Annotated in this window: 58 protein-coding genes and 1 tRNA gene (1 of these 59 running past the window's edge); 16 read left to right on the forward strand and 43 right to left on the reverse strand. The window is 67.2% G+C overall.

What is annotated here, in order from left to right; genetic code table 11:
- Positions 1–359: 359 nt before the first annotated feature.
- Positions 360–890: a cytochrome b gene (locus VK92_RS04110; RefSeq protein ID WP_174393047.1), complete on the reverse strand. Its 531-nt coding sequence runs from the start codon at positions 888–890 to the stop codon at positions 360–362.
- Complete coding sequence (locus VK92_RS04115; protein WP_048024044.1) at positions 890–1,984, reverse strand: catalase family peroxidase; 1,095 nt, start codon at positions 1,982–1,984, stop codon at positions 890–892. The genes VK92_RS04110 and VK92_RS04115 overlap by 1 nt, the downstream gene beginning before the upstream one ends.
- Positions 1,985–2,140: 156 nt before the next feature.
- Between VK92_RS04115 and VK92_RS04120 the strand changes: the two genes are divergently transcribed.
- Entirely contained in the window at positions 2,141–2,662 is a 522-nt protein-coding gene (locus VK92_RS04120) for a sigma-70 family RNA polymerase sigma factor (protein WP_034200555.1), read from the forward strand.
- On the forward strand, positions 2,659–3,417 hold the full coding sequence (locus tag VK92_RS04125; protein WP_048024041.1) for an anti-sigma factor family protein: 759 nt from the start codon (positions 2,659–2,661) through the stop codon (positions 3,415–3,417). Before VK92_RS04120 ends, VK92_RS04125 begins: the two co-directional genes overlap by 4 nt.
- A gap of 402 nt (positions 3,418–3,819) precedes the next feature.
- Here the strand turns inward: VK92_RS04125 and VK92_RS04130 are convergent, their stop codons facing one another.
- From VK92_RS04130 to VK92_RS04155, 7 genes are all read right to left on the reverse strand, one after another.
- Positions 3,820–4,230, reverse strand: a complete 411-nt coding sequence (locus VK92_RS04130; RefSeq protein WP_231600612.1) for a hypothetical protein — start codon at positions 4,228–4,230, stop codon at positions 3,820–3,822.
- Between the two features lie 751 nt (positions 4,231–4,981).
- Positions 4,982–5,299: a hypothetical protein gene (locus VK92_RS04135; protein ID WP_048024040.1), complete on the reverse strand. Its 318-nt coding sequence runs from the start codon at positions 5,297–5,299 to the stop codon at positions 4,982–4,984.
- A gap of 15 nt (positions 5,300–5,314) precedes the next feature.
- Entirely contained in the window at positions 5,315–6,232 is a 918-nt protein-coding gene (locus tag VK92_RS04140) for an Imm72 family immunity protein (RefSeq protein ID WP_048024064.1), read from the reverse strand.
- Between the two features lie 16 nt (positions 6,233–6,248).
- A complete protein-coding gene (locus tag VK92_RS04145; RefSeq protein WP_131723303.1) occupies positions 6,249–6,857 on the reverse strand; it encodes a hypothetical protein in 609 nt (202 codons plus the stop codon).
- 111 nt (positions 6,858–6,968) lie between these two features.
- Positions 6,969–7,184: a hypothetical protein gene (locus VK92_RS39425; protein WP_081076152.1), complete on the reverse strand. Its 216-nt coding sequence runs from the start codon at positions 7,182–7,184 to the stop codon at positions 6,969–6,971.
- Positions 7,181–7,492, reverse strand: coding sequence for an Imm53 family immunity protein (locus VK92_RS04150; RefSeq protein WP_048024036.1), 312 nt, complete (start codon positions 7,490–7,492; stop codon positions 7,181–7,183). Before VK92_RS04150 ends, VK92_RS39425 begins: the two co-directional genes overlap by 4 nt.
- A gap of 25 nt (positions 7,493–7,517) precedes the next feature.
- Positions 7,518–7,757 (reverse strand): hypothetical protein, encoded by a 240-nt coding sequence (locus VK92_RS04155; RefSeq protein ID WP_231616431.1) that lies wholly within the window; start codon positions 7,755–7,757, stop codon positions 7,518–7,520.
- 602 nt (positions 7,758–8,359) lie between these two features.
- Between VK92_RS04155 and VK92_RS04160 the strand changes: the two genes are divergently transcribed.
- Together VK92_RS04160 and VK92_RS04165 are read left to right on the forward strand one after the other, a co-directional pair.
- A tRNA-Val gene (locus VK92_RS04160) sits at positions 8,360–8,436 on the forward strand.
- Positions 8,437–8,757: 321 nt separating this feature from the next.
- Entirely contained in the window at positions 8,758–9,273 is a 516-nt protein-coding gene (locus VK92_RS04165) for a DUF2628 domain-containing protein (protein ID WP_048024032.1), read from the forward strand.
- A gap of 113 nt (positions 9,274–9,386) precedes the next feature.
- On the opposite strand, the gene VK92_RS04170 is transcribed toward VK92_RS04165, so the two are convergent.
- Entirely contained in the window at positions 9,387–10,268 is an 882-nt protein-coding gene (locus tag VK92_RS04170; protein ID WP_048024063.1) for a sigma-70 family RNA polymerase sigma factor, read from the reverse strand.
- Entirely contained in the window at positions 10,268–10,744 is a 477-nt protein-coding gene (locus VK92_RS04175; RefSeq protein ID WP_021162266.1) for a carboxymuconolactone decarboxylase family protein, read from the reverse strand. The genes VK92_RS04170 and VK92_RS04175 overlap by 1 nt, the downstream gene beginning before the upstream one ends.
- A 556-nt stretch (positions 10,745–11,300) precedes the next feature.
- On the opposite strand from VK92_RS04175, the gene egtB reads away from it, so the two are divergent.
- The 5 genes from egtB to VK92_RS04200 all read left to right on the forward strand — a co-directional run bounded on the left by egtB (position 11,301) and on the right by VK92_RS04200 (position 14,968).
- Positions 11,301–12,524: an ergothioneine biosynthesis protein EgtB gene (gene egtB, locus VK92_RS04180; RefSeq protein ID WP_048024026.1), complete on the forward strand. Its 1,224-nt coding sequence runs from the start codon at positions 11,301–11,303 to the stop codon at positions 12,522–12,524.
- Positions 12,508–13,521 carry an L-histidine N(alpha)-methyltransferase gene (gene egtD, locus VK92_RS04185; protein ID WP_048024024.1) on the forward strand — a complete coding sequence of 338 codons (1,014 nt, stop codon included), beginning with the start codon at positions 12,508–12,510 and terminating at the stop codon, positions 13,519–13,521. Before egtB ends, egtD begins: the two co-directional genes overlap by 17 nt.
- 287 nt (positions 13,522–13,808) lie before the next feature.
- Positions 13,809–14,114 carry a hypothetical protein gene (locus VK92_RS04190; RefSeq protein ID WP_048024018.1) on the forward strand — a complete coding sequence of 102 codons (306 nt, stop codon included), beginning with the start codon at positions 13,809–13,811 and terminating at the stop codon, positions 14,112–14,114.
- A 37-nt stretch (positions 14,115–14,151) separates the two neighbouring features.
- A complete protein-coding gene (locus VK92_RS04195; RefSeq protein ID WP_021162262.1) occupies positions 14,152–14,406 on the forward strand; it encodes a hypothetical protein in 255 nt (84 codons plus the stop codon).
- Between the two features lie 187 nt (positions 14,407–14,593).
- Positions 14,594–14,968 carry a hypothetical protein gene (locus VK92_RS04200; RefSeq protein ID WP_021162261.1) on the forward strand — a complete coding sequence of 125 codons (375 nt, stop codon included), beginning with the start codon at positions 14,594–14,596 and terminating at the stop codon, positions 14,966–14,968.
- Positions 14,969–15,222: 254 nt separating this feature from the next.
- On the opposite strand, the gene VK92_RS04205 is transcribed toward VK92_RS04200, so the two are convergent.
- From VK92_RS04205 to VK92_RS04285, 17 genes are all read right to left on the reverse strand, one after another.
- Complete coding sequence (locus tag VK92_RS04205; RefSeq protein ID WP_048024016.1) at positions 15,223–18,249, reverse strand: type III restriction-modification system endonuclease; 3,027 nt, start codon at positions 18,247–18,249, stop codon at positions 15,223–15,225.
- On the reverse strand, positions 18,249–20,267 hold the full coding sequence (locus tag VK92_RS04210) for a site-specific DNA-methyltransferase (RefSeq protein ID WP_048024014.1): 2,019 nt from the start codon (positions 20,265–20,267) through the stop codon (positions 18,249–18,251). Before VK92_RS04210 ends, VK92_RS04205 begins: the two co-directional genes overlap by 1 nt.
- A gap of 348 nt (positions 20,268–20,615) precedes the next feature.
- Positions 20,616–21,746, reverse strand: coding sequence for a porin (locus tag VK92_RS04215; protein ID WP_048024012.1), 1,131 nt, complete (start codon positions 21,744–21,746; stop codon positions 20,616–20,618).
- Between the two features lie 286 nt (positions 21,747–22,032).
- The gene (locus VK92_RS04220; RefSeq protein ID WP_047851516.1) at positions 22,033–22,710 is read right to left on the reverse strand and encodes a response regulator; all 678 of its coding nucleotides are present in this window, start codon (positions 22,708–22,710) and stop codon (positions 22,033–22,035) included.
- A 12-nt stretch (positions 22,711–22,722) separates the two neighbouring features.
- Complete coding sequence (locus VK92_RS04225) at positions 22,723–24,090, reverse strand: sensor histidine kinase (RefSeq protein ID WP_048024061.1); 1,368 nt, start codon at positions 24,088–24,090, stop codon at positions 22,723–22,725.
- Between the two features lie 88 nt (positions 24,091–24,178).
- On the reverse strand, positions 24,179–25,036 hold the full coding sequence (locus VK92_RS04230; RefSeq protein WP_122982930.1) for an ABC transporter permease: 858 nt from the start codon (positions 25,034–25,036) through the stop codon (positions 24,179–24,181).
- A gap of 29 nt (positions 25,037–25,065) precedes the next feature.
- Positions 25,066–25,863, reverse strand: coding sequence for an ABC transporter ATP-binding protein (locus VK92_RS04235; RefSeq protein WP_048024009.1), 798 nt, complete (start codon positions 25,861–25,863; stop codon positions 25,066–25,068).
- A gap of 114 nt (positions 25,864–25,977) precedes the next feature.
- Positions 25,978–26,982 (reverse strand): ABC transporter substrate-binding protein, encoded by a 1,005-nt coding sequence (locus VK92_RS04240; RefSeq protein WP_048024056.1) that lies wholly within the window; start codon positions 26,980–26,982, stop codon positions 25,978–25,980.
- 166 nt (positions 26,983–27,148) lie between these two features.
- Complete coding sequence (gene fliR / locus VK92_RS04245; RefSeq protein WP_048024008.1) at positions 27,149–27,931, reverse strand: flagellar biosynthetic protein FliR; 783 nt, start codon at positions 27,929–27,931, stop codon at positions 27,149–27,151.
- A 25-nt stretch (positions 27,932–27,956) separates the two neighbouring features.
- Positions 27,957–28,229, reverse strand: coding sequence for a flagellar biosynthesis protein FliQ (gene fliQ / locus VK92_RS04250; protein WP_021162238.1), 273 nt, complete (start codon positions 28,227–28,229; stop codon positions 27,957–27,959).
- 19 nt (positions 28,230–28,248) lie between these two features.
- Positions 28,249–29,010, reverse strand: a complete 762-nt coding sequence (fliP, locus tag VK92_RS04255; protein WP_027788754.1) for a flagellar type III secretion system pore protein FliP — start codon at positions 29,008–29,010, stop codon at positions 28,249–28,251.
- A 36-nt stretch (positions 29,011–29,046) separates the two neighbouring features.
- On the reverse strand, positions 29,047–29,619 hold the full coding sequence (gene fliO / locus VK92_RS04260) for a flagellar biosynthetic protein FliO (protein ID WP_048024007.1): 573 nt from the start codon (positions 29,617–29,619) through the stop codon (positions 29,047–29,049).
- A complete protein-coding gene (gene fliN / locus VK92_RS04265) occupies positions 29,616–30,107 on the reverse strand; it encodes a flagellar motor switch protein FliN (RefSeq protein ID WP_021162235.1) in 492 nt (163 codons plus the stop codon). The genes fliO and fliN overlap by 4 nt, the downstream gene beginning before the upstream one ends.
- Positions 30,100–31,098 (reverse strand): flagellar motor switch protein FliM, encoded by a 999-nt coding sequence (gene fliM, locus VK92_RS04270; protein ID WP_021162234.1) that lies wholly within the window; start codon positions 31,096–31,098, stop codon positions 30,100–30,102. Before fliM ends, fliN begins: the two co-directional genes overlap by 8 nt.
- 22 nt (positions 31,099–31,120) lie before the next feature.
- Positions 31,121–31,657 (reverse strand): flagellar basal body-associated protein FliL, encoded by a 537-nt coding sequence (gene fliL, locus VK92_RS04275; protein ID WP_048024006.1) that lies wholly within the window; start codon positions 31,655–31,657, stop codon positions 31,121–31,123.
- A 190-nt stretch (positions 31,658–31,847) separates the two neighbouring features.
- On the reverse strand, positions 31,848–32,570 hold the full coding sequence (locus tag VK92_RS04280; protein WP_048024005.1) for an LrgB family protein: 723 nt from the start codon (positions 32,568–32,570) through the stop codon (positions 31,848–31,850).
- 13 nt (positions 32,571–32,583) lie between these two features.
- The gene (locus tag VK92_RS04285; RefSeq protein ID WP_048024003.1) at positions 32,584–33,060 is read right to left on the reverse strand and encodes a CidA/LrgA family protein; all 477 of its coding nucleotides are present in this window, start codon (positions 33,058–33,060) and stop codon (positions 32,584–32,586) included.
- Between the two features lie 140 nt (positions 33,061–33,200).
- On the opposite strand from VK92_RS04285, the gene VK92_RS04290 reads away from it, so the two are divergent.
- On the forward strand, positions 33,201–34,127 hold the full coding sequence (locus tag VK92_RS04290; protein WP_021162230.1) for a LysR family transcriptional regulator: 927 nt from the start codon (positions 33,201–33,203) through the stop codon (positions 34,125–34,127).
- Between the two features lie 23 nt (positions 34,128–34,150).
- Here the strand turns inward: VK92_RS04290 and VK92_RS04295 are convergent, their stop codons facing one another.
- The 3 genes from VK92_RS04295 to VK92_RS04305 all read right to left on the reverse strand — a co-directional run bounded on the left by VK92_RS04295 (position 34,151) and on the right by VK92_RS04305 (position 36,797).
- Positions 34,151–34,537 (reverse strand): type II toxin-antitoxin system VapC family toxin, encoded by a 387-nt coding sequence (locus VK92_RS04295; RefSeq protein WP_048024001.1) that lies wholly within the window; start codon positions 34,535–34,537, stop codon positions 34,151–34,153.
- 27 nt (positions 34,538–34,564) lie between these two features.
- Positions 34,565–36,127, reverse strand: coding sequence for a DHA2 family efflux MFS transporter permease subunit (locus tag VK92_RS04300; RefSeq protein ID WP_048023999.1), 1,563 nt, complete (start codon positions 36,125–36,127; stop codon positions 34,565–34,567).
- 178 nt (positions 36,128–36,305) lie between these two features.
- The gene (locus VK92_RS04305) at positions 36,306–36,797 is read right to left on the reverse strand and encodes a MarR family winged helix-turn-helix transcriptional regulator (protein WP_027788745.1); all 492 of its coding nucleotides are present in this window, start codon (positions 36,795–36,797) and stop codon (positions 36,306–36,308) included.
- A 174-nt stretch (positions 36,798–36,971) separates the two neighbouring features.
- Between VK92_RS04305 and VK92_RS04310 the strand changes: the two genes are divergently transcribed.
- On the forward strand, positions 36,972–37,256 hold the full coding sequence (locus tag VK92_RS04310) for a hypothetical protein (protein ID WP_048023998.1): 285 nt from the start codon (positions 36,972–36,974) through the stop codon (positions 37,254–37,256).
- Between the two features lie 285 nt (positions 37,257–37,541).
- The gene (locus tag VK92_RS04315) at positions 37,542–39,113 is read left to right on the forward strand and encodes an efflux transporter outer membrane subunit (protein ID WP_048023997.1); all 1,572 of its coding nucleotides are present in this window, start codon (positions 37,542–37,544) and stop codon (positions 39,111–39,113) included.
- Between the two features lie 22 nt (positions 39,114–39,135).
- Here VK92_RS04315 and VK92_RS04320 read toward each other — a convergent pair whose 3' ends face one another.
- Genes VK92_RS04320 through gspG form a run of 8 tightly spaced genes read right to left on the reverse strand, consistent with a single transcriptional unit; the run spans position 39,136 to position 45,145 of the window.
- On the reverse strand, positions 39,136–39,924 hold the full coding sequence (locus VK92_RS04320; RefSeq protein WP_048023996.1) for a type II secretion system protein N: 789 nt from the start codon (positions 39,922–39,924) through the stop codon (positions 39,136–39,138).
- A 31-nt stretch (positions 39,925–39,955) separates the two neighbouring features.
- Positions 39,956–40,462, reverse strand: coding sequence for a type II secretion system protein GspM (gspM, locus tag VK92_RS04325; RefSeq protein ID WP_048024054.1), 507 nt, complete (start codon positions 40,460–40,462; stop codon positions 39,956–39,958).
- Positions 40,459–41,817 carry a type II secretion system protein GspL gene (gene gspL / locus VK92_RS04330; protein ID WP_048023995.1) on the reverse strand — a complete coding sequence of 453 codons (1,359 nt, stop codon included), beginning with the start codon at positions 41,815–41,817 and terminating at the stop codon, positions 40,459–40,461. The genes gspM and gspL overlap by 4 nt, the downstream gene beginning before the upstream one ends.
- A gap of 26 nt (positions 41,818–41,843) precedes the next feature.
- On the reverse strand, positions 41,844–42,977 hold the full coding sequence (gene gspK / locus VK92_RS04335; RefSeq protein WP_021160401.1) for a type II secretion system minor pseudopilin GspK: 1,134 nt from the start codon (positions 42,975–42,977) through the stop codon (positions 41,844–41,846).
- A 2-nt stretch (positions 42,978–42,979) separates the two neighbouring features.
- A complete protein-coding gene (locus tag VK92_RS04340; protein ID WP_082160862.1) occupies positions 42,980–43,669 on the reverse strand; it encodes a PulJ/GspJ family protein in 690 nt (229 codons plus the stop codon).
- Positions 43,647–44,081, reverse strand: a complete 435-nt coding sequence (gspI, locus tag VK92_RS04345; RefSeq protein WP_042975635.1) for a type II secretion system minor pseudopilin GspI — start codon at positions 44,079–44,081, stop codon at positions 43,647–43,649. Before gspI ends, VK92_RS04340 begins: the two co-directional genes overlap by 23 nt.
- Before the next feature lie 2 nt (positions 44,082–44,083).
- Positions 44,084–44,653: a GspH/FimT family pseudopilin gene (locus VK92_RS04350; RefSeq protein WP_021160404.1), complete on the reverse strand. Its 570-nt coding sequence runs from the start codon at positions 44,651–44,653 to the stop codon at positions 44,084–44,086.
- A gap of 39 nt (positions 44,654–44,692) precedes the next feature.
- The gene (gene gspG / locus VK92_RS04355; RefSeq protein ID WP_011350483.1) at positions 44,693–45,145 is read right to left on the reverse strand and encodes a type II secretion system major pseudopilin GspG; all 453 of its coding nucleotides are present in this window, start codon (positions 45,143–45,145) and stop codon (positions 44,693–44,695) included.
- Positions 45,146–45,320: 175 nt separating this feature from the next.
- On the opposite strand from gspG, the gene VK92_RS04360 reads away from it, so the two are divergent.
- Complete coding sequence (locus VK92_RS04360) at positions 45,321–45,731, forward strand: type II secretion system protein N (RefSeq protein ID WP_027788737.1); 411 nt, start codon at positions 45,321–45,323, stop codon at positions 45,729–45,731.
- 30 nt (positions 45,732–45,761) lie between these two features.
- On the opposite strand, the gene gspF is transcribed toward VK92_RS04360, so the two are convergent.
- The 3 genes from gspF to gspD are packed head-to-tail and all read right to left on the reverse strand — an operon-like array spanning position 45,762 to position 50,825.
- Positions 45,762–46,979 carry a type II secretion system inner membrane protein GspF gene (gspF, locus tag VK92_RS04365; RefSeq protein WP_021160406.1) on the reverse strand — a complete coding sequence of 406 codons (1,218 nt, stop codon included), beginning with the start codon at positions 46,977–46,979 and terminating at the stop codon, positions 45,762–45,764.
- Positions 46,980–46,983: 4 nt separating this feature from the next.
- Complete coding sequence (gene gspE / locus VK92_RS04370) at positions 46,984–48,483, reverse strand: type II secretion system ATPase GspE (RefSeq protein ID WP_021160407.1); 1,500 nt, start codon at positions 48,481–48,483, stop codon at positions 46,984–46,986.
- The gene (gene gspD / locus VK92_RS04375) at positions 48,480–50,825 is read right to left on the reverse strand and encodes a type II secretion system secretin GspD (protein WP_048023993.1); all 2,346 of its coding nucleotides are present in this window, start codon (positions 50,823–50,825) and stop codon (positions 48,480–48,482) included. The genes gspE and gspD overlap by 4 nt, the downstream gene beginning before the upstream one ends.
- 367 nt (positions 50,826–51,192) lie before the next feature.
- Here gspD and VK92_RS04380 point away from each other — a divergent pair, with 367 nt between their 5' ends.
- The gene (locus VK92_RS04380) at positions 51,193–51,642 is read left to right on the forward strand and encodes a lytic transglycosylase domain-containing protein (protein WP_021160409.1); all 450 of its coding nucleotides are present in this window, start codon (positions 51,193–51,195) and stop codon (positions 51,640–51,642) included.
- Between the two features lie 159 nt (positions 51,643–51,801).
- Positions 51,802–53,115 (forward strand): GTP-binding protein, encoded by a 1,314-nt coding sequence (locus tag VK92_RS04385; protein WP_048023992.1) that lies wholly within the window; start codon positions 51,802–51,804, stop codon positions 53,113–53,115.
- Positions 53,116–53,233: 118 nt separating this feature from the next.
- Here VK92_RS04385 and VK92_RS04390 read toward each other — a convergent pair whose 3' ends face one another.
- Positions 53,234–53,512: an HU family DNA-binding protein gene (locus VK92_RS04390; RefSeq protein WP_006401505.1), complete on the reverse strand. Its 279-nt coding sequence runs from the start codon at positions 53,510–53,512 to the stop codon at positions 53,234–53,236.
- Positions 53,513–53,900: 388 nt separating this feature from the next.
- Here VK92_RS04390 and mnmC point away from each other — a divergent pair, with 388 nt between their 5' ends.
- Positions 53,901–55,706 carry the 5' portion of a bifunctional tRNA (5-methylaminomethyl-2-thiouridine)(34)-methyltransferase MnmD/FAD-dependent 5-carboxymethylaminomethyl-2-thiouridine(34) oxidoreductase MnmC gene (gene mnmC, locus VK92_RS04395; RefSeq protein WP_048023991.1) on the forward strand. The gene runs 165 nt beyond the window's last position, so only the first 1,806 of its 1,971 coding nucleotides appear in the window; it begins with the start codon at positions 53,901–53,903; the stop codon falls past the right edge of the window.

The raw sequence follows: 55,706 nt of genomic DNA on the forward strand, positions 1-55,706 counted from the left end.
GCTGCGTTTTCAGCAGCAGAGAAGTGAGATTATTAACCGTTTTTTAAAACTCGTCAACAACTTTTTTAACTACTTCGTTGCGACGACTGCGGTTTAATTTCGTATGCACTGGAGTTGTTAAAACCAACTTCAACAGCACCGCTTCCCTTCTTCCTCCCGCGCTGCGTTTCCGTTAGCGCGAAAGAGGCGTGATTCTAAGCACCTGCCCCAATCTACGCAACCCCTTTCGTGAAATATTTTTGACATGCTATGCCGGGAGCAGCCGAACCTGCCCAGTGGTCATATATAAGCGGCACGGCAAGAGCTGCCCCGGTCGCCCGTATACAGCCCCGCCGCCGCGAACTCGACCTTCCCGTCGGTTACCGCCCGACCATCGCCCTCACCACGCCGTCCCGCCGGATCAGTCCGTGATACAGCGCCGCCGCAAAGTGCGCGAGGAACGTCAAGAAGAACAGATACGCCAGCACGCGATGCGCGACCCTCAGCCAGGCGAACGTCACCGGATCAGCCGACACCAGCGCCGGCAGCTGCACGCCGCCGCCCAACGTCACCGGATACCCGCCCGCCGACAGCATCGCCCACCCGATCAGCGGCATCGCGACCATCAGCGCATACAGCACGAGATGCGATCCGTGCGCGGCCGCCTTCTGCCACCACGGCAGATCCTCGGGTAACGCCGGCGGCTTTGACAACACCCGCACCACGATCCGCACGCACACCAGCACCAGCACGGCCACACCCAGCGGCTTGTGAATCGCCACCAGAACCTCGTGCCGCCCGGAAACGGACGCCACCATCCCCACCCCGATGAACAGCATCGCGATGATCATCGCGGCCATCACCCAGTGCAGCACCCTCGCGGGCAAACCAAACGTCGCAGAAGTCTTCATCACCGTCCCTCCGAACTCAACCTGGCCACACCCGCCACGCCGGCCTCTTCACTCGTCCTGCGCAGATACGAATCCGCATAGGCAGCCGAGCGCGCCGCCAGCAACGGATCCCCCGACACCTGAATCCCCTGCGGCAGCACCGTCGGGTCGTAATTCACATCCCGGCACGGCCCGCTGTCCTGCGCCTCCACGCGGTCGAGCACGAGCGTGCCCGCGTCGATCGTCGTGCGCTGCGCGGGCCAGACCTTCGTCGCGTCGTCCACCGGATCGCCGGGCTCCGCCAACGTGACCAGCAGCTTCCACTTCTGCGCACCCGCCGCGATGCGCTGCGTCACGTCCTGCTGCAACACGTTCGGGTCCGCCGCCGTCGCGACGTCGCCGGCGCCGGCCGTCTGCTCCGGCACGACGCGCCACCGCACCGCCTGGCGCTTGCCGGCCGCGTCGACGAAGTAGAACGCGTTCAATCCGTAATAACTTTCGGTGACGTAGCTCGCGCTCGGCTTCGCACCCTTCACCCATTGCAGGAACGCGCCCGCCTCCGGGTGCGCGCCGAAAAACGCCTTTACCTTCGCCGGGTCGGGCTTGCCCGTCTTCGGATCGGGCCGGGTCGCCATCAATTGCGCGTAGAACGCCTGCGGCGTCGCCACCGGAAACACGGGCATCGCGTTCATCCCGGTTCGCCATTGCTCGCCATCGGGCGCGGTGAGCTTCAGCGCGAGGCTGCGGATCGGCACGCTGCTGTCGGGCGCGTACGGGTTCCCGCCCGGCAACGCGAAGCGCCCGACCACCGGCGTGCGCACCGCCTTGAAGAACGGCGCGACCGAATACGCGCTCGCGGCGCCGTTGCCTTCGAAGTAACCGGTCACGCACACGCCCTTCGCGTGATTGCGCCGGAAGCCCGGGTGAATGCCGCCGCCGGCCGTCTGCAATGCGTCGACGATCCGGTGCGGGGTCAGACGCGCCGGCGCAAGCCAGCCGCCCGCGTAGCCGAACGCCACGGCCACGCCGGCCACCGCGCCGCCGATCGCGGCCCAGCGCCACCACCCGCGCCCAGGCTCGCGCTGCGGCGAAGAAGAGGAAGAAGATCGCTCCATGAATGTGCTCCCGACCATCAGGTCATTGTCGAACCCGCGTAGGACGCCACCCGCGCCGCTTTATTCCACGAAAATTTTTTTCCTATGCTGGTGGAATACGCGGCGCCCACCGGCGTCTTACGCGGCATCTCTACCCATTCGGCAACCGGCCCGGCCATGCCCTCCACCGCCCTCGACGACGACGCATTGCGCGAACTCATCCCCAGGTTGCGACGCTTCGCGCTCTGGCTCGCGCGTGACGTCCACGCGGCCGACGATCTCGTCCAGTCGACGCTCGAGCGCGCACTGTCGCGCTGGACGAGCCGCCGCGACGACGCGTCGCTGCGCAGCTGGCTCTTCACGATCCTGTACCGGCAGTTTCTCGACGGGAAACGCAGCGCGAAGCGCTACGCGTGGCTGCTCGGGCGCATCCGCGACGACGACGAAGCGCACTGGCCGTCCGCCGAACGCGAATTCGCGGCGCGCGCGACGCTCGAAGCGTTCGGCCGGCTTTCCGACGAGCAGCGCAGCCTGCTGCTGCTCGTCGCGGTCGAGGGCTTCACCTATCAGGAAGTCGCCGACCTGCTCGACGTGCCGATCGGCACCGTGATGTCGCGGCTCTCCCGCGCGCGCCAGGCGCTGCGCCAGCTCAGCGACGGCGAGCTTCCTGCTCCTTCTTTGCGATTGATGAAAAAATGAACACGCCTCCGAACGAACACGACCTCCAGGCCTACGTCGACGGCCAGCTCGACGACGATGCGCGCGCCGCGGTCGAGCGTTATCTCGCGCTGCATCCGGAGCGCGCGGAACAGGTGAAGCAATGGCAGCAGGATGCGCAGCGGTTGCGGGCCGCGCTGGAAAGCGTGCGGATGCCGGCGGATAACCTTGCGCTGGATCCTGCCGCCATTCGCGGCAGGCAGGCGGAGCGCTCGCGGATGCGGTTCGCGATCGCGGCTTCGTTCGTGTTCTGCGTCGGGCTGGGGACATTCGGCGGATGGCAGGCGCGTGGATGGAACGCGGCGCCGCCCATCGCACCGATGAGCGATGCAGTCGAGGCTTACCGGATGATGGTGGTCGATCAGACGGCGAAGGTGGATTACCGGCCGACAGGTGCGGGCGATTTGCAGGGGTGGCTCACCCGGCGAGTGGGGGCATCGGCAAGGCTGCCGGATCTGAGCGCGGCGGGGTTCAGGCCGGTCGGCGGACGGCTGTTCACGACCGACAGCGGAGCTACTGCTGCGATGGTGCTCTACGAGGACGAGGCCGGGCGGACGCTCAGCTTCTATCTCCGGCCGGCGGAATCGAAACATCGGCTGCTGCCGGCCGGGCAACGTGTGGATGGCGCGTTGCTCGCACGGTACGGGTCGGTGAACGGGCTCAACTATGCGGTGGTCGGGCCGGCCGGGAGTCTCGCGGAGAAAGCGGTCGCGCAGGCGCTCGATCAGCAGACTTGAAGTAGCAGGATGCGCGCCCGGTTGGCGGTTGAGGGTGCCGCCGCGCCTTTTGTGGCGCAGCCCAGCGGGCTTGAACGGGCGCACGCTCACCACTCGCTTGCACAGTGTTTCGACTGACTTTCCCTGGCTGTTATGCACATCGAAGCCGCTCCGGTGCTCTCACCTTTGGAATCACAGGGTTTCGAGTCGCTGCGGAACGGGATGTCCACATCGATCACGGGTAAGCGATCCGGCCTCCAAGGATGGCTACGATCCTGTCCGTCCAGGTAGAGTCGCCACCGAGACCTGGCTGCCGGCAAGCATCTTGTTCGCTCGACGCACGAACACCCAGTGCCAAACCCAGAGAAAAACTGCAACGCCACCGGCGATGGAGCCAAGGGTATCGGGTATCAACGAAACAACCTACGCAAGACACCACCCGATGCCACTGATCCGGCCGAACGAGCGCAGGCCCGACAGCGCCGGATTGATACGAGACTCCGCTTCCAGGGACTTCGCAACGTTGGAAATAATGAAGAAGTCCTCGATGAAGTTGTACGGCAAGAGGAACATGAGCCAGACGCTGTTGGGTTCGGCCGCACGCGATCCTTGGTTGACCGACTTCAGGGTAGTCCTCAGGTCGCTCGCGTACGCATAGACCAGAGCCAGGAAAATCGTGATGACGACGATGCCGCCGATTGTCCCAAGCCGGTCCATTTCGCCGAGAACGCCACCGCCTTCTGAAGGATGGACAAGGGGATAGGCGAGCCCAAAAGCAATGGGAATGCTCAGCATGGCTTTGAGAATGATCCGTGCAGTTGCAGTTGCGCTCATGTGTATCCGATGGATAGGTGCGTTGTCACCGGCAGCATAGCGAACGATCGTCCTCACCGTGCGACTTTGTCCTGGTATATGCCGCCTTCTCTCGCGACGCCAGTCGAGTCGGTGTCCGAACCGCACCGGGAATCGTGGAGGCCGGTCAGCTTGATCGTGGTGACGCTACATGCTGATATCGTTCGGTTCGCTCACCTTGGGGCTGCACAGCGTTTCGAGTTGCGTGGAAGCGTGATATCCACAACCCGGTAGTTGACGCAAACATCCTCACCAACTTCGCGTACCCTCACCCGCTGAATGCACAGGATTTCGAGTGTCCTGGCTGCTCGATATCCACACGGCACTCAGTCACGGCGGATCGCGCGAACATTCTCCCCATCACCTGCTCCATTCCGGAAAATCCCTGTCCAGCAAGGCATTCGCGCTGTTTCACATGGTCGAGTACATGGCGCTCACCTGTCCGAGGCACAGCGATTCGACTGGCTGGGCGTGCAGGTTGTCCACATGCGGCACGTCGGCAAGCGCACGAACGTGATGCACATTCCCCCGCGCTCGCATCGTGGAGCCGGCATTTCTGCGCTCAGTCGCGGGCTCACGTATCCGGATCGGCTCGTCACGGTCAGAATTCGTCGGGATCCGCCCCCCGCCTGCGATCCGAGCGCATGCTCACCTGTTGCTCGCACAGCGTTTCACGTCGTTTGCGCCGCAGTTACCCACATACGAAGGCTGGCCACCTTCACCGCCGCCCAGGTCACTTGGTCAGATAAACCTTGAGAATCTCGCCTGTTTCCGGGGAGATCACGTATTTCATCGACGTCCCGAGCGGGCTTGCATTGCCGAGCCCGCGCATGCCGGGAGGCATCTTCGCCAGAAACGTCACGCCGATGACGTGGTCGTCCGGTTTCGGATCCACCGTCGCGGCACTTTCGTCCGTGATGCAGATCTCGAAGTTGCGCAGATCCTGCCCGGTCTTCGCGAAGTCTTCATAGGCCGCCTTCAGGCCGAGCAGCATCGCGGTATTGAGCCGGACGGAACATCGATCGACCTCGCCGAAATTCAGCTTGCTCATGGCGTTCTCCGGATATCACGGGTTCGGGTTCGTCTGCGGCGCTTGCCGTGGCTCGAGGAAATACTGCGATTCGTCGGGAATGACGCCGTTCACGTAACGCCGGTCTTCCCACAGCAATCGCCAGCACGTCGGGATGAACGATCCCGGGAAATCGTCCGTGATGTTCGGCGCACGCGTGCCCCGAACGAAATAATTGAAGCAACCTCCATTACACAAGCCGGGCATGACGATCGGCACGAGGCCCGGCCGCCTCGACCACTTGACGACGACAGGCTCCCAGATGCCGTCGCAAGGCACTTTCCGGCCGGTCCAGATGATCGGGCCAACCGCTTCTGGAACCGCAGGCAGCTCCTCCGGAAACACCGGGTACGAAACCGTGTGGAAGTTGCGCTCATAGGCATTCGGGGACAACAGCTGTCTCGCCGAGCGCAGACGTGCGAGGTTGCCGAATCGATCGTCCGAATCGAACGGCGCAGACTCCATCTGGTATTCCGATGCGTGCAGCAGCCGGGCCAGCGCGTCGATCTTCGGCGGGTACGGGGCAACCTGCCCACCGCGATCCCAGTAATCGGGATTAGGGTAGAAATACGCGTCCAGAAGGTGGTATTGCCGGTACACGTGCTTGAACGGCCCACCGCTCCGCCAGCCAATCCGGTTCCCTCGGGCCAGCTCGGTCAGCCCTCGATCGTAAGCCGCGAGAATGTCGGCAATGATCGGAAAGTGGGTGCGCTGGATGGCCTCCGGATCACCATCGGGCCACGTGTTCACTGCATGCTCGTACGCGTTCGCGAAGCGCTCGAATGCCTCGCGCTTGCGCGTCCAGAGCGACAGGCTCGTCAGGCGTTGCAGCAGCCAGAAAATCTTGCGCCGGGTAGCGTCGTCCGTCATGTCGTCCTGCTCGATCGCAAACGGCGCCGGTTGCCTGCCCGTCATGCCCTCTCCTTTGCGTTCACGCCGGCGCAGCGTCATCGCCCAGGCCGCTGCGTTTCAACACCTCCCGCAGGCACACCGGACACACATACTCACCGGCGTCCCGCAGCCGCACGAACATGGCCGGATCGTCGATCCTGAACGTCGAATCGACGATGTTGATATCCGGCCCGAGCACCTTGCGCAAAAACGCTTCGTCGAACCAATACTTGGGCTCGTGCTTCACACGGGCATCGATCACCCGCACGACGTGACAATCACGGATCACATCGATCGTGAGAATCGCCGTTTCGATATCCGGCGACGACCGCGTCGGCCGGATCAGCCCGTGAAGTTCGCATCGCGCGAAACCGCTCGGCCACTTTGCATTCGCCGCGACGACGGACGTATCGAACGCCTGCTCTTTCGTCGTCGGTTGATGAGGCACCTCGCCCGAACGCACGAGCAGTTCGTCCAGACACGCCAGACAGACATACGCGCGCAAGCGCTCCAATGCCGCGATCTTCGGAAATGCCTTCACGTGCGCGACCCGATCGACGAAGATCGCATCGACCTCGTGCTCGTCGAGCTCGGCGCGCAACACCCACATCTCCCGGCTGTATCTCGGCCGGTCGAGCGAGACCTTCACGAGTTCACCGGGCATACACTGTGCGCGCAGCCTGATGCGTGCGTCCACACCCTTCGACGTTGTCGCCGTGGAAGCGCGTCCATGTCGATGGCAAACGATCGGTCCCATTACTCACTCCAGTTGCGAGCGCCGCTTGCGTCGCCCTGTTCTTTCTTCGGTTTCGTCGCGCCGTGGAAGACATCGAGCGATCGCGCATTCCCCGCGACCGGATTGCCGAGCCAAGCCCAACCGTGCCAGCCCATCGGCGACGGCGACCACCTCGGTCACGACAACCGCAACACGGCCGGCAATCTCCGTCACCAGCATTTCGTCGACAGGTGCCTTCATCGATCGCTTTGTCCTTCGTCGTTCGTCGCGCGCCAGTCAATCCACTCGACCGCGAGCAAGAGGAGCTCCGGCAAATTGCCCGGGCCGCCGTAGCCGGTGAATTCAGCGCTAGTCGCACGCACGGATATCCAGTCCGACTCGTTGCGCTCGATCGACAGATCGATCACCTTGCCAGACGTCGCGCCGTCGAGCTTCACCTTCCATCCCGGATTGTCCAGCGTGACGACCTCGATGCCGTGCGCGTGTTCCCAGACGCCATCGCAACGCGATTCGTACCAGCGCTGCAGCGCAGTCAAGGAATCGATCATGTGCCTGTGCCTCCCGTCATCCGGTTCACATCGTTGCGAGCCATCTGATGATGTCTTCGATGTCTTGGCGAGACAGCTTTCCGACGCGATCGACAAATACCCCGTAGCCGAGATCGAACTTCACGTTGAATCGCTCACCTTTGTAGCGGCAGCACAGGAAGTCGGCTTCCGGGATCGACACGCGTTGCTCGAACACGATGTCGCCCGGATGTTGCTGCATTCGATGCACGACTGTGTCGATATCGAGCGTGTCGAGCCTGGGCAACGAAGAATCGGTCATGTGTCGTGAGCCTGTTCAACGGGCCTTTGCATCCTGGATGCCGGCGATTCTACAGACATAAGGGTCCGCACATCACCCACGCGCTTCACAGCTTCCCGATTCGTTCTTCTGTTCGCCGCACGCAGTGCATATCCCGGGCGGATCACAGTCGACGGACTGTGCTTATCCAAAGGTGTTAACAGGGTTCGTATATATACGTAGTGATAGTTAACAAGCGCTGTGCCTCACAGTGGATAACCTCCGTAACGCACTGAATTTTCAGCACGAAGCGGGATGCATAACCATGGGTGTCGCACGTGAACAGCTCCGCGCAGCACAGAACAACTTTTCGCCGATTCACAGACTCGCCGACATATCCTCAATCGTTCCACTGTGAATCCAGAGGCTTGCCGGACGGTTATCCAGAGGGCAATGTGGATAACATCACCGCGCATCGACGCGTTTTGCTGTGATGCGAAGCAGTGAGGGCGACGTGCCCGGCATCGCCAGGCATCATCGATCGTTTGCCCCCGCACGCGCCGATTCAAAAAATTTTCACGAAAGGGCTTGTGCTCCTCAAAAACCCTCTCTATAATTCGCGGCTTCTTAGGCTCGTAGCTCAGTTGGTTAGAGCACCACCTTGACATGGTGGGGGTCGTTGGTTCGAATCCAATCGAGCCTACCAACGAACAAAATGAAGGGGTCCGGCAGCGCAAATTGCCTACAGGCAACGCGGCTCGCCAAATATACAAACGCCACGCGGCAACCTCGCGTGGCGTTTTTCTTTTTCCGGCCGAAACAACGCGAAACGACGCATGTCGCCCCGATGCGTCGCGCGATCCACGGCATCGCATCTCCACCGACATCCTGGCCCGTGACGCTGCGACCTGCGCTGCACGGCAGGTAGAATCGTGTGCGACCGAAGCGGCTGCGCCGTTCGACTTTCACCGCATCCGACCACGTCAAAACAACAACGCGCGACCCGCGCGACCGAGAGCACCCGACCATGTCCGACGTCACGACCGCCGCATCGTCCGCGAGCAACGACGAAATCGCCGCTTATGTCGGCAAGAAGGCTGCCTGGTTCGAGCGGAAATGGACGATCGCCGCGTCGCGCAAGAACCGGCAGTCGTGGAACTGGGCAGCCTGTTTCCTGGGCCCGGTCTGGATGGCGTATCGATGCATGTACTGGCAGGCGGCGGCCGTCCTTGGCGCGTCGCTCGCGATCACGCTGGTCGAGCTGCTGTTCTTTCCGACATACTTCGAATCGAGCACGCTCGACCCGGTCACGATCGGGATCGCGGTGTCGCTCGGCTGGTACGGGAACGGCCTCTACAAGGCGCACGTCGAGCGCCGGATCGACAAGCTGCGCCCGAACGCGACGTCGCGCGAATCGTTTCTCGCGTTGCTGGAAGCGCAGGGCGGCACGAACTGGCTCGCGGCGACAGGTTTCGCGATCGCGACGCCGTTGCTCGGCTTCCTGATGATCGTGATCCGCAACGTCGTGGTCGGCACGTATTGATTGCACGAGCACAAGCACGAACCGGCGGCCGGTAAAGCAGGGCGGCAGGACGGTGAACAGCGCGCATCGCGGCCGTGCCTGCGCACGGCACCCGATGCGCGACTCCGCCACCCTCAGTGCAGATGCTTCAACTTGTCAGGATTGCGCACGACATAGATCGCGACGATCTTGCCGTCCTCGATCTCGAGCGCCGTGGTCTGCAGCTCGCCATCGGATTCCAGCGTGACGAAACCCGGCAGCCCGTTGATGAACCCGGCACGCACGAGCTTCGATGCATGTGTCGCAAACAGCTCGGCCAGATACTCGTGCACCTTCATCACGCGTTCGAAGCCGAACACCGGCTTGCCCGCCGCCGAGCGCTTGCCGCCACCGTCCGAATGCAGGCTCACGTCCTCGGCGAGCATCGCGCCGAGCGTGCGCATGTCGCCGCTGCGTGACGCGGCAAAAAACGCTTCCGCCAATTCGATCCCGCGCTGTTTCTCGACATGAAAGCGCGGCCGCGCCTCGCGCACATGCGTACGCGCTCGCGCGGCGAGCTGCCGGCACGCGGCCGGGTCGCGCTGGATCGTCGCGGCCACTTCGTCGAACTCGAGGCCGAACACGTCGTGCAGCAGGAACGCCGCGCGTTCGAGCGGCGAGAGCCGTTCGAGCGCGAGCAGCAGCGGCAGCGTGACGTCTTCCTGTTCGTCTTCCTCGACGACCGGCTCGGGCAGCCACGGGCCGATATAGGTCTCGCGCTGGTGCCGCGCAGACTTCAGCTGGTCGAGGCACATGCGCATCACCATGCGGCGCAGGAACGCCTCGGGCACGCGCACCTCGGTACGGTCGACGTCCATCCAGCGGATGAACGCTTCCTGCACCATGTCCTCGGCATCCGCGACGGAGCCGAGCATCCGATACGCGACGCGGATCAGCGTGCGACGCAGCGGGTCGAAGCTCGCGGCCGCGTCGGCCCGTTCTTCGGCGCTGCCCCTGGCCGGGTCGAGGGTCGGCATCAGGCCACCATCTTCGCGGCGGCGGCCTTCGCGTCGGCCGGGTCGATCCACAGCCCGAAGCCGACGGCGAGCCGGTTCCAGCCGTTGATCACGTTGATCATCAGCGTGAGCTTCACCTGTTCCTCCTGGCTGAAGTGGTCGTTCAGCGCCGCGTAGGCTGCCTCGTGTGCGGCGTGGCCCTCCGACAGCCGCGTGAGCGCATCGGTCCAGCCGAGCGCCGCGCGTTCGCGGTCGGTGTAGCAGGGCGCTTCGCGCCACGCGGCAAGCAGATAGATGCGCTGCTCGGTCTCGCCTTGCTCGCGGGCCTCGGCCGTGTGCATGTTAATGCAGTTCGCGCACGCGTTGATCTGCGATGCGCGGATCTTGACGAGCTCGATCAGCGTCGGCTCGAGGCTCCCGGCAGCGGCGACCGATACGGTCATCCAGTTCTTCATCAGTGCGGGTGCGGCGGCAAACGGATTGAGTTTCGCAGTCATGGTCCTTCTCCTTTCGTGTGGGTTCCGGTGACATGACGAGCGAGCCCCCCGCGTGTGTGACATCGGCTAGAAATTTTTTTGAAGCGCGTTTGGCCGCGGACCCGGACGAAGGGCGGGGCGGTTCATCGCCGTGCCGGTCGCGGCGCACGCATACGTTCGTCAGACAAATCCGGGCATCCCGGGGCATGCACTCACGATCGCCGCGCGGATGTCATGGGGTGTCAGCAGCCCGCCTGCGCGGCCCAGCGCGTCGTGCACGGCGTTCACGCCCGAACCGGCAGGCCTGCCCGGCGTGTCACGCGTGCGACACGCGCGCAGCCGACACTTTCATTTCTCTTTCGTTCGCGTTTCACCGGCATCCCGATTCGCAGCATTCACATTTCTGGACCATACTGTTCTGCACGGGCAGATGAAGTGACGCCGCATTCGCGGCCCGGCGCGCGCCGGCTGCCCGTCGACGCAGCAGCAGGTCGCACGTCAGCCGCGCGCATCACGCGCAAGGCTTTCCCTTTTCCGGCAACGCAACGCAGCGAATCGCGACGTGGACGGTAAACCGATGAGCCTCCTTGCATCAAAGCTTCAGCGCCGTTACCAGGACGTGCGCACCCATAGCGTCGCGTTGACCGCGACGTTGTCCGCCGAAGACCAGGCCGTGCAGTCGATGCCCGACGCGAGTCCGACGAAATGGCATCTCGCGCATACGACCTGGTTCTTCGAAACCGTCGTGCTGATGCGCCGCGTGCCCGGCTACGCGCCGTTCGACGACGCATTCCAGTTCCTCTTCAATTCCTATTACGAAGCGCTCGGCCCGCGCCATCCGCGGCCGCAGCGCGGGCTGCTCACGCGCCCGTCGCTCGACGAGGTGCATGCGTACCGGCAATACGTCGACGACGCGATGCTGCGCGCGCTGGCCGGCGCCGATGCGGCGCTGCTCGACGCAATCGCGCCCGAGGTCGTGCTCGGTCTGCATCACGAGCAGCAGCACCAGGAATTGATCGTGACCGACATGCTGCACGCGTTCTCGTGCAACCCGCTGAAGCCGGCGTTCCGGCCGCGCAACGGGATGGACGGCGGTGCGATGGCCGCGGGCGATGCGGGCGCGCTGCACTGGCTTCACCAGCCGGGCGGGCTCGTCGAGATCGGCCACGACGGCGATGCGTTCTCGTTCGACAACGAACGGCCGCGCCACACGGCACTCGTGCGGCCGTACGAGATCGCGAACCGTCTCGTGACGAATGCGGAATATGCGGCGTTCGTCGCAGACGGCGGCTACACACGCCCCGAGTTCTGGCTGTCCGACGGCTGGGCCACGGTGCAGCGGGAAGGGTGGCAAGGGCCCGCGTACTGGATGCCCGACGACGACGATGCGGCCGCCACGCGCGTACGTCGCACGTTCGGCCTGCACGGCGTCGAGCCGCTCGCGCCCGACGCACCGGTGTGCCACGTGAGCTTCTACGAAGCGGCCGCGTACGCGGAATGGGCCGGCGCCCGCCTGCCGACCGAATTCGAATGGGAAGCCGCGTTCTCCTCCGAAGGCATCCGGCAGATGCTCGGGCATGTGTGGCAATGGACGCGCTCGTCCTACGAGCCGTACCCGGGCTTTCGGCCGCTCGCGGGTGTCGCGGCCGAATACAACGGCAAGTTCATGGTCGGCCAGCAGGTCCTGCGCGGCAGCAGCATCGCGACGCCGCCGGGGCACGAACGGCCGACGTACCGCAATTTCTTTCCGCCGGCGGCACGCTGGCAATTCACGGGAGTGCGACTTGCGCGAGACGTCTGACCAGACGGCCACGAGCGGTGGCCAGCAACCCGCCCGCGATTCGCGGCCGAGCGCGTTCGAGCGCGACCTGATCGACGGACTGTCGCGCACGCCGCGCAGCATTCCGCCGAAATACTTCTACGATGCGGCCGGCTCCGCGCTGTTCGATCGCATCTGCGAACTGCCCGAGTATTACCCGACCCGCACCGAGCTCGGCATCCTGCGCGATCGCGCGGCCGAGATCGTGCGGCGCGTCGGCCCGCATGCGGAACTCGTCGAATTCGGCGCCGGCTCGCTCGAGAAGATCCGCGTGCTGCTCGACGCGTTCGCGGGCAACTATGCGAACGCGCCGGCGCGCTACGTGCCGGTCGACATCTCGGCCGACTACCTGCACGGCGCGGCCGCGCGACTGCGTTCGGCCTATCCGTGGCTCGACGTCGCGCCGCTCGCGGCCGACTACACGAAGGCCGAGCAACTGGCCGCGCTGACCGCGACACCGGCGCGGCGCATCGGTTTCTTTCCCGGCTCGACGATCGGCAATTTCTCGCGGGAAGAGGCCGACGCATTCCTGCGCGATGCCGCACGGCTGCTGCGCGGCGGCGGCCTGCTGGTCGGTGCCGACCTCGTGAAGGACGCGCGCACGCTGCACGACGCGTACAACGATGCACCGGGCGTAACCGCGCGGTTCAACCTGAACCTGCTGGTGCGCGCGAACGCGGAGCTCGGCGCGGATTTCGACGTCGACGCGTTCTCGCATTACGCGTTCTACGACAGCGAGCGGCAGCGCATCGAGATGCATCTCGTCAGCGATGTCGCGCAGACGGTGCACGTGCGCGGCCACGCGTTCCGCTTCGAAGCCGGCGAGCGCATCCACACGGAGAACTCGCACAAGTTCACGATCGACGGCTTCCAAGCGATCGCGCGCCGCGCGGGATTCGAGCCCGATACCGTGTGGACCGACGCGGACAACCTGTTCAGCGTGCACTGGCTGCGCAGCGTCGACGATATCCGCGCGTAACGCCTGCTGTTGCGAACCGCTCGCGCCGCGCGGGCGGTTCGCTTCCCGCGCACGCCGGCGAGCGCGATCGAATCGCCCGGTTTCGTGCCGAAACGCCTTTTTTACCGGCCCGATGCATCGCCGCAACGGTGTTTCGAGCACGGCCTCTCCCTTGTCCCGCAAGGCTTTTCGGGCATCCGTAAACGTCCGTTACCGGTCTCGCATACCCGTTTCACCTGTGTCTGTGTCCGGTGCCTAGACTCCGAACCGTATTCACATGACGCACGACACGTGCAGGGAGTCGCGAGATGAGCAAGAAACTTATTCTCGGTGCAGTTCTCGGTGTAGCGGCGCTGGCAGCTTCGGGCGTCGCGTCGGCCCACGTCGACCTGTCGGTCGGCATCGGTGTGCCGGGCGTCTATGCGGCGCCCGCACCGGTCTACGTCGCGCCGCCGCCGCCCGTCATGTACGCGCCGGTCGGCTACCGCGATGACGGCTGGCGTGGCGATGGCTGGCGTCAGCGCGAATGGCGCGAACACGAATGGCGCCGCCGTGAATGGCGCGAGCACGAGCGGCGCGACCGCGGCGGCTGGCGCGGCGGCCGCTGGGACTAAGCGGCCCGGCTGATCACCACGAGAGGAGAGTGACAACATGATGCCCATTCGTCACATCAGGCTGTGCGCCGCCGCCGCTGTCGTCGCGCTCGCAACGATCGGCAGCGCGCACGCGGCGGGCTGCATGAAGGGTGCGGTGGTCGGCGGGGTCGCCGGCCACTACGCGGGGCACCACGCGGTCGTCGGTGCGGTCGGTGGCTGTATCGTCGGCCACCACATGGCGAAGAAGCAGGCGCAGGAGCAGGCCGCTCAACACAAGGCCGCCGCGCAGGGCATGCAGCCGGCGCAGTAAGCACTTCATCACCGGGGCGGCGCCAACGCGCCGCCGCCGCCTGCTTCGCTCCCCGTTCATGCAACACCCGGATCGATCCGACGAATGCGCACCGCGCGCATCGTTACGATCATTTACAACGTCGTGTGGCGCGAATTTTGTGCGTTCATAGAATGCAGTCACACGAACGCGCTCCAGGGAGCACAAGATGAAACAGCAACGATATCTGTCCGTATTGACGGCCGCGCTGCTCGCACTCGGCTCGGTGTCCGCGTACGCGGCGGCCGGCGGCAATGGCGGTGGCAACGGTGGCGGTCATGGCGCAGGCGGCTCGGGCGGCAACGCGGGCGGCATGTCCGGCGGCCACATGAGCGGCCAGGCGCTGAGCAACTCGAACGGCATGCACGCGGGGGACCGCGACAAGGGCCTGTCGCGCGCAGCCGACCGCTCGGATACGATCGCCGATCGCGCCGGCGTGCAGCCGGGTCATGGTCACACGCACGGGCATGCGCATGGTCATACCACGCATGCGTCGACGTCCACGCATCGTTCGCATCACAACGCATTCGGCCGCACGCTGTAAGCGCGGCGCACGCATGCGGGAGAAGGGCGCTTCGGCGCCCTTTTTTCATCGAGGCAACGCATTGCCGCCGTCGCGCGGAAACGTCGTGCCGACCCGATTTGCAACCAGCCGTAACCGCGTCGTACTCATGCAGGAATAGGAATCGCCTTCACGCGGATGACGGAAGAGAAACCGGCGCATGAAGAAGGCGCCGTGAGCGTATCCGGCACGCTCACCAACGCAGAAAAAAGGGCGGCTCATCGCCGCCCTTCGTATCACCGCCCGGCGCCTGCCAGCGGCACCGCAGGTTCGAACAACGCATCGGCCTGCCTGACGCGCACGAAGCGCGCCGCGCCGTCGCCGTCCACCAGTGCACGGAAATGCGCTTCGCCGCACGCGAGCTTCGCACGCTCGTGCTCGCTCGGCACATGGCCGTCGGTATTCGGCGTATCGACGACGAAGTACAGCCGCTCGCCGCCGTCCTGCTCCGCGAGCACGGCCCAGTCGGGGTGATAGCTGCCGAGCGGTGTCTGCACGCGGAACCACGCGGGCAGCTTCGCGTACAGCTTCACGCCGTCGTGCGCCTCGAGCGCATCGGCGAACGCGCGCTCCGCGTCCGTCTCGCACACGACCGCTTCGTGGATCGACTTCCGCGCGTCGGGCCGCAGGTTGCGCAGGTAACCCGTCAGCGCCTCGCTTTCGAACGATTCGAGCGCATGCACATGGCGCTCGCCGAGCTTGCGATACGCGATGCCCGCGACGAGCGCGAGCCGCTTGCAGCGGTTGATCGCATCGGCCGCGACCGCGATGAACTGCTGCGGATTCACGCGAAAATCGTCGAGCCGGCCGCTGTCGGCCAGGATCGTCGCAAGCGAACGGCGCGTGAGCTGCGTGCGGTCCTGCAGCTCGGTGAGCAGGTCGGGCAGCGGCAGCTCGCCTTCGTCGAGCAGCACCGTGCCGGCGCCGCCCACCTCGATCGCCTCGATGCCGGCCTTGCCGATATCGATCTCGGCCTTGCGCCACTGCAAGCGTGCGCGCGCGATGTCCGGCGCGTCGTGCAGCGCGGCCGCGCAGTCGCGCACGAGCTTCGCGTTGTCGAACTCGACGCGGTACACGGTGCGATGGCGGATGCGGTCCCACAACGCGCGGAAATCCTCGCCGAACACGACGGCCTTGCCCGACGCATCGCGCCGCAGCGCGATTGCACGGCGCTCATCCGCGTTGCGCACGGCAAAACGGCCCGACAGCTTGCGCAGCGTCGCGACGATCGGCGCGCGCAGCATCTCGAACGCCTCGGGCAGCACCAGCGCGCTCTGGCGCAGCGCATCCTTCAGCCGGTCGAGCACCTTGCCCTGCGCATCGACGTAACCCTGCTCGTGCAGATGATTCCACAGCACGCGCGACAGCTCGATGCCGAGCGCATGCGCGGGTGCGTCGCCTTCCTGTACGGGCAGCGCCGCGAACTGGTGTTCCTCGACGATCCCGAAACGGATGCCCGTATCGGCCTCGATTTCCTTCTGCAGGTTCTCCGCGAACGACTCGTAGCGCTCGGTCGCGATCACGGTGAGCGTATTCACGCCCGGGTCGCGCACGCGTTCGCCGTCCTGGTCGACGGCGAGGCGCAGCCCGCGGCCGAGCGTCTGGCGGCGCTCGCGTTCGGTCTGGATGTCGCGCAGCGTGCAGATCTGGAACACGTTCGGGTTGTCCCAGCCTTCCTTCAGCGCCGAGTGCGAGAAGATGAACTTCAGCGGTGTGTCGAACGACAGCAATGCTTCCTTCTCGCGCATGATCAGGCCGTATGCGCGCTCCGCGTTCTCGCGGGCTGCGGCGCTGCTTTCGCTCGTGTCGGTCCAGCCGCCCTTGCGGTCGATCGAGAAGTAGCCGTTGTGTGCGCGCCCGACTTCGAGCGCCAGGTCGACGCCGTCGAACAGCGCGCGATAGGCCGGCACGCGTGCAGCACGTGCGTATTCCTCTTCGAAGATCAGCGCGTAGTCGCCCTTCACGGGCATCCCGTTCTCGTCATAGCGGCGGTAACGCTCGACCGAATCGACGAAGAACAGCGACAGCACCTTCACGCCGCGTTCGGCCAGGCGCAGCTCCTTGTCGAGATGCTCGCGAATCGTGCGGCGGATCATCTCGCGCTGCACGGCGAGCGTGTCGATGTCGCCGAACGCCTCGCCGAGCGACAGGAACGCCTCGCCTTCCGGATGGCGCAGCTCGACGTATTCGGCGCCCTTCACCGCATGGACCTCGCCGATCCGCAGCCCCGCGTACAGCGCACGCTTGGTCAGGCGTTCGAGATCGTCGCCGTCGGTGGCCGTCACGATCTGGCGCTTCACGCCGGCCGCCGTCGCGACGTCGAGCTCGACACGCGCGCTGATCGCGCCGCGCCGGTTCGACACGCCGACGAGCCGCACGTACGGCTTGTTGTGCGCGTCCTCGACGATCGCCGACGCGATCTCGATCTGCTTCACGAGCTTGCGTTCGTAGGCGTCGACCGCGTCGAGCCGGTACACCATGTGGTGACGGTCGACGTGCGTGGCCGAATAGCGCAGCGTGCAGAGCGGCGCCATCGCGGCGAGCGCTTCGCGCCCGCGCCCCTCGAGGCCGCCGTCGACGCTTTGCGGCTCGTCGACGATCACGATCGGCCGCGTCGCGCGGATCAGGTCGATCGGCTTCTCGCCGCCGGTCTTCTCGCTGTCCTTGTAGAGGTTGTTGATTTCCTTCTTGTTGATCGCGGCGACCGTCATCACCATGATCTGGATCGCCGCGCTCGCCGCGAAGTGACGCACCTGGCCGAGCTTCGCGGAGTCGTACAGGAAGTAGTCGTACGGCACGCCTGCGTACAGCGCGCGGAAGTGATCCTCGGTGATGGAAAGCGTCTTGTGCACGCCTTCCTTGATCGCAATCGACGGCACGACGATCACGAACTTCGTGAAGCCGTAACGGCGGTTCAGCTCGAAGATCGTGCGCAGGTACACGTAGGTCTTGCCGGTGCCGGTCTCCATCTCGACGGTGAAGTCGCGCGAGCCGGGCAGGCCGGACGGCGGCAGCCCGCCGCGCAGCTGCACGTCGGCGAGATTGCGCGCGAGCGCGTCGTCGGTCAGCGACAGCCGGTTGCCGACGCCCTGTTCCGACACCGCGAAGCCGAGCGAGCCCTGCGCGGCGGCCGTCGTGCCGGGCGCGGCGTTCGCGAGCACGCTGAAGTCGCCGCGATACGATTCCTGCCCGCGAAACAGGTCGCAGACGGCGTCGATCGCCTCGCGCTGGTAGTCGAGATCCGCTTCGAAATGCAGCCGCATCACAGGCTCCGCACGCGCTTCACGCCGTGCTGTTCGAGCAGCGCGGCGAGATTGAGCTTCGCGACGTCGTCGACGAAGCCGCTGTCGCGGAACAGGCACGTGACGTCGTGCGTCGTGCCGGTCGCATCGAGCAGGTCGACGATGCCGTCGGCGAGCGGGCCCGCGTCGTCGCGCGAGATGCGCGCATCGAAGCACGCGACGATCGAGCGGCCGATCAGGTGCACGGTCTTGCCCGCCACCTGGTGATGCTCGACCGGCGTGCACAGGTCGAGGCCGAGCTTCAGCGTCAATTCGGCGAGCAGGTCGTCCTCGGTGCGGCCGGTCTTCACGTGCTCGACGGACGCGAACAGCGCATGGTCGAAGTCGTCGCGGCGCGGGTCCCACTCGATCACGTTGGTCGTGTCGAGCCGGTACACGCGGAAGCCGAGGTCGCCGTAGCTTTCCGGGTAGTCGCGCGCGACCTGCTGCGCGGCGCGGCGCAGGCGTTCCTTGGTGATTTCGGCGAGCGTCAGCGGCTTCTTCAGCTTCGCGCAGAAATCGGCGGCCGCGAGCTGCGTCTTGTCGCGGCGGTCGAGCGCCTCGGGCAATTGCACGAGCACGTAGCGGCGCGCGCCGCCATCGGTCGCGTTCACCTGCATCACCGCGTGGCCGGTCGAGCCGGAGCCCGCGAAGCAGTCGAGCACGATGTCGTCGCCGCGCGTGCACCAGCCGATCACGGCCGCCGCGAAATCGACCGGCTTCGGCAGGTCGAACGGGATGCCGAGCGTCTTCAGCAGCGCGTCGTCGGAGCCGGCGAACGGCAGCACCGACGGCACGTTCTCGTACATGTTTTCGTCGAGGTAATAGATGCGCTGCGGCTGCGTGCTTTCATCCGCGCCGAATTCGATCTGGCCGCGCTCGATCAGCGCCTGCATCGTCGCGGGCGGGTTGCGCCAGCCGCGGGCGGGCATCGCGCACGGCTTGCCGGTGACCGGGTGGATCAGCGGCGTGAAATACTCTTCCGGCGCCTTCTTCTTGTTCGGCCAGGCCATCGACACGAGACGGTACACGCGGCCTTCTTCCGACAGCCGGTCGTACATCACCTCGCCGCCGGACAGGTTGGTCTGCGCCTTCATCCACGCGCGGTACGCCTTCTGCGCGTCCTTCGGGTTGCCGCTGCGGTACACGGCGTCGTGCGCGGCGTCGAGCATGCGCTGCGCATTGCGCTTCGGGCGCTTCAGCGGCGCCTGTTCGAGCAGCGTCTCGGCGTTGCGCGCGAACAGCACCAGCGATTCGTGCTGGTACGCGACGCCGCGCGCGTCACCCTTCGGGTTGCGCTTGTCCCACACGGCGACGCCGAGCTCGTTCTCCTCGCCGAAGATCTCGCGCAGCATCAGCACCAGCGCGTGCACTTCATGCTCGTCGATGTGCACGGCGATCAGCCCTTCGTCGGACAGCAGCGCGTGCGCGAGCTTCAGGCGCGGGTACATCATGTTCAGCCAGTCGGTGTGGAACCGGCCGTTCGCCTCGGTGTTGGTGCTGCGCTTCACGCCGCCCTGGGTCTGCCCGGTCATCGCCAGGTAATGGCGGATGCTGTCGCTGAAATCGTCCGGATAGACGAAATCGCTGCCTGTGTTGTACGGCGGATCGATGTAGACGAGCTTCACCTTGCCTGCGTAGCTCTTGTGCAGCAGCTTCATCACGTCGAGGTTGTCGCCCTCGATCACGAGATGGCGCGTGTCGTCCCACGCGACGCTGTCGTCGGGGCAGGGCCGCAGCGTGCCCGTCGACGGCGTGAGCGCGGCCTGGCGCGCGCTGCGCTTGCCATGCCAGTGGAAGCCGTAGCGCTCGTCGGCGTCGCCGACCGTGCGTTCGCCGACCAGCGCCTTCAGCACGTCGACGTCGACCGACGCGCCGCCGGGGCCTTCGGTCACGAGTTCGGGGAACAGCGCCTTCAGGCGCGCGACGTTGTCGGCGGTGAAATCCGTCGACATCGCCTGCGGGCTGGCCGCATCGAGTTTCTGCATCGTCTTTTCCATCGGAGCCCGGCCGCGCGCGCCAGGACGTCGGGCGCGCTCACGGCACCGGCGGCAATGGCCACCCGGGCAAACCCGAAACGCTATCGAGTCGCCCGGCCGAGGTCAAGCGCCGATGTGAGCCGATCGTGCGGACATCGGCCGCGATCGCCCGCCGGACGGGCCGCAAGCGGCTTCGGGCCGGTTGTCGCCCGGGCGGCCCGCAGCCGTTTTCCGGGCACCCCGGGGCGCCGCGGAAAGGACGAAAAAAAGGGCACGGTCGGCGCAAAGCGCCGGCGTGCCCGCATGGAGAAATCCCGGATGGAGGGAAAGGCGGGGCGACGCGCCCCGCCCGGATGGCCGAACCTCGGGTCAGAAACGCGTGCGGATGCCCGACGTCAGTTCGAGCTGGTTCTTCGCGCCGAACGTCGACGACACCGTGTAGCCGCCGTGCAGCTTCATGTAGTCGCCGGCCAGGTACACTTCGGTGCGCTTGCTCAGGTGATAGAACACCGACCCGTAGATCGTTTCCTTGAAGCCGTTGCTGACGCCGTTGGTCAGGCTGAACGCGCCGAGGTTCGCGTTCGGCGTGAAGCCGTCCGAGTTGTTCGCGGCGTTCTTGATGCGCATCTGCTGGTAGCCGAGCTCGTAGTCGAGCGCGCCCTTCGGCGCGATCTTCATCGACACCGTCCACGAATCGTCGTGGCGCTGGCCGAGCGGGCCCTGGTCGCCGTTGTAGCGGAAGTAGCCGGCATTCAGGCGCACGATGTCGAACGTGTAGTTGCCGCCGACCGAGAACGTCTGGTTCGTGAAACCGCCGTTGTTCACGTGGTTGTAGAAGCCCGACACGTTGAACGGCCCGCCGTTGTAGCCGAGCGCGACCTGGTATGCGGAGCCGGTCGCGAACTGGGTCGAGTTGCTGAACTGGTAGCCGGCGCTCGCGAAGATGCCGTTGCTGAACAGCTTCTTCCACGCGATGCCGTTGTTGTAGCGCGTGCCGGTCGGGCCGGCCGCGTAGAAAATCATCTGCTTGAAGTTGTTCGAGTTGGTCCAGCCGCCTTCCTCGGTCGACAGCTTCGCCGTGCCGTACGGATCGCCGTAGATCGCGGCCGCGTCGCGCGCGATGGTGTTCTGGAAGCCGGCCGTCAGCTTGCCGAAGCGCTCGTCCTCGACGCCGACCCACGCGTCGCGGTCGAAGATCTGGCCGCTGTCTTCCATCTGGCCGTTCGCGACCACGAATTCGCTTTCGAGGCGGAAGATGATCTTCGTGCCGCCGCCGATGTCTTCGGCACCGCGCAGGCCCCAGCGGCTGCCGCTGAACCACGGCTCGCCTTCGTTGCCCATCCCGATCACGTGATTGCCGTTCGCGTCGGCGTGGGTCCGGTAGGTCGGAAAGCTCAGGTCCATCAGCCCATAGAGCTGCACGCTCGACTGCGCGTGCGCCTGGGTGCCGGCGCACAGGCCAGCCGCCGCGATGGAAAGGGCAAGGGTTTTTCGTTTCAAGATCGTCTCCTCCGAGCTGCCGCATTGGAATCTGGTCGTTGGCAGTACGTAATGTATGCCGATTCTTGCCGGCCACAGCGAGAGGGCCGACGCGTAGCATCGTAGAGGGTGTAATCCTTCACGACGCTTTCCCGGACGCAAGAATCGGATCGGTGAAAACACCGAACGCGCAACAATCGCGGACCGGAGAGGCGTGCGAAGGCGGGCCTGCCGGGCATCCGGCTGGCGTCGAATACGTTTCGTGCTACGAATCGGCGTGCCGTTCCGGGCGACGGTCGAGCGCCCGTCAGTCCTGCGCGCTCTTCATGCGCAGGATGTAACCCAGCCCGCGCAGCGTGATGATCTCGGCCGTGCTGCCCGCGAGATGCTTGCGCAGCCGGTGGATGTAGATGTCGATCGCATCGGCGCTCGGCTCGTCGTCGAGCGCGAACACGCTGTCCATCAGCCGCGCCTTCGAGACCGTCTTGTTCTGCTGCAGCATCAGCGTCTCGAGGATCGCGTGCTCGCGGCGGCGCAGCGCGAGCACCGTTTCGCCGCAGCGGAATTCGCGCGTGCCGAACGCATAAACGAGATCGCCGCACACGAGCTGCGTGGTACCGACGCCGGCCTGCCGGCGGATCAGCGCGCGAATCCGTGCGACCAGCTCGCGTGATTCGAACGGCTTCACGACGTAATCGTCGGCGCCGGCGCCGAAGCAGTCGACCTTGTCGTCGACCGAGCCGTGCGCGGTCAGCATCAGCACCGGCACGTTGTCGTTGCGGCGCCGCAGCCGCGCGAGCACTTCCTTGCCGCTGATGCCGGGCAGGCGCATGTCGAGCAGCACCGCGTCGTAGCGTTCGGTTTTCAGCACCGTGTCGGCACGCTCGCCGTCGCCGACGGAATCGACCGCGAAATCCTCGCCGCGCAGCAGGTTCACGATCCAGTGCGCGAGTTCGGCGTTGTCTTCAACCAGCAGGAGTTTCATGGCCCCATCTCTTCAGTCGTATGCGGGCAGCCGCACGGTTACGACGATACCGCGATTGCCGGCCCCCGGCGCGAGCGACGCGTTGCCGCCGTGCGCCTGCGCGATCTCGCGGACGATCGCGAGCCCGAGGCCCGAGCCTTCGGTGTCGGCCGACACGCGGTAGAACCGCTTGAACACGTGCGGCCGCGCTTCGGCCGGGATGCCGGGGCCGTTGTCGACCACGTCGAGCACGATCGCGTCGCCGTCGCGGCGTGCGGCCACCGTCACGCAGCCGCCGGGCTGCGTGTAGCGCACCGCGTTGTCGACGAGATTCATCACCAGCGCGGTCAGCAGGCTGTCGCTGCCCGCGACGTCGAGCCGCTCGCCGAGATCGGCGCCGAGATCGATATTGCGCTGCTGCGCGAGCACGATCGTTTCCTCGAGCACGCTCGACACCACGGCCGCGAGATCGACGCGATGGGTCAGCAGCGTCGACGGCGTGGCCTCCGCATGCGCGAGCAGCAGCAGCTTGTCGGTCACGGCGGCCATCTTGCGGCTGCTGCGCTGCATGCTGTCGAGCACCGCGGCCAGTTCCGGATCGTCGTGCCCGCGCCGCTGCGCGTACTGGATCTGTGTGTCGAGCACCGCGATCGGCGTGCGCAGCTGGTGCGCGGCATCCGCGATGAAGCGGCGCTGCGTGGCCGTGTGCATGTTCAGCCGCGCGATGCACTGGTTGATCGCATCGACGATCGGCCGCAGCTCGTTCTGCAGCCGCTCGGGGCGGATCGGCTCCAGCTCCATCGGCCCGCGGTCGGCCACGTCGTCCTTCAGCTTCATCAGCGGGCGCATCTCGAAGGTGAGGCCGAGGTACACGAGCCCCATCGCGAGCATCAGCATCAGCGACAGGCGCACGAGCTGCGGCCGCCAGATCGTGGCGACCATCGTGCGGTGCGAGCGCGTCGTCTTCGCGACGACCACCGTGACCGTTTCGACCTGACCCTCGTCGTAAAGCTGGCGATCGTAGGCCACCGCGCGCAGCGGCACGCCGTCGAGCGACGTGTCGTACAGCGTCGGCTCGACGCCGTGCCGCGCCGGCACGTCGAGCACCGGCGTGCCCGCAAGCAGGCGCTCGTGGCCGTCGATCACCTTGTAGAACACCGAATCGCGCGACGGCGATTCGAAGATCTCCAGCGCGGCCGGCGGCACGTCGGCGACCGGCAGCCCGTTGCGCCATTCGATGTCCTCGCCGATCGTGCGCGCGGACGCGACGAGCGCGCTGTCCTGCACGAGCGCGGCCGTGGTCCGCGCGGTGTCGTACGACATCGCGCCGGCGATCAGCACGAACACCGCGAGCGGCAGCAGCAGCCACCACAGCAATCGCCCGCGCAGGCTGTGCGCCATCCTGTTGCGCTCCTTCTCCGAAATGCCGAACCGCGCCGGGAGCACCGGCGCGGTCGGGAATGTCATGTCAGGCGTCCGTCTGCGGCGTTCAGAACGCCGCGGGGCGCCACTTCAGCAGCCGCTTCTCGAGCCACGTCAGCAGGTAGTCGGCGGCCAGCGCGACCACCGCCAGCACGATCATCGCCGCGAACACGCCGCTCGCGTTGAACGCGCCCTGGGCGGTGGAGATTAGCAAACCGATGCCCTGCTTGGAACCCAGGAATTCGCCGACGACCGCACCGACCAGCGCGAAGCCGAAGCTCACGTGCAGGCTCGCGAGAATCCACGAGAGCGCGGACGGAATCACGACCGACGTGGTGATCTGCCGGCGCGATGCGCCGAGGATCTGCGCATTCGCGATCAGGTAGCGGTCGGCTTCGCGCACACCCTGGAACGCGTTGCCGAACACGACGAAGAACACCATCACCACGGCCAGCGCGATCTTCGACGCCATCCCGAGGCCGAGCGCGATCACGAAGATCGAGCCGAGCACGACGCGCGGAATCGAGTTCGCGATCTGGATGTACAGGCCGAACACGTCGGCCATCAGCTTGTTGCGGCCGAGCACGATCCCGCAGATCACGCCGGCCACCGAGCCGATCAGGAAGCCGATCGTGGTTTCCTCGAGCGTCACCCACACCTGCGTGAGCAGCGGCCCCTGCGACGTGCCGTTGATCATCCAGTCCTGGATCTGCGCGAAGATCAGCGTCGGCTGCGAGAAGAAGAACGAATCGATCCACTTGAGCCGCGCGGCGAGTTCCCAGCCGCCCAGCACGATGACGAGCACGGCGATCCGCAGGCCGATGATCAGTTGCCGGCGGCGGCGCAGCCGGGTTTGCGCAGCGCGCGACTCGTCGTCGAGCGACTTCGCCGGAATGGCGGTGGGGGGAAGCGTCATGTCGGTCATGCTCCTGTCCTATCCTGTCCTTGCTGCTGTCAGCCGATCTGCACTTCTTCGCGCAGGTCGTGCCAGATGTCCTTGGAAATTTCGATGAAGCGCGCGTCGTAGCGGATTTCCGACGTGACGCGCGGGCGCGGCAGGTCGATCTCGTACACGCGCTTGAGCGTCGCGGGGCGAGCGGTCAGCACGAACACGCGGTCGGCGAGTGCGATCGCCTCCTCGAGATCGTGCGTGACGAACACGACCGAACCCTTGTTCGCGGACCAGAGCTGCAGCAGCTCGTCCTGCATCAGCGTGCGCGTCTGCATGTCGAGCGCGGAGAACGGCTCGTCCATCAGCAGGATTTCCGGCTGGTTGATGAAGGTCTGCGCCAGCGCGACGCGCTTCCTCATCCCGCCGGAGAGCTGGTGCGGGTAGTGCTTCGTGAACTTGTCGAGGCCGACCTTGCGGATCCATTCCTCGGCCTGCGCATACGCGACGTCCTTCGAGCGGCCGCGGAACAGCGGGCCCGCCGCGACGTTGTCGATCACGTTGCGCCACGGGAACACGGCGTCGGCCTGGAACACGAAGCCGATGCGCGGATCGATCCCGTCGACCGGGCGGCCCATCACGCGCACTTCGCCCGACGCGGGCTTGAGCAGCCCGGTGATCAGGTTCAGCGTCGTCGACTTGCCGCAGCCGGTCGGCCCGACGATCGCGATGAACTCGCCGCGCGCGACGCTCATGCTGAAGTCGCGCAGCGCGACGGTGGCCTTGCCTTCCGGCGAAATGAAGCGGCACGACACGTTGCGAAACTCGATCGCCGGTGTGCTCGGGGAGACTGCCTGGTTCATCGCATTCGTCCTGCGGGTGAGGAGAGCGTCGCATCGTGACGCGACGCCGGGCCGGTCAAACGGGCCGGAACGGGGAACGCACGGCGGCGGGATCGCCGCCGCCGGCGCCGCTGCTTATTTCGCGTTCACGAAATCGTTCGTGTAGGTACGCGTCAGGTCGATGTGCTTGCCCTTCACCGACGGGTTGAACGCCGACAGCACCTTCAGCACGGTCGCCGGGCCGTCGGCCGGCATCTTCGCGTCGGCGGTGAACATCGGCAGCGACGCCTTCAGCGCGCTCACGTACAGCGCCTTGTCCTTCTGGTAGTCGGCCGGCATCTTCGCGGCGATTTCGTCGGCGCTGTGCGTGTGGATGAACTGCATCGTCTTCGCGAACGCGTGCGCGAGCTTGGTCGCTTCAGCCTTGTGCGAATCGGCCCAGGCCGACTGCACGTACAGGCTCGCGGCCGGGTAGGTGCCGCCGAGCGCCGCGCGCGTGCCTTCCAGCGTGCGCAGGTCGACCAGCACCTTCGCGTCGCCCATCTTCTCGAGCGCGGACACCGTCGGTTCGGTCGTCATCCCGGCGTCGATGCGCCCCTGCTTGATCGCGGCGATGAAGCTCGCGTCGGCGCCGACCGGCAGCATCGTGTACTGCGTCGACGGCACGCCGTGCGCGAGCGCGAGGTATTGGGTGAGGAAGCTGGTCGACGAGCCGAGGCCCGTCACGCCGAGCGTCTTGCCTTTCGCGTCGGCCATCGACTTGAACGTCGGCGCGGCCTTGGTCGACACCATCTCGACTTCGCCCGGCACCTGGCCGAACACGGCGATCGCCTTCACGTCCTTGCCCTTGCTCTGCAGGTCGATCGTGTGGTCGTAGAAGCCGACGACGCCCTGCACGGCGCCCGCGAGCAGCTCGTTCTCGGCGTCGACGCCGGCCGGCTGCGACAGCAGCTCGACATCGAGCCCTTCGGCCTTGAAGTAGCCGAGCTCCTGCGTGAGCCGCGCGGGCAGGTAGATCAGCTTCGCGATCCCGCCGACCATGATCGTGATCTTGCCGCCGTCGTCGGCGAAGGCGGGGTGAGCGGCGAGCGCGCAGCTCAGGCTGGCTGCCACGGCGAGGGTGCGCAGGATGGGTCGCATCGGGTCGTCTCCGTTCGTTGTATTCGTCTGGCGCGATGCTTGCTGCATCGTCACGACGAGTATAGGGAGGCGAAACCTTCTGCAACCTTTCGCGAGACAGTGGAACCTTTAGGGGTTTTCCAGCAACGGAGGGCCGGAACAGGCCGGGAACGGGGGAGGGCGGCGCTCACCGCCAGCCGATCAGCACCCGCCCCATCGCGTCGACCCCCATGTCGAACAGGTGCGACACGAACGGCACGAGGTTCGGCACCATCAGCTGCACGAGCAACAGCCCGACGAGCATCGTGACGGGAAAGCCGATCTGGAACACGCCGATCTGCGGCGCCGCGCGGTTCAGGATGCCGAGCGCGAGGTTCGTGATCAGGAGCGCCGCGACCACCGGCAGCGAGAGCAGCAGCCCCATCCCGAACACCGTCGTGCCGAACGCGGCGAGCGTGCGCCAGCCGGGCGCGTGCAGCAGGTCGGCCGACACCGGCAGCGACTGGAACGACGCGGTGAGCGCGGCGAACACCTGCAGGTGGCCGTCCACCGCGAGGAACGCGAGCATCGCGACCGCATTCAGGAAGCGGCCCATCACGGGCGTCGCGCCGCTCGTGTGCGGATCGAAGAAGGTGGCGAAGCCGAGCCCCATCGACAACCCGATGAAGTCGCCGGCCGCCTCGACGGCCGCGAACACGATCTGCATCGTGAAGCCCATCGCGGCGCCGATCAGGAACTGCGTGACGAGGATCCAGATGCCCTGCGCGGAAAACACGGTGACGTCCGGCATCGCGCCGAGCGTCGGCGCGACGACCAGCGCCATGAACGCGGCCAGGCCGATCTTCACGCGCGCGGGCACCGATGCGTGGCCCACGACGGGCGCGGTCGCGACGAGCGCGAGCATCCGCACGAACGGCCACAGGAACGCCGTGAGCCAGCCGTTGAGCTGCGCGTAGGTAACCGAGAACATCGCCGCCGGATCGTGCGCGGGCGGCTCAGCCGACGCCGAGCGTCGCGACGTGCAGCAGCGTCTGCCGCAGGTAGTCGAGCATCGTCGTCATCATCCACGGGCCGGCGATCACGAGCGTCGCGGCCACCGCGAGCAGCTTCGGGATGAACGACAACGTCGCTTCGTTGATCTGCGTCGCGGCCTGGAACAGGCTCACGACGAGGCCGACCGCGAGCGCGACCAGCAGCAGCGGGGCGGAGAGCAGCAGGCCGACCATCATGGCCTGGTGCGCGAGGGTCATCACCTGTTCGGGCGTCATCGTGCGTTTCCTCCGCGGCTTACGTGAAGCTCTGCGCGAGCGAGCCGATCAGCAGCTGCCAGCCGTCGACCAGCACGAACAGCATCAGCTTGAACGGCAGCGACACAGTGGACGGCGACACCATCATCATCCCCATCGACATCAGTACGCTCGCGACGACCATGTCGATGATCAGGAACGGGATGAAGACCGTGAAGCCGATCTGGAAGCCGGTCTTCAGCTCGCTCGTGACGAACGCCGGCACCAGCAGCGACAGCGGCACGTCTTCCGGGCCCTGCATCGGCGCGGCCTTCGAGATCTTCGCGAACAGCGCGAGATCGGTCTCGCGGGTCTGCTTCAGCATGAAGGTCTTGAACGGGGCGACGCCGCGCTGCACGGCCTGCTCCATCGGCATCGAGCCGTCGGAAAACGGCTTGTAGCCGTCGTTGTAGGCCCGGTCGAGCACCGGCGACATCACGAAGAAGGTGAGGAACATCGCGAGGCCGACGAGCACCTGGTTCGGCGGCGTCGTCGCGGTGCCGAGCGCCTGGCGCAGCAGCGACAGCACGATGATGATGCGCGTGAAGCTCGTCATCATCAGCAGCATCGCCGGCAGGAACGACAGCATCGTGAGCAGCAGCATCGTCTGCACGCTCAGCGAATAGGTGGTGCCGCCGTGCGGGCCCGGGCTCGCGTTGAACGCGGGCAGGCCGTTCGCCTGCGCGCAGGCGAGCGCGGGGGCGAGGCAGAGGATCAGCACGGGCGCGAAGCGCGCCGCGCGATGCAGGAATGCGTGTTTCATCGAAATGCGGAGTCGGAAAGAGGGCGCGGTGCCATGTCAGCGGTCCTTGCCGCGACCGAGGCGCTTCGCGGCTTCGCCCGCGAGCGCGTCGCGAAACCGCGAGCCGAACGTACCGGGCAGGCCGCCTTCGGACGGTGCGGCGCCGGAAGGTGCGCCGGTCGAGGCGGTCGTCGCGCCGGCCGCCGCCGAACCGGCCGGCAGCGCATGCAGCAGCCGCACGTTGCCCGGCGCGACGCCGAGCACGAGCCAGGTGTCGCCGATCTCGACGATCGTCGCGCTTTCCTTGGCGCCCACCGCGACGCTCGACACGACCTTCAGCGGGCCGCCGCGGCGCACGTGCTGGAAGCCGAAGCGACGCGCGAGCCACGCGCACGCGAACACGAGACCGATCACGACCGCGAGCCCGACGAGGGTCTGCAGCACCGCGCCGATGCCCAGCGACGGCGCGGCCGAACCGACGGTCACGCTCGACGCGATCGCCCCGGCGTGGTTCACCGCGTTCATGTCGGCGGCACCGGCCGGTGCGCACGCGAGCGACGCCGCGATGGCCGCGACAGCCGCCACCGCGCTCGCGACGCGCGCACGGCGGCCGGGCTTCGCCACGTTCATCGATTCAGCTTCCGGATGCGTTCGGCCGGCGTGATGATGTCGGTCAGGCGGATGCCGAACTTGTCGTTGACGACCACCACCTCGCCCTGCGCGATCAGGCAGCCGTTCACGAGCACGTCCATCGGCTCGCCGGCCATGCCGTCCAGCTCGACGACCGAACCCTGCGCGAGCTGCAGCAGGTTGCGGATCGCGATCTTCGTGCGGCCGAGCTCCACGGTCATCTTGACCGGGATGTCGAGGATCATCTCGATGTCGTTGTGCGTCGAGCTGGCCGCGGCCTTCGACAGCGGCTGGAACACGCCGGCGCCCGTCGCGCCCGGCTGCACCGGCTGCTGGTTCTGCTCGGCGAGCGCGGCGGCCCAGTCGTCCATGCCCGGATCTTCCTCCGCTGCGGCCGGTGCCGCCTGCGCGGCGGCGGCCGAGGCCGCGAGGGCCGCGTCGGCCATTGCTTGCGCGTCGTCCTCGGGCGTCTGGTTCAGCTCACTCATATCCACCTTCCTTCATCGCGTCGCCCGCGCTGATCATCTTCTGCACGCGCAACGCATATTGACCATTGAAAATTCCGTAGCCGCATTCCATCACCGGCACGCCGTCGACCTTCGCGGTGATCGTGTCCTCGATCTCCAGCGGCAGCACGTCGCCCGCGCGCAGGTTCAGGATCTTCTCGAAGGTCGACGAGATCTCGGCGAGATTCGCGGTCAGCTCGACCTCGGCGGCCTGCACCTGCTGCGACAGCACGCGCACCCAGCGGCGGTCGACTTCGAGCGCCTCGCCCTGAATCGGCGACGCGAGCACGTCGCGGATCGGCTCGACCATCGAGTACGGCATGCAGATGTGCAGCGTGCCGCCCGTCGGCCCGAACTCGATCGAGAACTGCGTGACGATCACGATCTCGTTCGGCGTCGCGACGTTCGCGAACTGCGTGTGCATCTCCGAGCGCACGAATTCGAACTGCAGCGGCCGCACGCTCTTCCACGCGGTCGTGTAGTGCTCGAACACGAGGTTCAGCAGCTTGCCGATGATCCGCTGCTCGGTGGCCGTGAAATCGCGGCCCTCGACGCGCGTGTGGAAGCGCCCGTCGCCGCCGAACAGGTTGTCGACGACGAAGAACACGAGGTTCGGGTCGAACACGAACAGCGACGTGCCGCGCAGCGGCTTCACGTGCACGAGGTTCAGGTTCGTCGGGATCGGCAGGTTGCGGGTGAACTCGCTGTACTTCTGCACCTTCACCTGGCTGACGGAGATTTCCGCCGTGCGCCGCATGAAGTTGAAGATGCCGATCCGCAACAGGCGCGCGAAGCGGTCGTTGATGATCTCGAGGCCGGGCATCCGGCCGCGGACGATCCGCTCCTGCGTCGCGATGTTGTAGGGGCGGACGCCCGACGTGTCGCGCTGCTCGTCGACCGAATCGGTTTCGCCCGTGACGCCCTTGAGGAGGGCATCGACCTCCTCCTGGGACATGAACTCCTGGTGGCCCATACGCGCTCCTTTCGCGGCCGCGTTACTGGACGACGAATTCGGTGAACAGCACGTCGTCGACCTTCGCGCGCTGGTTGCCCGGCTGCGTCGGCTGTTCGATCAGTTCCCGCAGTTCCTTCGCGAGCGAACGTTTGCCGTCCGGCGTCGCCAGATCCTCGGGATGCTTGTTCGACAGCGCGAGCAGGATCCGGCTGCGGATCTCCGGCATCCGCGCGGTCAGTTGCTCCTGCGCCTTCGGGTCGGTGAGCTTCAGCGACAGGCCGACACGCAGGTAGTGCTGCGCGCCGTCGTCGGACTGCAGGTTCACGGTCAACGGGTCGAGCGGGAAGAACACCGGCGCGGCCAGCGGCGCCGGCTCGGCGGGCGCGCTCGCATGGCCGACGCCTGCCTTGCTCAGGAACACGTACATGCCGCCGGCTGCGGCGGCCGCCGCGCCCAGCGCGATGACGGCGATGAGCGCGATGCGCTTGAACTTGCCGGACGAAGCCGGCTTGTCGGCGGTCGGGTTTGCGGTCGTGGAGGCCATGTGGATGCGTGCGTGATGTCTCGTAGCATGCATTGTTCGGCATCCGGGCCGAGCCTGATGGGCGGAAAAGAGGGGGGATTTGCGGCTATCTCAGCCGATTGTCGGCCGGCGCGGCTCGATGCAGGGCAGGAACGGCGGGGGAAACCGGCCGGGCCGGCGCTCCGTCAGGCGGGAAAGGCGAGGAACGGTGGGAGGGCGAGCCGTGGCGCCCGCCCGAACGACGTCAGATCGGCAACAGTGACAGCAGCGGCGCGATCAGCACCATTGCGACGCCCGCGATCATCATCGTGAGGCTCGACACGACGCCTTCCTCGCTGCCGATCTCGCGCGCCTTCGCGGTGCCCACGCCGTGGGCGGCCGCGCCGAACAGCGCACCGCGCGCGAGCCGCGTGCGCATCGGCACCAGCGCGAGCACGATCTCGCCGAGCAGCATCCCGCAGATGCCGGTCGCGATCACGAAGAGGGCGGTGAGGTCCTTCGGCGCATGGATCTTGTCGGAGACGGCGAGCGCGAACGGGGTCGAGACCGAGCGCGTCATCAGCGAGCGCTGCAGCTCGGGCGACAGGTGCAGCAGCTTCGCGAGCAGCAGCGAGCCGCACACGCCCGCGCCGATCCCGACCGCGACGCCGACCGACAGCGACAGCCAGTGGCGGCGGATCAGGTCGCGATAGTCGTAGATCGGCACCGCGAACGCGATCGTCGCCGGGCCGAGCAGCCACATCAGCCAGCGCGTGTCGCGGAAGTAGACCGAATACGGGATGCCGGTCAGCAGCACGAGCAGCACCAGCACGCCCGGCACGAACACGAGCGGCGAGAACAGCAGTGTCTTCCTGTACGCGTAGAGCCGCTTCGACGCGAAATACAGCGCGACCGTCAGCACGAAGCAGCCGACCGAGATCGCGGTATTCACCTGGTCGGCGGAGAGGCTCGACAGCAGCGGCAACATGGCAGGCTCCGGCTCAGTGGGCGGACACGGTGGCGAGGCGCGCGCGGCGGCGTTCGGCGAACGCGCGCTGCGCGGCGAGCCGGCGCTCGAGCTTTGCGGCGAGGTCGACCGCGACGGCCACCGCGACCATCACGAACGCGGTGCCGGCGAGCATCACCAGCGCGATGCGCCAGCCGTCCTCGCGGAACAACCCGCCGTATTGCACGGCCGCGACGGCGGCCGGCACGAAGAACAGCAGCATGTCGGACAACAGCCAGTTCGCGCCGTCCTTCACCCACGCAGGTGCGACGCGGCCCGAGAACAGCAGCACGAGGAGTACCGCGAGGCCGATCACGCCGGACGGAATCGGCAGCCCGATCCTGCGCACGGCCCAGTCGACCGCCATCCACAGCACGCCGAGCGCGGCGGCCTGCAGCACGATCCGGCCCGTGTGCGCAATGCTGCCCGAAGCGGCGGGGCGGGCGGCGGCAGTAGCGGTCGGCTTGGTCATGGCAGGCTCCATACAGATATTGCGTTGATGGGAGGAGTATAGGGTTTCCCCTAACCATAAATAAAATGACTTGTCTCTATCCTTATCATTCCAATTCGGAATTCTGATTGTGTTCGTTGCACCAATCTGGGGAGTGATCGATGGAATTGCGCGCACTGCGGTACTTCGTCGAGGTGGTTCGCCAGCAGAGCTTCACGGCGGCCGCCGACAGGCTGTTCGTGACCCAGCCGACCATCAGCAAGATGGTGAAGGCGCTGGAGGACGAGATCGGTTCGCCGCTGCTGCTGCGGGACGGTCGGCAGATGGTGCTGACCGACGCGGGGCGGATCGTGTTCCAGCGCGGCCAGGACGTGCTCGCCGCACAGGCGCAGCTGCAGTCGGAGCTGAACGATCTCGGCACGCTCGGGCGCGGCGAGCTGACGATCGGCATCCCGCCGCTCGGCGGCTCGCTGTTCACGCCGATCATCGCCGCGTACAAGCAGCGCTACCCGAACATCGAGCTGAAGCTGTTCGAGCAGGGCGCGCGGATGATCGAGGCCGCGCTGACGTCGGGTGAACTGGAACTCGGCGGGCTGCTGGAGCCGGTGGATCCCGGCATCTTCGAGCGGCTGCCGATGGTGCGTGCGCCGTTGTGGCTCGTCGCGCCGCGCGAGTCGCGCTGGGAGGATCACGCGGCCGTGCCGCTCGCGGATCTCGCGCGCGAGTCGTTCGTGTTCTACGCGGAAAGCCTCGCGCTGCACGACGCGGTGCTGGACGCGTGCCGGCAGGCCGGCTTCACGCCGTCGATCGTGAGCCGCAGCGGCCACTGGGATTTCATGGCCGCGCTCGTGCATGCGGGGGTCGGCATCGCGCTGCTGCCCGAGCCGTATTGCCGGCGGCTCGACGCGGGCCAGTTCACGTGCCGGCCGATCGTCGAGCCGGAAATCACGTGGGCGATCGCGCTCGGCTGGCTGAAGAAGGGGTATCTGTCGCACGCGGCGCGCGCGTGGCTCGACGTCGCGCGGGCGACGCTGCCCATCGCACCCGGCGACGATCTGGCGTTCGGCGGGTTGCGGGCGAGGGCGTGACGGCCGGGCGATGCCCGGCGCACTCAGACGTGCCTGATCGGGCCCGGATAGCGGGCGACGGTAGGGTCGTGCGCAAGCAGCGTAATGCCTTTCGAGATCGCCTGCGCGACCAGGAGACGGTCAAACGGATCTCGATGGATCGACGGCAGTTGTTCGACTGCAAGTGCGTGTGCGCTCGTGATCGGCAATTCCACGTAGCCGACATCGAGGAGATTGCGACGGAGCACGTTTGGGTCCACCTGGAAATCGTCGCGATCCAGACCACGCGTGATGACGATCTCCCAGAGGCTCGCGACGCTGAAAAGCGGTGTACAGGCGGGATCCTCGATGAGCGCACCGGCACGGGCGGGCAGTTCGGCCGCACCGGCTGCCGCCCAAAGAAGCAGGCGTGTATCGAGCAGCAACTTCATGCGTCACCCTCGAACAGCTTGCCGATTTCAATGCCCCATCGCCGGCCCCGCCCCCTTCCTCGGCTTCGTGATCCACACGAGCGCCGCGAGCGCGCCGAACATGAAGGCCGACAACAGGAAGAAGTCGTTGGTCGCCATCATGAAGCCCTGCTGCGTGACGAGCTGGTTGAGCTGCGCGTTGGCCGGCTGGCCGACGATGCCGAGCTGCGACAGCGCGCCCTGGTAGTCGGTCGTGCTCTGCGCATACACGCTCACCGATTCCGACAGCCGCGCGTGGTGGTAGATCGCGTCGTTCTCCCAGAACGTCGAGCTGGCCGCGGTGCCGATCGCGCCCGACAGCGTGCGCAGGAAGTTCGACAGCCCCGACGCGCTCGCGAGCCGCTCGTCGGAGATGCTCGACAGCGTGATCGTCGTCATCGGCACGAAGAAGCACGCGACGCCGATCCCCTGCACGAGACGCGGCAGGATCACATGGTTGAACGGCACGTCGAGCGTAAACGTCGAGTTCCAGATCGACACGCCGGCGAACACGATGAACGCGAAGCTCGCGACCATCCGCAGGTCGAGCCGGTGCATGTTGCGGCCGATCAGCGGCGACAGCACGAGCGCGAGCAGGCCGACCGGCGCGGTCGCGAGGCCGGCCTTGCCCGCCGTGTAGCCCATCACCGTCTGCAGCCACAGCGGGAAGATCACGACCGAGCCGAAGAACGCCATGAAGCCGAACGAGATGATCATCGCGCCGAGCGCGAAGTTGCGGTCCTTGAAGAGCGACAGGTCGACCACCGGTTCCTTCTCGGTCGCCTCCCACACGAGCATGAACGCGAGCGACACGACCGCGATCAGCGCGAGCGCGACGATGAACGTCGAGTTGAACCAGTCGCGGTCCTTGCCGAGGTCGAGCATCATCTGCAGGCACGACACGCCGATCACGAGCAGCGCGAGGCCGATCGCGTCGATCCGCTGCTTCGTCGTCTTCGTCTCGCGGCCGCGCAGCAGGAAATACGCGCAGGTCGCCGAGAAGATGCCGATCGGCAGGTTGATGTAGAAGATCCACGGCCACGTGTAGTTGTCGCTGATCCAGCCGCCCAGCAGCGGGCCGAAGATCGGCGCGACGATCACCGTCATCGCCCATAACCCGAGTGCGAGCCCGCGCTTCGCGGGCGGGTAGCTGCGCATCAGGATCGTCTGCGACAGCGGCACCATCGGCCCCGACACGAGGCCCTGCAGCAGCCGGAACGCGATCAGCGTCTCGAAGTTGGTCGCCAGGCCGCACAGCGCCGACGCGATCGTGAACGCGAGCACCGACAGCGTGAACAGCCGCACCTCGCCGACGCGCCGCGCGAGCCAGCCGGTAAGCGGCACCGCGATCGCGGACGCGACCGAGTACGACGAGATCACCCAGGTGCCTTCGCTCGTCGCGACGCCGAGGCTGCCCGAGATGGTCGGCACCGCGACGTTCGCGATCGACGTGTCGAGCACTTCCATGAAGGTGCCGAGCGCCAGCCCGACGGTGAGCAGCGCGAGGGCGCCGCCGGACAGCGGCGCGGGTTCGGCGGCGGGGGAGGCGGCGGATGCCGTGGTGGCGGACATCGAAATCTCCTAGACGCGGCGCGCGCGACGCGCCGGCACAACGCACGGGTGTGCGCCGCAGCGCAGCCCGGCCGGGTGGAACGGATAAAGGGAAAAGGGGAGCGCGTGCCCTGTCATCTTCTGCCCAGACAGATAAATAAGCGAACGCTTAACCTAGACATGGGGGCCTCCGCGCACATCAGCAGTCCGCTTCGTCGTCGGGTTTCGGGCAACCGGCGGTGCCGGGCCCGTTGGCGATGAAGCGTTGCAGCAGGCCGGTGAGCGTCGCAAGCTCGTCGGCCGAGAAACCGTCGAGCTGCGCGTTGAGCGCGGTCGCGATCAGCGACGGCAGCGCACGGGCAGCTTCGGCGCCGCGTTCGGTCAGCGTCAGCTCGATCATCCGGCGGTCCTGCTCGCTGCGCGAGCGGGCAATCAGCCCCTTGCGTTCGAGCCGGTCGAGCATTCGGGTCATCGAGCCGCTGTCGTACGACATCTTGCGGGACAACTCGAACGGTGTACGCGCATAACCGCGCGCCAGCAGCAGGATCACGCCGATCTGCTGCGCGGTGAGGTCGAGCGGCTCGAGCGCGCGATCCATCCGCTCGACGAGCGCCTGCTTCGCCTTCGACAGGTAATAGCCGAGGCTCGTTTCCAGCGTGATGTTCTCGGGATCGTAGAGGCCGCCGGTCATGCGATTGCGCGCGCAGCAATAGTGCGTTTCGGATTTGAACGCGCCCAGTATCTTGAAAATTGATTGCTTAGTCAATATTATTCGAGACTACCAGTTACGACGTGCATGTTGCACTGCCGGAGACTATGTTCTGACCGATTCGCCCGCGCTGCCGGGCACCCGAGGACGTTCGCGATGCTGTTCCTGAAAAATGCCGCCGGCGCGCTGCGCCGCAACCTGACCGATACCGCTCACCATGTGTTTTCCGGGCCGCACCGCGGCTGGAAGATCGCGCTGTACGTGACGATGCTGGTGGTGCCGGGCGGCTCGCTCGCGGCGCTCGGGGTGGCATGGTTCGATCATCGCCGGCAGCGCAACGCGAAAGACGGTGCGCGCCGCACGGGCCAGCCGGCCGCGACGGAGCCGTCGACATGGCGGCCCGCCGCCGAACCGCTCCCGCTGCCCGCGCGCTGCCACTGACGGCGCGCGCCTTCCGCCTGCCTTCCCGACTGTTTCGTCCGGGTTCCGTCCCGAACCCCGGCCGCGCCCCGCACGGCCGGCACCGCCCGCCCGTCTTCCGGCCCGCGAGCCGTAATGGCCGGTAAACCGGCCGCTCGCGCCGGTAACACATTCCTGTCGCCGCGCACCGTACCCTTTGGGCTGCGCAGCTATCCCGCCGTCAGTTACCATTTGTCCGCCAGCGGCACGACGACCGCATCGCGCGACGCCGCTCGCCGGACGTCGCGCCCAGACAGGAAAATCACCATGCCGTACGCCTCCCTCCCGCGCGCCCTTCGCCCGCTGAGCGCCGCCGTCGCCGTCGCGACGGCCGTGCTGCTCGCCGGCTGCGCCGTCGGGCCCGACTATCACCGGCCCGACACGTCGATCCCCGCCGCATACAAGGAAGCGCCGGCCGGCTGGAAGGTCGCGCAACCCGCCGACCGCACCGATCGCGGCCCGTGGTGGACGGTCTACAACGATCCGCAGCTCGATGCGCTGATCGGCAAGCTCAATGCATCGAACCAGACCATCGCGCAATCGGCGGCCGCTTACCGGCAGGCGCGCGCGCTCGTCACCGAGGCGCGTGCCGCGTACTTCCCGACCGTCGGGCTGACCGCGTCGGGCTCGCGCGCCCGCACGCCGCGCACGTCGGTATCGTCGGGTTCGTCGTCGGGTTTCGGCAGCGGCTCGTCCGGTTCGATCAACAACAGCTACAGCGTCGGTCTCGACGCGAGCTGGGAACCCGACCTGTGGGGCAAGGTGAGCCGTACCGTCAGCGCGCAACGCGCCGGCGAAGCGGCGGCCGCGGCCGATCTCGCGAACGCGCGGCTGTCGCAGCAGGCGCTGCTCGCGCAAACCTATTACCAGCTGCGCACGTCCGATGCGCTGCAGAAGCTGCTCGACGACACCGTGAAGTCGTACCAGCGATCGCTGACGCTCACGCAGAACCAGTACGCGCAGGGCGTCGCCGCGCGCGCGGACGTGATCCAGGCGCAGACGCAACTGCAAAGCGCGCAGGCGGCGTCGATCGACAATGGCGTCGCACGCGCGCAGTACGAGCATGCGATCGCGACGCTGATCGGCGAACCGGCGTCGACCTTCTCGCTGCCGCCGAATCCGCTCGCGGCCGAGCCGCCGATCACGCCGGTCGACGTGCCGTCCGCGATCCTCGAACGCCGGCCCGACATCGCGGCGGCCGAGCGCCGTGCGGCGGCTGCGAACGAGCAGATCGGCGTCGCGATCTCGGCGTTCTTCCCGACCCTGACGCTGTCGGCCACCGGCGGCTTCCAGAGCTCGGTGTGGTCGCAGCTGTTCACGCTGCCGGCGCGTTTCTGGACGGTCGGCCCGCAGCTCGCGGCCACGCTGTTCGACGCAGGGCTGCGCGCCGCGCAGACCGACGCCGCGCGTGCGACCTACGACCAGGACGTCGCCGCGTACCGCCTCGCGGTGCTCACCGCATTCCAGGACGTCGAGGACAACCTCGCGTCGCAACGCATCCTCGCGCAGGAAATCGACGTGCAGCGGCAGGCCGTCGACAGCGCCGAGCACGCGCTCGCGATCGTCACGAACCAGTACAAGGCCGGCACGGTCGCGTACCTGAACGTGCTGACCGCGCAGACCACCGCGTTCACCGCGCAGCAGAAGCTCGCGACGATCGCCGGCCAGCGGATGGTGTCGTCGGTCGGGCTCGTGAAGGCGCTCGGCGGCGGGTGGAACGTCGCGGAGATGGCGCGCGAGAACGGCGACATGGCGGCGCCCGCACCCGTGCCGGCGTCCGGTGCGGCCGCGCCGGCGGCCACCGCACCGTCGGTCGCCGCGCCGCTCGCGCAGAAGTAGGAAGGAAAGGGCGACGCGCGCGTCAGCGCTGCGCGTCGCCGAAGATCAGCGAAACCTCGTTGTTCCCGATCGGGTGGCCGAGCAGGTTCAGGAGCCCGGCGAGGTTCGCCTGCTGCTCGGGCGCCGAATGCGCGGTGCCGCGGAACGATCCCTGGCCGGGGCCGAAGTTGCCGTGGCCGTCGAGAAACAGCGGGCCATGCGTCGTCGACAGGTCGAGATCGGCGCCGGCCCCCTTCGCCTGCAGCACCGCGCGGTACGAACCGAGCGGCTTCACGCGCGAGATGCGCGAACTCATCGAGTCGATCGTCACCGTCAGCTGGCCGAACGCGTTGTTGCCGAGCAGGCGCCAGTCGCTCCAGCCGAGCCGCACGTCGCCTTGCAGGTCGAGCGTGTTGAACGGCGTGCCGAGCCCCGCGAGCAGCGACGCCGGCACGGCCATCGTGCCCGCCGACAACACCGCGCCGCGCCACGTCGCATCGAGCGTGACCGCATCCGGCATCGCGTCGGTCTGCCGCATGCGCATCTGCACGCGCCCGGTCAGGAGCGGCCAGAAGCCCGTGGTCCATTCGACCCGGCCCGGCAGCAGCGTCGCCGCGCTCTGGTCGGCCCCCGGCGCGAGCATCAGCGTGCCCGAACCATGCCACAGCGACCCGTCCGGATCGACGAGATTCACGTGCCCGCCGGTCGCGCGCGCGAACTGCGGCGCGATCCACGCGGCCGGCGCGAGCGCGACGAGCGTCACCGCCGTCGCCAGTCCGCCCGCCAGTACCCACGGCAATGCGGTGGCGAGCCGCCTGATCCCCGGCCTCATCGGCCGACCGCCACTTGCGTCATCCACTGCGTCATTTCTGCGTAGACGGTTGCATCACGGCCGTCAGGTCGACCTGGCCGTCGTCCTTCAGCGCAGTGGCATGCGCCTCGCCGACCTGCACCTTGAACTGCCGGCGCGCATCGTCGAGCCACTGCGTCCACGCCGGGAACGACACGTTCTTCATCTGGATCTGCACGCCGTTGCCGACGATCTGTACCTGCGCACCCTGCATCCCGTGATCGGACAGCGACGCGGTCAGCGCGTCCTTCAGCGCGAGGCCGGTCGGTGCCACGCCTTGCGCGGCGGCCGCCAGCGACTTCGCCTCGTTCGCCTGCGCGGTCATCTGCGCGAGCTCGCGGCGCATCGTCGGCAGCTCGCGCTGGATCCGCGCGCGGCCTTCCTGCGCGGGCGACCACAGCACCGAATACGCGATCGCGACCACCAGCACGGCGCCGCCCCAGCCGAGCAGCATTTTTTCGCGCGGCGAGCGCTCGCCCCAAAACTGGGCCAGCGTCTGGTTCAGTTGTTCCGTCTTCATGAGCGGCTCCGGATCGTCCATTTGCCCGTATTGCTGTCGACTTCGCCGGACAGTCCGTTACGCGCGAGGCGCTGCGTGAAATCGGGATCGACCTTGACCTCCGGCTTGAAGCCGACGTCGAGCCGCCGGTCGTGATAGTCGAGCGACGCGATGCCGTTCAGCGGCAGCGCACCCATCGATCGCGACAGCCCGCTCGACAGCGCGAGGAAATCGTTCGGCGACAGCTCGCCGGCCGCCACGCGCAGCTGATCGAGCTGGCGCTGCATCTGCGCGGGCGGATCGAGCACCGTCGTCGTCTTCGGGAATGCGGACAGCAGCGTCTCGGTGATCTGCGCCGACAGCGCATCGCGTTCGCGCGACAGCTTCCACCAGTGCAGGTTCATCCCGATCACCGCCACGCCGAGCGTCGCCGCGGCGAGTGCGAGCGGCACGCGCAGGCGCTTCACCGTCGCGCGATCGAAGCGCCACGGCTGCGATTCGAATTCGAACTGGCACAGGTCGAACTTCTCGGTCAGCGCGCGCCGCGCGAACGCGTCGAACGACAGCGGCGCGGCACCCGGCAGCAGCGGGCCGTCGGCGCGGCCGACCGACGCGAGCCGCGGCTCCGCGCCCGGCTCGCCGAGTTCGTACAGTTCGACGTCGCCGCCGCCCGCGAGCGCGGCCAGCGTGCCGGCCGCGCGCGACGCGGGCGCCGCGAAGCCTTCGCCGAGCGCACCGCGCGCGACCGCGAGTTCGAGGCGCGGTGCACCGGCCGCGGCCGGCAGCGCGCCGGCCTCGACGAGCACCGGTTCGACCGCCGTCGCGAGGCCGAGCACCGCGGCTACCGTCGCCGGGCGGGCCGGCGGCATGTCGACGGCGTCCGCGGCAACCGCCGCGACATCGACCTCGCCGTCGGCCGGCGCGGCGGGTGCGTGCGGCGCCGGCAGGCAGCGTGTCGCGGGCACCGCGCTCAGGTGCCGGTGGCCGGCCGCCGTGAACGCTTCGCAGATCGTGCGGAACCACGCGCGATCGACGACGGCCAGCACGCGGCGCCCGTCGGGCAGCGCGTCCGGATCGAGCGCGATGTGACAGCCGAGCGGATCCTGGATCAGCTGATCCTCGACGATGTTGGGCAGCGCCTGGCGCAGCTTCGGGCCCTTGAGCGGCGGCACGGTCGCGGCCAGCAGCAGCACGTCGCGCGCGGCGACGATCAGCACCGTCGCATTCGCGCGCGGCAGCAGCGCCAGCGCGGCGCGGCCGGCGCGCTGCACGTGGCCGGCCTTGTCGACGAGCGTGAACGGCAGCTCGGGCCACTGCCATTCCTGCAACGGCACGGCAGGCTCGCGCGGCGGCAAAGAAACAATCAACGTGCTCACAAGAGCTCCTCTCCCGAATGGCGTCGTTATAGCTGGTCGCGAATGCGCACGACCCGTGTCGAGTGCGTGGTCGGATCACGATACACGAGCGAGGTGCGATCGACCTCCGCGCGTTCGTGCTGGATCCGGCCATGCACGATGAAATAGCTCGAATTGACGTCGACGAGGCTCGAGTCGAGCGTCACGTTCGGCGGCGCACCGGCGCCGCGCAGCGCGAGCTGCACATCGGCGACGTTGCGGAAAAACACGGTCTCGCGGCGCGACACGAGCGCCTGCGCGGACGACACGCTCATCCCCGGAATCAGCGCCGCGATCACCTCGGCCGGCGCGGTGTTCATGTTCACGGGCGTCGTGGTCGGCAGCACGGTGACGAACGGGCGCAGCCGCGCGACCATCTCGGGCGTCACGCCGTCGACGTCGAGCAGGCTGTCGACACCCGTCATCATCAGCGGCGCGGGCCCGCGGTCGCCGCCCGTCATGCCGGGATCGTCGGTGAAGCCGCCGCCGCCCTGCTGATCGGTCGTCACCGGCGCGGTGACCGGCGGCGCCGTGCCGCCGCCCGGCAGCGTGGGCATCTGGAAACGCGTCGCCGAGTGCAGCAGGCCCGCGCGCACCTGCAGCGCGACGCGTTTCGCGAACGCGCCGTCGTAGCCGAGTGTCGTCAGCAGGCGCTGGAACGCCTGGACCTGCGTGACGTTCAACTGCAGCACGCCGGGCGCCGGCGACGCCACGAGGTTGCGCAGGTTGAACTTCGCCTGGGCGTCCTCGATCGAGCCGGAGATATAGGTGTCTTCGCCGCCGGTGTCGTTGGGCGCGCCGATCCGCCCGAGGAAGTCCGACAGTTTCGTCTTCGCGATCGGCACGCCCCAGATGCCGCCGAGGTACGTGATGCCGGGCGCCGTATCGCCTTCGGAGCGCAGGATCATCCGCGTCCAGTCGAGCGCGCCGCGCGCGACCCACTGCGCCTGCGCGATCTCGCGCTGGTTCTCGATGCGGCGGATCTGCACCTGCTGGCGCCACAGCATCCCCGAGACGAGGATCGCCGACAGCGCGACGACGAGCAGCGCGGTGATGATCGCCGCGCCGCGCTGGCGGCCGCGTGCCCGTGCGTGGCTGGCAGCACGGGCGGCAGGCAATGAACGGGGAGGGCGCGCGCGCATCGTCATTCCCCGACGAGGAAGATGCGCGTGACCGGCACGCGCAGCGACGTCGCACCGATGCTGACCTGCAGCCCCGTCACCGCGCGCGTCGGCGGCGCGTTGCCGAGCTGCGGCACCTTGAGCGCGTCGTTGTTCTGCGCGAGCGCGTCGTCGGCCGTCTGCAGGTTGGTGGTCCAGCCCACGCGCGGCACGTACAGCTTCGCGTCGATCGCGCCGACGCCGCCCATCAGCGCGACCCAGCTCCAGCCTTCGACGCTGCTGTCCTTCAGCATGCCGCGCAGCCGGTTCGCGTCGTCGATCGGCGGCGACGCGTAGCGCACGACCCGCCCGCCGGCGATCCGGTAACGGACCGCCTGCAGCCGCGGCGCGACGCCCGGCACGTCGAGTTCGCGGACGATCTGCAGCGTGTTGCCGGCGACGCCGATCGCCGGCTGGCCGGCTTCGTCGTCGGTCGCGGCGAGCCGCGCGTCGATGCGCATCTGGTCGAACATCTGCGCGAACACGCGTTCGTCTTCCATCGCGGCCGCGACCTTGTCGCGACCGCGCATGATCTGGTCGAGCCCGCGCCACGCGAGGATCGCGACCACCGCGAGGATCGCGATCGCGATCATCAGCTCGATCAGCGTGAAGCCGCGGGCGGGGCGGGCGAACGGGCGTCGCATCGGCGCGTCAGAGCGGACGGCTGGTTTCATTCGCGACCACCGTCACCATCTGCGCGAGCACGCCGGCATGCCCGGGCGAGCTCACCGAAATCCGGACGCGCCGGAACACCGGGTTGGGCGTGGTGCTCACGCGCTGCGTGCAGACGAGCTGCACGTTGCCTTGCGAGCAGTCGAAACTCTGCTCGCCGATCTCCGGCCACGCATGCGTGAGCCGCATCTGCGCGAGCGCGTTGTCGGCGCTCCAGCCGGCGAGCAGCCGGCGATGAAGATCGGAGGCGTTGGTCGCCATCGTCCCGACCGCGCGGATCGACGCGGCGAGCGCGACCGCGATGATCGCGAGCGCGACCAGCACCTCGATCATCGTGAAACCGCGCCGCGCATGAAGTCCCGTCGGGGCATGGCGGTGCGATGAAGCAACGGGGAAGGGCAGGCGACGACGCATCGTCATTGCACCTCGTAGCGGCCGTTGCCGGTGCCGACGATCGTCGCGCTGCCGGCGGCCGAATGCAGCGTCACGCGCACCGGCGTGTCGATGCTCTCGGTGCCGAACACGACGCGGCTCGCGCGCGTGTCGGACCCCGGATAGTCGATGTCGGCGCCCGTGACGCCGCCGTCCCAGTCACGCGGGCGCAGCAGGTCGTCGCGCAGCGTGCGCCAGCCGTCGGGCGAGCTCACGTCGAAACGGAAGCCGTGTTCGGTCGGCTGCCATGCGATCGGCCGGGCACGCACCTGCGCCTCGTCGCCGGCGGTCTCGAACAGCAGCGCGATGCGCTGCGCTTCCTCGCGCAGGTCGGTACGCGGATTGCGCGTGAGCGACAGCGACGCGAGCGACACGAGCAGGCCCGCGATCACGAGCACGACCAGCATTTCGAGCAGCGTGAAGCCGCGCGTGCGCCGCCGCCGCGCACCGTGCTTCGTCGGCCCGCCGTCGGCATGCGCCGGCACGGACGAAGCCGCGCCGCGACGCGCACGGCGGTCGCGACCGCAGCGGGAGGTCGTGCGAATGGCGAGCATGAAGAACGGGAACGAAGCGTCGGGCCGGTCAGTGAGCGCTTATTGCCACGAACCGATGTCGGTATCGTTGCCTTCGCCGCCTTCCTTGCCGTCGGCGCCGTAGCTGAACACGTCGATCTCGCCGTGCACGCCCGGGTTCAGGTACTTGTACCCGTTGCCCCACGGATCGTTCGGCAGGCGCTCGAGATAACCGCCGTCCTTCCAGTTGTTCGGGATCGGATCGGTGGACGGCTTCTGGATCAGTGCGTTCAGGCCCTGATCCTGGGTCGGGTAGCGGCCGTTGTCGAGACGGTACAGCTTGAGCGCCTGCATGATCGTGCCGATGTCCTGTTTCGCGGCGATGCGGCGCGCCTCGTCCGGGCGGCTCATGATCTTCGGCACGATCAGCGCCGCCAGGATCCCGAGGATCGCGACCACCACCATGATCTCGATCAGCGTGAAACCGCGCTGACGACGCACGGCCGCGTTGCGGCGAGTGATCCACGTTTGCATGACTGACTACCTCTTTCCAAAAAATGTCGTTGGTTGGGTGACGCGCCCGGTGCACCGGACGATTGCCTGACAGCAACCTTCCGGACCCGCGGGCGCGGAGCACGCATTGTAAGGCGCGCATTGCCGAGGGCTTTCACCCAACGCAAATTTCACATAGATCCGTACAATAGCGCGCATGAACGCGCTCTCGATCCGGATCCTCTCCCTAGCCCTCTTCGCGGGTTTGTGCGCGACGGCCACCTACTGGGTCGTCACGCTGTCAGCCCGTGAAGCGCCGCTGCCCGCCGCCGCCGCGCGGCTGCCGATCCGTACCGAGGACGCCGCGGCGCTCTTCGGCGGTCAGCTCGACAAGAATCCCGTGCAGGACATCCACCTGTTCGGCATCCTCTCGCTCGATCGCGGTGCCGCCGCGATCGTCGGCGTCGGCGGCGAACCGCCGCGCGCCGTGTCGCTCGGCGCGGAGGTCACGCCCGGCGCGAAGCTCGCCGAAGTCCGCCCCCGTTCGATCGTCGTCGACCGCAACGGCGCCCGCGCCGAAATCCAGCTGCCGGCGAACACGCCGTCCCCCGCGATCTACATGCGCTGAACGGTAGCGGCCTGATCGACTGTCGGGCCGTTACTGCACCATGTTGTTCAGCTCGATGATCGGCAGCATCACGGCCAGCACGATCACGAGCACGATCCCGCCCATCGCCAGGATCAGGAGCGGCTCGAGCAGGCTCGTCAGGAACATCGTGCGGCGCTCGAGCTCGCGCGCTTCGCCTTCGGCCGCGCGATCCAGCATCGTCGTCACGTCGCCCGTCGCTTCGCCGGAACGGATCAGGTGCACGAGCACCGGCGGAAACGTCTTCACGTTGTTCAGCGCGCGCGACAGCGCGGAGCCTTCGCGCACGCGCACGATCGCGTCGTCGATGTTCGCGCGCATCGCGCGGTTCGACAGCGTCTCGCCGGCCGCCTGCAACGCGCGCAGGATCGGCACGCCCGCCGCGGTCAGGATGCCGAGCGTGCTCGCGAACCGCACCGTGTTGTAGCCGCGCACGAGCTTGCCCGCGAGCGGCGCGGTTAGCACCCAGCGGTCGAAGCGCAGCCGCGGGCCGTCACGCGACAGCGTCGCCTTCACGAACCACACGACGAGCACGACCGCGATCAGGATCGCCCACCACCAGTGCCGCACGAAATCCGACAGCGCCATCATCACGATCGTCAGCACGGGCAGCTGCTGCTTCGTACTCGCGAACACGTTGACGACCTGGGGCACGACATAGCTCAGCAGGAACGTGACGATGCCGAATGCGATCAGCGTGACGATTCCCGGGTACGTGAACGCGAGCAGGATCTTCTGCTTCAGCGCGTTGCTTTGCTCGATGTAGTCGGCGAGGCGCGACAGCACGATGCCGAGCTTGCCGGTGTGCTCGCCGGCCGCGACGAGCGCGCGATAGATTTCGGGGAAGTCGCGCGGATGCTGGCCCAGCGCGTTCGCGAGCGAATGGCCGCCCAGCACTTCCGCGCGGATCGCGGCCATCAGTTCGCGGATGTAGTCGCGCTCGGCCTGCTCGGTCAGCACGCCGAGCGCCTCGTCGAGCGGCAGCCCCGCGATCAGCAGGCTGGCGAGCTGGCGCGTGAGGATCGCCTGTTCGCGCTGCGACAGCTTGCGGCCGAACGCGAGCCGCTGCGACCGCGCCCCGCGCGTTGCGCTGGCGGCCGGCTCGACGACGAGCGGCGTCAGCCCCTGCGTACGCAGCTGGCCGCGCGCGGCACGCGCGCTGTCGGCGTCGATGACGCCCTTCTGCGCGCGTCCCGCCGAATCGATTGCTTCGAAACGGAATGCCGGCATCGCGCTATGCGCCTCCCGTCACGCGCAACACTTCCTCGAGCGACGTCGCGCCGGACGCGAGCCAGCGCTCGGCGTCGTCGCGCAGCGTGCGCATCCCTTCCGCACGACCGGCGGCGAGAATCTCCGCGTCGGCCGCGTTGCGGTGGATCAGCGAGCGGATCGACTCGTCGACCAGCAGCAGTTCGTATACCCCGCGCCGGCCCGCATAACCCGAATGCCCGCACTTGTCGCAGCCGACCGGATGCCACACGGTGCGGCCTTCTTCCTGGCGTTCTTCCTTGCAGACGGGGCAGAGCTGGCGCACGAGCCGCTGCGCGAGCACGCCGAGCAGCGACGACGCGAGCAGGTAGGGTTCGACGCCCATGTCGGTCAGACGCGTGACGGCCGATGCCGCATCGTTCGTGTGCAGCGTCGCGAGCACGAGGTGGCCCGTCAGCGACGCCTGCACCGCGATCTGCGCGGTTTCGAGGTCGCGGATCTCGCCGATCATGATCACGTCCGGATCCTGGCGCAGGATCGAACGCAGCGCGCGGGCGAAGGTCATCCCGATCCGCTCGTTCACCTGCGTCTGGCCGATGCCGCCGAGGTCGTATTCGATCGGGTCCTCGACGGTCATGATGTTGGTCGTCGCGGTTTCGAGCCGCGACATCGACGCATACAGCGTGGTCGTCTTGCCCGAACCGGTCGGGCCCGTGACGAGCACGATGCCGTGCGGGCGCGCGATCAGCTTGTCGAACTGGACGAGCGTGTCGCGGCCCATCCCGAGCGCTTCGAGGTTCAGCCGCTGCGCATCCTTTTCCAGCAGACGCAGCACCGCACGCTCGCCGTGGCCCGTCGGCAGCGTCGACACGCGCACGTCCACCGGCCGGCCGCCGACACGCAGCGTGATGCGGCCGTCCTGCGGCAGGCGCTTCTCCGCGATGTCGAGCTGCGCCATGATCTTGATCCGCGAGATCAGCGCACCGTGCAGCGCCTTCTTCGGCCGCACGACGTCACGCAGCGTGCCGTCGACGCGAAAGCGCACGACCGACGCATTCTCGAACGGCTCGATGTGGATGTCCGACGCCTGTTCGCGCGCCGCTTGCGTGAGCAGCGCGTTGATCATCCGGATGATCGGCGCATCGTCTTCCGATTCGAGCAGATCCTCGACTTCGGGGATATCCTGCATCAGCCGCGACAGGTCGACTTCGCCTTCGACCTCGCCGACCACCTGCGCGGCGCTGCCGTCCTGGCGCGCGTACGCGTGGTTGATCGCCTGCGCGAGCTCGTCGGCCGGCACGCGATGCACGGAGATCGAGCCGAAGTTGCGCGCGATCTCCGCGAGCGCGGCATCGCTCGTGCGTTCGCTGATCCACACCTCGAGCGTATCGTCGAGCTGGTGCGCGATCAGCACCTGGCCGCTCTTCGCGAAGCCGTACGGCAGCAGCCGCGCGGCGAGCGGCGACGGCGGCTGGCGGTCGCCCGGCGCGCCGTCGTGGGCGGAAGAGGCGTGCACGTCACTCACTGCGACGCTCCCGGCGTGGCGGTCAGCGGCTGTTGCGGCACCGCCTGCTGCGGCACGCTCTGCGGCTGCGCGGGCGTCGCTTCCGGCAACGGCTGGGCCGGCACCGGGGCGACCTGGCGCTGCAGCTGCTGGCGACGCATCTTGTCGAGATCGAACAGGTTGCCCGCGGCCGTGCCGCCCTGGCTCGGGCCGATCGGCATCGGCGGGACGACCGGATCGTCCTTGTCGCGCATCACGTTGTTGTCGGACTTGTACGCGCCCGTCACGCCCTGGATGTAGTCGTAGCGGTTGGACGTGACTTCCTGCGCGGTACTGCGATCGGAGATGATCACCGGGCGCAGGAATACCATCAGGTTGGTTTTCGAGCGAAGCTTCGTTTCGGAGCGGAACAGCTGGCCAATCCACGGGATGTCGCCGAGCAGCGGCACCTTGCTGTTCGACACCTGGTAGTTGTCCTGCATCAAGCCGCCGAGCACGATGATCTCGCCGTTGTCCGCGAGGATCGTCGACTGGATCGAGCGCTTCGTGAAGGTCGGGCCGGTCTGCGCGCTGGTCGTGCCGGCGACCACCGCCGAATCCTCGGTATAGAGCTGCAGCTTGAGGATCCCGCCGTCGGTGATCTGCGGCTTCACGTGCAGCGTCAGGCCGACGTCGCGACGGTCGTAGGTGTTGAACGCGTTGTTCGTGTTGCCGCTCGTCAGGTTCGAATACGAACCCGTCGCGATCGGCACGTTCTGGCCGACGACGATCTTCGCTTCCTCGTTGTCGAGCGTGATCAGGTTCGGTGTCGACAGCACGTTCGCGTCGCTCACGCCCGCGAAATACTGCAGCAATGCGCCGAGCCCCTGCACGCCGAACATGTTGTGCAGCCAGCCGATGTTGAGCCCCTGGCTCAGCGCCCCGAGATTGTTGACCAGCCCGCCGCCGGTGATGCCGCCGGCGGCGTTGGCCACGCCGCCCGCCGTCAGGTTGACGATGCTGTTGCCCAGACCGCCAGTGGGGTTCAGGTTCGTGCCGCCGAGAAACTGGCCGCTCGCGACCTGCCACTGGATACCGAGGTTGCCGGACGTATTCGAGTTCAGCTCGACGATCAGCGCTTCGATATAGACCTGCGCGCGCCGCGCGTCGAGCTGGTCGATCACCGAGCGCAGGTTCCGGTACACCGGATCCGACGCGGTGATGATCAGCGAGTTGGTCGCCGCGTCGGCCTGGATCATGCCGCCCGGCTGGTTGTCGTCGCCTTTGTCCTTGTCGCCGCCGAGCAGGCCGGCGCTGCCGAGACCGCCGCCGCTGCCCGACGAACCGCCGTACCCCGACGAGGACGACGAACCGCCGAGGCCGCCCGACGGCAGCGGCGGGGTGCCCGACGTGCCGGTCGAGAAGTTGCCGCTCGACGACGAGCCGCCGTTCTGGTTGAAGCTGTTCGCATCGTTGGACGATGCCGACGAGCCGCTGTCGCTGCCGCTCCCCTTGCCGAGCATGCCGCGCAGCGTCTTCGCCAGCTTCACCGCATCGGCATTGCGCAGCGGCACGACATGCATGTTGCCGGGCACCCCGCTCGGCGCGTCGAGCTGCTGCACGAGCCGCTTCGCGGCCGCGAGGCGCGACGCGCTCGACGCACGCAGCAGCAGCGAGTTGGTGCGCGGGTCGGCCGTGACCGACACCTTCAGCGTCGCGTCGCTGTTGCCGATCGCGCCCGGGTCGAGCATTTTCTGCAGCTGCGCGGCGAGGTCGATCGCGTTCGCGTTGCGCAGCGGAACGACCTGCACCTGCGCGCCCGCGGCGCTGTCGACGCCCGCGATGATCTGCGCGATGCGCCGCACGTTGTCCGCGTAGTCGGTGACGACGATCGTGTTGTTCGCCGGGTAGGCCGTCACCGTGTTGTTCGGCGAGATCAGCGGCCGCAGCACGGGCAGCAGGTTGTTCGCCGATTCGTTGTGCAGCTCGAACACCTGCGTGATCACCTGGTCGCCGCGCGCCTGCGGCGCGTTGCCGACGTAGGTCGGCACGCCCTGCAGCTTCGCGTCGGCCTCGGGCACGACCTTCAGCACGCCGTGATCCTGCACGAGCGCGAAGCCCTGCATCCGCAGCGCAGACTGCAGCGTCTTCAGCGCCTGGTCTTCCGGCACCGGCCGTTCGGCCACGAGGTTGAGCTGCCCCTTCACGCGGGGGTCGACGATGATGGTCTTGCCGGTTGCGGCGCCGATCGCCTTGGCGACCTGGTCGATATCCGCATTCACGAAGTTGAGCGTGACCTGAGCGTAGGCGGCCTGCGAAACGATGAGGCCGGCGACGATCAGGGTCGTGGCGACACGCCGCATAACGAAGCGATTTCTTGTCATGGATGAATGGGTCGATGCCGGCTCAGGCCACTTCCGGCGGTAGTGCTGGGATCCAAGTCCTAAAGAGGCGACATTAGCAGTTTTTCATGTCCGAAATATCACATTGACCCGAGGACTGTCTCACATACGACATGTATTCTGCGAGCCGTATGCAATATGTAATGTTCGGCGCTATGCTCTGCATCCCGGCCATCGCCCCCGTTTCACGATGAACCGACACGGAAATGCGGTATAACCGGGCTGCCGTATTCCTGTATGTCGCAAGCTGACGGACTGTCGGTATGATACGGGCGGCGCGTTTCTCATCGCACGAATAACAGGCACGGGTTTTCCCGACCTTCGCGCAATTTATTATCGATTCCGCACCATGAACAGACGGTTCGCCTCGATTGCGTTGATCGCCGCCGGCGCGTGTTTCGCCAGCGCGAACGCTCGCGCGGACTGTTTCGACGAGGCGGCAAGATATCAACAGGTCAATCCGCTGATCCTGCGCGCGATCGCGTGGCAGGAGTCGCGCAACCGGCCCGGCGCGCTGAACAAGAACACGAACGGCTCGGTCGACTACGGCCTGATGCAGATCAATTCGATCCACCTGCCGACGCTGTCGCGCTACGGGATCGGCCGCGACACGCTGATGGAGCCGTGCAAGAACGTCTACATCGCCGCGTGGCATCTCAAGCAGAAGATGAACCGCTACGGCAACACGTGGCAGGCGGTCGGCGCCTATCATTCGGAAACACCGTCGCTGCGCGACAAGTACGCGCGGCAGATCGCCGCCATCCTGACGCAGTGGAAGCTGTTGCCGCCCGTGCAATGACGCTGCGGCCCGGCGCGGCCTGACGCCGTACCGGCCGGCCGGCGCGCGTTTGATGCACAATGCGGATCTCACGCCGCAGTTTCGCCCGTCCGCGGGACGATCGCGCCCCGGAAGGGCGCCGCGGCCGCTTTTTCAATTTTTCCGTTGGTGCGTATCGCTATGAATCCGGCTATGAACCAGCCGTTGCCCGTCACCGTGCTGTCCGGTTTCCTCGGCGCCGGCAAGACCACGCTGCTCAACCATGTCCTCGCGAACCGCGCGGGCCTGAAAGTCGCCGTGATCGTCAACGATCTCGCAGCGGTCAACGTCGACGCATCGCTCGTGCGCGACGCGCAGGCGCTGTCGCACGTCGAGGAACGCCTCGTCGAGATGTCGAACGGCTGCATCTGCTGCACGCTGCGCGACGACCTCCTCGTCGAGATCCGCAACCTCGCATCCGAAGGCCGCTTCGATGCGATCATGATCGAATCGACCGGTATCGCGGAGCCGATGCCGATCGCCGAAACCTTCACGTTCGTCGACGACGACGGCACGTCGCTGTCCGCGATCGCGCGGCTCGACACGCTCGTCACCGTGGTCGACGCGTACAACTTCCTCCGCGACTACGGCTCGGACGACGCGCTCGCAACCCGCGGCATCGCCGCCTCGGAAGAGGACGACCGCACGCTCGTCGAGCTGCTGATCGAGCAGATCGAATTCTGCGACGTGCTGGTGATCAACAAGGCCGACCTCGTCGGCGCCGACGAACTCGCACGCCTGCAGCACATCCTCGCGCGCCTCAACCCGCGCGCGCACCAGGTGGTGTCGACGTTCGGCAACGTGCCGCTCGACGAAGTGCTGAACACGGGCCGTTTCGATTTCGACGAGGCCGCGAACGCGCCGGGCTGGCTCGCATCGCTCGATCACGATCACACGCATTGCGACGACCCGGACTGCCATGACGAACATCATGCGCACGTGCACGGCGAAGCCGACGAATTCGGCATCGGCAATTTTGTTTACCGCGCGCGCCGGCCGTTTCATCCGGCACGGCTCTGGGCGCTGCTGCACCAGGAGTGGCCGGGCGTGCTGCGCAGCAAGGGCTTCTTCTGGCTCGCGACGCGCAACGACATCGCAGGCTCGCTGTCGCAGGCGGGCGGCGTATGCCGGCATGGCCCGGCGGGTCTGTGGTGGGCTGCGCAGGATCGCGCGGAATGGCCGGACGACGACGAACTGCTCGCGGAAATCCGCGCCGAATGGCACGGCGATCTCGACGATCGCGCGGTGGGCGATCGCCGGCAGGAACTCGTGCTGATCGGCATCGCGCTCGACGCGGATGCATGGCGCGAGAAACTCGATGCGTGCCTGCTGACCGATGCGGAATTCGCGCTCGGCGCGGCGGGATGGCACGCGTTCGACGATCCGTTCCCGGCGTGGGACATCGATTCGCACGACGACGACGATCACGGCGACACGCAGATCGTGCACGTGTAACGCGTTGTAAAAACAACCGTTAAATCTTGCAAGAGGGGCGCGGACTGTGGCGAAAATGCCGCGCGCGCCCAACAAAAAACCCGCCGAAAGGCGGGTTTTTCTTGGAACAGGCGCTGGATTAACGCTTGTTGACGGCGTCCTTGAACGCCTTGCCAGCCGTGAACTTGACCGTCTTGGCTGCCGGGATCTTGATGGTTTCGCCCGTCTTCGGGTTGCGGCCCGTACGTGCTGCGCGCTTGCCCGAACCGAAGCTGCCGAAGCCGATCAGCTGAACCGCATCACCCTTCGACACGGCCTTCTTGATGACTTCGAGCAGCGTGTCCAGCGTTTCGCCGGTTTGAGCCTTGCTGGCGCCCGTTTGGGCGGCGACGGCGTCGATCAGTTCCTGTTTGTTCATTAAGGTTCCTTTATCAGGTTAGGTTGACACGAACAGCGCGAACGCGCCGATTATACGTGCGCGAACCGTGCCGTCGAGAGTCAGACTCCGACGACACAGCGCCGAATCCTGGCCCGCGCGACGCGCCCTCCGGTATGCCGGCGGCCACCCCGCGGTACGGCGTTGCTATGATAGCGCAGCGCAAACCCAATAACGACAAGGGTTTCAAAGATTTTCATCGGTATTTCGCCGAATGAATCACGGACTGCCCATTTTTTGACCAGCGCCAACCGGACAGGATACGCAGCGCGGTCCGCCCGTGCGCCGCCCCGTTGGCTTTTTCCAACGGCCGGACGGACGGCCCCGCGCAATCCCTTGCCAGGCTTGGCTGCCACGTTTTTTGTTTCGCATGACCGACCGACTTGTTCCCGCCACGCTCGCCATCCGCGACGACGGCACGCTCGTGTCGCCCGAGTTCGGCGACATCTATCACAACGTCGCGGGCGCGCTCGCGCAGGCGAACTACGTGTCCGTCGCGGGCAACCGGCTGCCGGCGCGCTGGCAAGGCCGCCGCACGTTCACGATCGTCGAGACGGGGTTCGGCACGGGCGCCAACTTCCTCGCGACCTGGGCCGCATGGCGCGAGGATCCCGCACGCTGCGAGCGGCTGCATTTCGTGTCGGTCGAGAAGCACCCGTTCTCGCGCGACGACTTGCGCAAGGCGCTTTCCCATATCGTTGCGAACACAACCATATCGGCCGAAGCCGCGATGCTTGCCGATGCGTGGCCGACGCTCGTGCCGGGTTTGCACCGGCTCGAATTCGACGACGGGCGGGTCGTGCTCACGCTTGCATTCGGCGACGCGCGCGAGATGCTGCCGAAACTCGTCGCACGTGCCGATGCGTTTTATCTGGACGGTTTTGCGCCGGCGAAAAACCCGGACATTTGGTCGGCCGACGTGTTCCGCGCGCTCGGACGCCTCGCTGCCGAAGGCGCGACCTTCTCGACGTATTCGAGTTCGGGCGTCGTGAAACAGGCGCTCACCGACGCGGGTTTCACGTATCGCAAGATCGACGGGTTTGCCGGCAAGTTCGTGATGCTCGTCGGCGAATACGCGCCGCGCTGGCGCGCGCGCCGGCACGAGCCGCCGCTCGCATTGCCCGTTGCGGCACGCCGCGCGATCGTGATCGGTGCGGGCCTGGCGGGCTGCGCGGTCGTCGAACGTCTCGCTGCGCGCGGCTGGGAGGTCACGCTGATCGAACGGCACGACCGGATCGCGAGCGAGGCGTCGGGCAATCCGGCCGGCGTGTTCCATCCGCTGATGACGCGCGACGACAACGTCGCGAGCCGGCTCACGCGCGGCGGCTTCCTGCACGCGATCGCACGCTGGCGCGCACTCGAACGCGCGGGCCATGCATTCGCGCGCAGCACGCACGGGATGATTCATCTCGCCGAATCGGCCGACGACTTCGCGCGGATGCGTGATGCTTTCGATGCGTTCGGCGCACCGTCCGACTATGTATCGCTGCTCGACGCCGATGCCGCGCGCGCCCATCTGAACCTGCCGGTCGCGCACGGCGGCCTGCTGTTTCCGCACGGCGGCGCCGTCTGGCCGGCCGGCCTTTGCGCGGCCCAGTGCGAGGCGGCCGGCGAGCGCGTGCGCTTGCTCGCGTCCACCGCCGTGGCCCGACTCGAACGGCGGGGCGATACATGGCATGCGCTCGACGATGCGGGCGGCACACTGGCCGAAGCGCCCGTCGTCGTGCTCGCGAATGCCGGCGATGCCGCGCGCCTCGCCGGGCTGCAGCATGTCGCGCTGCAACCGGTGCGTGGCCAGCTCACGCTGCTGCCCCCCGGCAGCACGGCACCGCTGCCGTGCCCGGCGATCGGCGACGGTTACGCGGTACCGCTCGATGACGGCACGCTGCTGATCGGCGCGACGTTCGAGCCCGACGACGTCGATCCCGCGATGCGCGCGGCCGGTCACGCGGAAAACCTCGAGCGCGTGCGCCATCTGCTGCCGGGCCTGATTGGCGACGTGCCGGACCCAGGCACGCTGCGCGGCCGCGTTGCGTTTCGCTGGGTCGTCGGCGATCGTCTGCCGCTCATCGGCCCGCTCGCGGACGAAGCGGGAGCCGTCGCCAAGGCACGCGCGCTGAGCGGCGCGCAGGCGCGCGACCTGCCGCGCATGCCCGGACTCTACGGCGCATTCGGT

The sequence above is a fragment of the Burkholderia sp. LK4 genome (genome assembly GCF_001043615.1).
In the GTDB taxonomy this organism is placed as follows: domain Bacteria; phylum Pseudomonadota; class Gammaproteobacteria; order Burkholderiales; family Burkholderiaceae; genus Burkholderia; species Burkholderia cepacia.

Coding starts and splice junctions, on each gene's coding strand:
- VK92_RS04110 (WP_174393047.1), bottom strand. CDS start 890: ATGAAGACTTCTGCGACGTTTGGTTTGCCCGCGAGGGTGCTGCACTGG.
- VK92_RS04115 (WP_048024044.1), bottom strand. CDS start 1,984: ATGGAGCGATCTTCTTCCTCTTCTTCGCCGCAGCGCGAGCCTGGGCGC.
- VK92_RS04120 (WP_034200555.1), top strand. CDS start 2,141: ATGCCCTCCACCGCCCTCGACGACGACGCATTGCGCGAACTCATCCCC.
- VK92_RS04125 (WP_048024041.1), top strand. CDS start 2,659: ATGAACACGCCTCCGAACGAACACGACCTCCAGGCCTACGTCGACGGC.
- VK92_RS04130 (WP_231600612.1), bottom strand. CDS start 4,230: ATGAGCGCAACTGCAACTGCACGGATCATTCTCAAAGCCATGCTGAGC.
- VK92_RS04135 (WP_048024040.1), bottom strand. CDS start 5,299: ATGAGCAAGCTGAATTTCGGCGAGGTCGATCGATGTTCCGTCCGGCTC.
- VK92_RS04140 (WP_048024064.1), bottom strand. CDS start 6,232: ATGACGGGCAGGCAACCGGCGCCGTTTGCGATCGAGCAGGACGACATG.
- VK92_RS39425 (WP_081076152.1), bottom strand. CDS start 7,184: ATGAAGGCACCTGTCGACGAAATGCTGGTGACGGAGATTGCCGGCCGT.
- VK92_RS04150 (WP_048024036.1), bottom strand. CDS start 7,492: ATGATCGATTCCTTGACTGCGCTGCAGCGCTGGTACGAATCGCGTTGC.
- VK92_RS04165 (WP_048024032.1), top strand. CDS start 8,758: ATGTCCGACGTCACGACCGCCGCATCGTCCGCGAGCAACGACGAAATC.
- VK92_RS04170 (WP_048024063.1), bottom strand. CDS start 10,268: ATGCCGACCCTCGACCCGGCCAGGGGCAGCGCCGAAGAACGGGCCGAC.
- VK92_RS04175 (WP_021162266.1), bottom strand. CDS start 10,744: ATGACTGCGAAACTCAATCCGTTTGCCGCCGCACCCGCACTGATGAAG.
- egtB (WP_048024026.1), top strand. CDS start 11,301: ATGAGCCTCCTTGCATCAAAGCTTCAGCGCCGTTACCAGGACGTGCGC.
- VK92_RS04190 (WP_048024018.1), top strand. CDS start 13,809: ATGAGCAAGAAACTTATTCTCGGTGCAGTTCTCGGTGTAGCGGCGCTG.
- VK92_RS04195 (WP_021162262.1), top strand. CDS start 14,152: ATGATGCCCATTCGTCACATCAGGCTGTGCGCCGCCGCCGCTGTCGTC.
- VK92_RS04200 (WP_021162261.1), top strand. CDS start 14,594: ATGAAACAGCAACGATATCTGTCCGTATTGACGGCCGCGCTGCTCGCA.
- VK92_RS04205 (WP_048024016.1), bottom strand. CDS start 18,249: ATGCGGCTGCATTTCGAAGCGGATCTCGACTACCAGCGCGAGGCGATC.
- VK92_RS04210 (WP_048024014.1), bottom strand. CDS start 20,267: ATGGAAAAGACGATGCAGAAACTCGATGCGGCCAGCCCGCAGGCGATG.
- VK92_RS04220 (WP_047851516.1), bottom strand. CDS start 22,710: ATGAAACTCCTGCTGGTTGAAGACAACGCCGAACTCGCGCACTGGATC.
- VK92_RS04225 (WP_048024061.1), bottom strand. CDS start 24,090: ATGGCGCACAGCCTGCGCGGGCGATTGCTGTGGTGGCTGCTGCTGCCG.
- VK92_RS04230 (WP_122982930.1), bottom strand. CDS start 25,036: ATGACCGACATGACGCTTCCCCCCACCGCCATTCCGGCGAAGTCGCTC.
- VK92_RS04235 (WP_048024009.1), bottom strand. CDS start 25,863: ATGAACCAGGCAGTCTCCCCGAGCACACCGGCGATCGAGTTTCGCAAC.
- VK92_RS04240 (WP_048024056.1), bottom strand. CDS start 26,982: ATGCGACCCATCCTGCGCACCCTCGCCGTGGCAGCCAGCCTGAGCTGC.
- fliR (WP_048024008.1), bottom strand. CDS start 27,931: ATGTTCTCGGTTACCTACGCGCAGCTCAACGGCTGGCTCACGGCGTTC.
- fliQ (WP_021162238.1), bottom strand. CDS start 28,229: ATGACGCCCGAACAGGTGATGACCCTCGCGCACCAGGCCATGATGGTC.
- fliP (WP_027788754.1), bottom strand. CDS start 29,010: ATGAAACACGCATTCCTGCATCGCGCGGCGCGCTTCGCGCCCGTGCTG.
- fliO (WP_048024007.1), bottom strand. CDS start 29,619: ATGAACGTGGCGAAGCCCGGCCGCCGTGCGCGCGTCGCGAGCGCGGTG.
- fliN (WP_021162235.1), bottom strand. CDS start 30,107: ATGAGTGAGCTGAACCAGACGCCCGAGGACGACGCGCAAGCAATGGCC.
- fliM (WP_021162234.1), bottom strand. CDS start 31,098: ATGGGCCACCAGGAGTTCATGTCCCAGGAGGAGGTCGATGCCCTCCTC.
- fliL (WP_048024006.1), bottom strand. CDS start 31,657: ATGCATGCTACGAGACATCACGCACGCATCCACATGGCCTCCACGACC.
- VK92_RS04280 (WP_048024005.1), bottom strand. CDS start 32,570: ATGTTGCCGCTGCTGTCGAGCCTCTCCGCCGACCAGGTGAATACCGCG.
- VK92_RS04285 (WP_048024003.1), bottom strand. CDS start 33,060: ATGACCAAGCCGACCGCTACTGCCGCCGCCCGCCCCGCCGCTTCGGGC.
- VK92_RS04290 (WP_021162230.1), top strand. CDS start 33,201: ATGGAATTGCGCGCACTGCGGTACTTCGTCGAGGTGGTTCGCCAGCAG.
- VK92_RS04295 (WP_048024001.1), bottom strand. CDS start 34,537: ATGAAGTTGCTGCTCGATACACGCCTGCTTCTTTGGGCGGCAGCCGGT.
- VK92_RS04300 (WP_048023999.1), bottom strand. CDS start 36,127: ATGTCCGCCACCACGGCATCCGCCGCCTCCCCCGCCGCCGAACCCGCG.
- VK92_RS04305 (WP_027788745.1), bottom strand. CDS start 36,797: ATGACCGGCGGCCTCTACGATCCCGAGAACATCACGCTGGAAACGAGC.
- VK92_RS04310 (WP_048023998.1), top strand. CDS start 36,972: ATGCTGTTCCTGAAAAATGCCGCCGGCGCGCTGCGCCGCAACCTGACC.
- VK92_RS04315 (WP_048023997.1), top strand. CDS start 37,542: ATGCCGTACGCCTCCCTCCCGCGCGCCCTTCGCCCGCTGAGCGCCGCC.
- VK92_RS04320 (WP_048023996.1), bottom strand. CDS start 39,924: ATGAGGCCGGGGATCAGGCGGCTCGCCACCGCATTGCCGTGGGTACTG.
- gspM (WP_048024054.1), bottom strand. CDS start 40,462: ATGAAGACGGAACAACTGAACCAGACGCTGGCCCAGTTTTGGGGCGAG.
- gspK (WP_021160401.1), bottom strand. CDS start 42,977: ATGCGCGCGCGCCCTCCCCGTTCATTGCCTGCCGCCCGTGCTGCCAGC.
- VK92_RS04340 (WP_082160862.1), bottom strand. CDS start 43,669: ATGAAACCAGCCGTCCGCTCTGACGCGCCGATGCGACGCCCGTTCGCC.
- gspI (WP_042975635.1), bottom strand. CDS start 44,081: ATGCGTCGTCGCCTGCCCTTCCCCGTTGCTTCATCGCACCGCCATGCC.
- VK92_RS04350 (WP_021160404.1), bottom strand. CDS start 44,653: ATGCTCGCCATTCGCACGACCTCCCGCTGCGGTCGCGACCGCCGTGCG.
- gspG (WP_011350483.1), bottom strand. CDS start 45,145: ATGCAAACGTGGATCACTCGCCGCAACGCGGCCGTGCGTCGTCAGCGC.
- VK92_RS04360 (WP_027788737.1), top strand. CDS start 45,321: ATGAACGCGCTCTCGATCCGGATCCTCTCCCTAGCCCTCTTCGCGGGT.
- gspF (WP_021160406.1), bottom strand. CDS start 46,979: ATGCCGGCATTCCGTTTCGAAGCAATCGATTCGGCGGGACGCGCGCAG.
- gspD (WP_048023993.1), bottom strand. CDS start 50,825: ATGACAAGAAATCGCTTCGTTATGCGGCGTGTCGCCACGACCCTGATC.
- VK92_RS04380 (WP_021160409.1), top strand. CDS start 51,193: ATGAACAGACGGTTCGCCTCGATTGCGTTGATCGCCGCCGGCGCGTGT.
- VK92_RS04385 (WP_048023992.1), top strand. CDS start 51,802: ATGAATCCGGCTATGAACCAGCCGTTGCCCGTCACCGTGCTGTCCGGT.
- VK92_RS04390 (WP_006401505.1), bottom strand. CDS start 53,512: ATGAACAAACAGGAACTGATCGACGCCGTCGCCGCCCAAACGGGCGCC.